Origin of the sequence: Ramlibacter ginsenosidimutans, from assembly GCF_016654015.1 — a bacterium.
Classification (GTDB): Bacteria; Pseudomonadota; Gammaproteobacteria; order Burkholderiales; family Burkholderiaceae_C; genus Ramlibacter; species Ramlibacter ginsenosidimutans.
This window is the reverse complement of sequence record NZ_JAEPWM010000011.1, coordinates 53,963-110,137: the sequence shown is the minus strand read 5'-3', so window position 1 is coordinate 110,137 and position 56,175 is coordinate 53,963. Positions and strand designations below refer to the sequence as shown.

The window sequence follows — 56,175 nt, the reverse complement described above, 5'->3', positions numbered from 1 at the left end:
ACGATCAATTCCGACCTGCAGGCGGTTGGCGATGAAATCGAGCGCCTCGCTCCGCAGGACAAGCCGGCAGGCGAGGCGAACAAGCCCAGGCGGCAGCCGCTTCCGGTGCAATTCCCCCGACGCGAGATCCACCACGAGCCAGAGAGCACGACCTGCCGCTGCGGTTGCGAGATGAAGCGCATCGGGGAAGACGTCTCCGAGAAGCTGCACTATGAGCCCGGCTTCTTTACCGTGGAGAGGCACGTGCGCGGCAAGTGGTCTTGCGCTAAGTGCGAGAAGCTCGTGCAGGCTCCCGTTGCGCCGCACGTGATCGACAAGGGGGTGCCCACCGCCGGCCTGCTCACGCACGTGCTGGTGGCCAAGTTCGCCGACCACCTGCCGCTGTATCGCCAGGAAGGCATTTTTGAGCGCGCCGGCTTCGCGATCCCGAGATCGACGCTGGCGCAGTGGGTTGGAAGCTGCGGCGTGCAGTTGCAGCCGCTGGTCGATGCCATGAGAGCCGAGTTGCTGCAGCAGCGAGTGCTGCACGCGGACGAAACGCCCGTGGCGATGCTCGACCCCGGTGCGGGCAAGACGCACCGAGCATATCTCTGGACCTACTGCAGCACGGCGCTGCAGCCAACGAAGCTGGTCGTGTTTGATTTCGCCGAAAGCCGCGCGAGCCGCCACCCGGCGGAATTCCTCGGCCACCCTGGCGAGCGTGGCTGGCGCGGCACGCTGGTCTGCGACGACTACTCGGGCTACAAGGCGCTGTTTGCCAGCGGCATCACCGAAGCCGGCTGCTTGGCGCACGCGCGGAGGAAATTCCACGAGCTCTGGGCCAATCACCAAAGCCCGGTCGGTGAGCAGGCGCTCGCGCGATTCGGACAGCTGTACGCGGTCGAACGCGAAGTCGCAGGCCTCGATCCGAACCGCGAAGTGTCCGTCAGGAGAAGGCAAAGGCGGTGGCCGACGCACTGCACGCATTGCTGACAGCACAGCGCCAGAAGGTGCCGCCGGGATCCGCGACGGCCAAGGCGATCGACTACTGCTTGGGGCGATGGCGCGCGCTCACGCGCTACATTGATGACGGCGACTTGCCAGCCGACAACAACTGGGTGGAGAACCAAATCCGCCCGATTGCCATCGGTCGCTCGAATTGGCTTTTCGCCGGCAGTCTGCGCGCTGGGAAGCGAGCAGCCGCGGTCATGAGCCTGATCCACTCAGCCCGGATGAACGGGCATGATCCCTACGCGTATCTGCGCAGCGTGCTGGAACGCCTGCCTACGCAGCGCGCCAGCCAGATCGGTGATCTGCTGCCGCATCGCTGGACGCCCAGCCCGACGACGCGAGACGACCGCCTGGAAGACCACACCTGACGACCAAGCGCTTGGCTCGGGTAGACTGAATCGAGAACGCAGGGATGCTGCGCACCGGCCCAAAGATATACCAATAACGCGGTACTGCGGGCCCATCGCGAACATCTCACGGCCGCGGAGTGCGGCCGCTTCGTTCAGGACTGGTCGAAATTCAGAGTGAGTGACACGGTGCTTTATGTTGCTCGGCATCACGCGCTTCGTGCAACTGATGCGGGTCAGTCCCACGCCTCGAGTCGGGCCCACCCGATCCCTATAGGCTGCGATACTCGCTCGTAAGCTCATCGGATGCCCATGCACGAACTCCGTCGCCACCGCAGGCTCGGCCGCTTCCTCGCGGCTTGGCTGTTGCTGTGGGTGGTGGCGATGGCTTGGTCTCCGAGCCCGCCGCCGGCGCAGGCGCACGCCCAAGCGCACGTTCATGTTCACGCGGCCGATGCTGGCGCGAGCGCGGCAGACGAGGATGCCCCGTGCCCGCACGAGCACGCCGCCGTCGACGTGCATGCCGGCCATGCATCCGGCTCGCCATCGCACTGCCCCTTGTGCACCTTCGGCGCCGCGCCGCCGCCGGTGCTTCTCGCAAACGCAACGGGCGGCCAAGCGCCTTCCGAGCCCCCGCGCGTGCGCGCGCGCCCGCTTTCTTTCGGCTGCATCGAGCTCGCGCCGCCCGCGCGGGGCCCGCCCGTCCTCTCCTGACCTGCGCCTTTGCCGCAACGCGGCAACCGATTCATTCGCACCAGGAGATTCACCGTGCATCCAATTCACGGGGTTCCGGTCTGCAAGGCCGTGCCCGCTTCTTTCCTTTCCCGCAAACTCGCGGGCCTCGCCACGATCGCGGGCCTGCTCGCTGCCAGCGCCCTTCCGGCGCACGCCCACGGCTTTGTCGGCCAGCGCTTCTTTCCGGCCACCCTCGCGACCGACGACCCGTTTGTTGCCGACGAGCTGTCGCTGCCTACCATCACCTCCACGCGCAGCAATGCAGATGGCGATACGCCGGCGACCCGCCAGACCTCGGCCTCGTTCGACTTCGCGCGGCGCATCACACCGAATTTCGGCCTCGCATTCGGGGCAAACCGGCTTCGAATCGCGCCGAACGGGCAACCTGCCGCGCATGGGTGGGACAACATCTCGATCGGCGCCAAGTACCAGCTGTACACGAACGAGGTGCACGAGACGATCCTCTCCGTCGGTGCGGACTGGGACGTTGGGGGGACGGGCAGCAGCTCCGTCGGCGCCGAGCGATTCAGCACCATCACGCCGACCGTGTACTTCGGCAAAGGCTTTGGCGATGCGGCAAAGGAAACGCTGAGGCCATTTGCGGTCACCGGCACCCTCGGCGTTGCGATTCCGTCGCGCGCGAGCACGACGACAGTTAGCGTCGATCCGGACACGGGACTCGCGACAACTGACGTCGAACGCCATCCGCACGTGCTGAACGTCGGCTTTGCGCTCCAATACAGCATTCCCTACCTCCAGTCCCACGTGAAGGACGTCGGGCTGGGGGCGCCGTTCAATCGCATGATCCCAGTGGTGGAGTTCTCGATGTCCAAGCCACTGGACCGTGTCGACGACCGCCCCTTCACCGGCACGATCAATCCAGGGGTGCTGTGGGCCGGCCAGAAGATCCAGCTTGGGCTTGAGGCGGTGATCCCGATGAACAGCCGCAGTGGACACGGGGTGGGCTTCATGGCGCAGCTGCATTTCTTCCTGGATGACCTCTTCCCGGGGACCTTCGGTCATCCGATGTTCGGGGCAACGAGATGAACCTGAGATCTCTCTTCGTGGCGGGCTACATTGCACTGGCCGCAGCCGGTGCACATGCGCACGCGCTCCTGGATCACGCGGAGCCGCGCGTCGGCTCCCAGGTTCCATCCGCGCCGGCGGAGGTGAGGCTCTGGTTCAGCGAACCACTGGAAGGAGCGTTCAGCACGCTCACGGTCACGGATGCAAGTGGTCGCCGTGTCGATCGCGGCGACGCACAGCTGGATCCTTCCAACAAGGCTCTGCTGCGCGTTTCGCTGCAAGCGGTCGCACCGGGCGCCTATTCAGTGCACTGGCGCGTCGTGTCGGTCGACACCCATGTCACGCAAGGTGACTTCGTTTTCCGCGTTGGGGGCTGAGCGCGTGCCAGGCGTGCCGCAGAGGAGAGCAGGATGCAGCTGATGCCCGCGATTCGCGCGCTGCACCTCCTGGCACTCGCCGTGCTGGCCGGCGGCTTCTTCTTCCCGCTGTTCGTGCTACCCGCATCGGCCGCCGCCGAACCGGAGCGATCCGTCCTCTGCACCTGGCTGGCGAGGCTTCGCCTCTGGGGTACGGCCGTCGCGCTGGTGACCTGGGTTGCGTGGCTGCTTGCGGTCGCGGCGAGCATGAGCGGAGAGCCGCTTGCGCAGGCATGGCGACCCACCGTCACCGGCGTTGTGCTGGAACAGACACGCTTCGGGCATGTCTGGCTGATTCGTTGCGTCCTTCTGGTTGCGATGCTGTTCTATCTCGGCCAGGTTCGGAAGCGCCGCGTGGCAGGAGCTGCAAGCCCGGGGCCGGCCGGAGCACTGATCGCCGCGGGGGCCCTCCTTTCGCAGGTATGGGCTGGACACGCAGCCGCTGCGCCCCTGTCGCATGCCGCCGCGGATGCGGTCCATCTCGTGGCGGCAGCGCTCTGGGTCGGCTGCTTGCTCCCACTGCTCGCCCTGCTCGTACGTGCTCGCGCAAACGCTACACCCTGGAGAGCTCTCGCGGCGCGAGCAGCGAACGGCTTTTCTGGAATGGGTACTGCTGCGGTCGCGGCGCTGGTCGTCACTGGCTTCCTGAACGGGCAAATGATGGTGGGGAGCATGCTAGCCCTCGCAACGTCGGCCTACGGCCGGCTCGTCCTTGTCAAGATCGTGCTGTTCGGGGCGATGCTCTCGCTGGCGGCCATGAACCGGTGGTGGCTTGGTCCGCGCCTTCATTCGGGTGGCGCGCAGGGGGATGCTGCTCGCAAGCTTCTGAGGAATGTGGGCATCGAGCTTGCGCTCGGGGCTGGCGTGTTTGCGGTTGTTGGCCTGTTGGGAGGAACCGAGCCGCCGGCACATGAACCCGGCGGCATGCTCCACATGGAGCACGCGATCGGCGGCACGCGCCGTTCGGCCGGCTAGGGCGACCGATCCAGCTACGAACCTTCGTGCCACGATGCAGCAACAGCTCGTCGACCAAAGAGGCCCGCTGCATGGGCAGTCGCTCGAGTCAGCGAGCTCCTGCCGCACTGCTGGACATCGCTCTTGTGACGCAGCCCGCCGCTCGCCTGCGCGCGGGAAAGCGCCGCCATTGCGGGGCGCTGCCGGAATCCAGTGTCAACACGGGATCGCCAGACGCTTACCGATCAGCGAGCGCCCTGCTTCAGTGGACGACCGTGCGGTGCCTGGCCACTGGGAAGGAAACATCTGCCATTCGGCGACCGCGCGTGGAGCCAGATCGCAACCCTGGTGGAACTGCAAACGCGCTACGTGATGCTCGTGAAGGTGGCAGCCACAGACACCGAGACGGTGGTCAATGCGCTGATCGAGACATCTGTGTACAGAGCAACAGTATCCGCATCTGCATCCGCGATTCTCCTCGCCGTACATCCCGCGGTTCGCTTGAGGGACTCCCATCCAGGTGCGTGGTACCCGAGGTGCCCCCCCGGACTTCCGAGAACTCAGAAATCGTTGCGCCCTGCCTTCGCTCTGCGCGCCGCGTATTCAGCACGGAGAGCTTGCACCCGCTCACCTTGCTTCTCTGCCAGCTTGTTCCACCGCACGCTGCCCAGACTCATACTCACCTGCGTTGTTCCGTCGATGAGCTGGCGTTCGAGGACTTCCACGACGGAATCCGTGTTCTCGTACTTATAGAGGGTCTCCGGGGTCTCCATTCTCTGAAACAGGCCGGTGGTTGGATTGGCGCACTCGCGACGAAGAGCCAGATCATCGGTTGTGAGATCGGCGACGCGCTTGGAGCTCACGGCAGCGCATGCCGCGCGGGACGGCGTCGCGCCGTTCTCGTTCTTTGAGGCTGCCACCTTTGGCGCCGCGTGGAAGACGCCACCGGCATATTCTTTCGCGCTTCTCGCGAGCTGCTTGCCATCTCCCAAAATCTGGATCATCGCAATCCGCGGGTGCATGTCTCGCTGCCACGCGTAATTCAGGGGCTGATAGTCGTACTCGGGTTTGGTCACGAACACCTCGACCATCTTCAAGTTCTCTCCGAAGGCAGTCGTGAGCTCCGGTGACTCTGTGAGCAAGCACTGGACTCCCATGCTCCAGCGCCGAGTCCAGCAGCGCCAAGTCTCTGTTGGGCCCCGCTTAAGTTCAGGCCTGCTGGTTCCTTCAGGGGCGGCGCCTTCTTCCCAACTCTCCACGCGTCTGCCCGCTGCGGCAGGCATCCCCTGGCCGTTGATGTTCAGCGGAAATTCCGCGCCTATGCGCAGGTTCTTGAACGCCAACTGGTTCGTGCCCGATGCTGCAGCCGCGTGCAGCTGCTTGGCGTAGCCCGCCAATTGCCCGTAGATCCAGGCATCCTCGTCGCTGCTGCCTTCAGATCTGGCCTTTTCGTAGATCGCAGCCGTCTCGTTTGCGGGCGGTGTGGCGCGTTGAACGGGGGACTTCCTGCCCGAAGCGGCCTGTTCGGCGTCAGCTGCTGGCGCCGCTGCCTGCATTCCCGAAGTTGCGGGATCCCCAGCGTCTGGGCCGGCCTGTGACGGCCCGGCCACCGCGGCGTCTGCCTCTTGTGCGGGTGCTGTGCCCGCACTCTGCCCGGTCGAATTCTGCTTCTGGATCTTGGAGTCGATCATGCGGCCCAACGCCCGCATCACACTGGCCGTAGGGTCCTGCGCTCGGGCAGTTGCTGCACTCAGGCCAATAAGAAGCAAGACTGCAGAACCTGCCAAAAACGGTTTGTTGAACATATTGTCTTCTCCGGCAGCGATGGCCGCCAACACTCTGATGCTACAACCTGTCAGTTGTTAGGTAAACCAGCAGGTTTACGAATAGACAGCCGCGTGTTTCAGACTGCTTGGCATGGCCACGCAGACCAAGGCGGAGAGAGAGGCGTTCTCGGAGAGGCTCAAGGCCGCTCTGGCGCGCGGGCGCAAGCGCATCTCCACGCCCACTGCGCTCGCAGAGGCATTCAATTTGCGTTGGCACGGCCGATCGGTGACGCCGCAGGCCGCGCAAAAGTGGCTTACGGGCACGGCGATGCCGGCGCCGGAGAAGATTGAGGTGCTGGCGCAGATGACGGGGGTGCCCGTGACTTGGCTGCGGTACGGACTGCCGGAGCGGCGGGACACTGGCGGGCCGCCGGCGAGCGAGGCGCGGGCGACGCGCTATGAGAAAGTGGACAACGGCACGGTTACAGCGGACGAACTCCGCCTGCTCTCCCACCTGCGCCTCATGCCCGCTGCGCGCCGCGAGCTCGTGCGACAGCTGGTGCAGGAGCTGGCGCTGGAATCCGAAATGTGGACCAAGTAGGCAGGGGCTCCGCGGCTCCCCGGCTCCGCAGAGAGACGCGTTCGCCCTCCCCTGCTCGGCGTCTCGCAGCGAGCATCTGCCTATTTTCTAAGCAGATCCTAGCCTACGTAAATTCCGGCTTATGCGAAGTCAAGGCGATCTGCGCGACGCGGAACGCGCGCGGCCGCCGAGTTGCGCTTTCTTTGACCCTCGCTGCGCGTCTCCTGGATGATTGCCTCTTCAGACTGCGCTGAGCTCTGGTCCCGCAATGCACGGTCATGCGCATATAGGCAGAGCCGCGGCCTGCGCAGGACTGAGTGAGCGGTTCGCGCTCAAGTAATCTAGTGCGCTGCGCGCAGCACTTCCAGCCGCTGCATCGCATCCCGCTTTCCTATGTGGCGAACCGATGCGATCGCTTCCAATTGCTTCGCCCGAGGCCGCGATTCACCAGCTTCCCATTTATAGATGCTTTGACCGCTGACGCCAATGAGGGTAGCGAAATCTGCTGCTGAAAGCCCGAGCTTCGCACGGGTCGCTGCCAGGCGCTTGGGACTAAAGCGGCGCTGCACGCCTTCGCCCTCCTCCTCGGTCCCCTGCGGGCGCGACGAGACCCTTGTCGATTTCGTCACGCGCCTCAGCTCTCGCTCGAGATCATCGATCCTGCGCCGTAGTGCGGCAATATGAGCGCGGTGCTGCGCAGACGCTCTCTTTATGTCCTGCGTTTCGCTTCGGATTTGCTTTTGCGCAACACGAGCGATTTCAGATTTGAGAATGGATGCAATGTTTGGCATGACTCATCATACCTACTAGCATTACTAATAGGATTGGCTCTCCGTTGCCAGACGTGGAGCGTGCAAGTGACTTCAATCTCACATCGCCTCGCATAATCTCCGGTCCGCGCACGGCCCCTAACGCAAGAGGCCGCCGCGCACGAAGCGGTATACCCGGTCGTACGACATTCGGCAACGTGCTGCCAAGAGCCCTCGGCCGCAGCATCTGCGGATGATGCGGCCTGGCGTCCTTTCGTCGCCGCCCGAGAGCTCGGGCAAGCACAATCTGGTAAGAGTGATCGCGACAGGGGATTCTTCGGTTCAGGTGAGTGACGGAGCGCCCTTCCGAGTCGTAAGGCGACTAAAGATCGGCGCAACCCGGAGTATCAACATGAAGCGACTGGCTGCCCTTGCACTTGTATGCTTAATCTCCACCGGGGTGTTCGCGCGAGCGCCAACGCATTACCTACGGCCACCAGCACCGCAGCCCGAAGAGAGCCAACTGATCGAGCACGGGCAGTACATAAATAGGTCAGGCCGAAGCGTCCACTCGCCCGCACATACCAAGGACGATAAGAAGCCCCAGGGTGCTACAGCCAAATGCAGAGATGGGACCTGGAGCTTCAGCCAGAGCCATCGGGGCACCTGCTCCCACCACGGTGGAGTCGCTAACTGGGAGCAGTAGCTTGCGCCGAAGGCCCTACTGGACTGCCACTGCTCTGACGCAACGTGGCCGCCCCTTCTTTCGGGCATCACTAGCCACACGGAGATCCGCATCACGCCCGCTGCGAGTTGCCGGTCCAGCGCCAGCCCGGCGTGCACCTGTCGTTCCATTCCCCCGAGTTGCCTCGCGTCCGTGCGCAGCCGGATTGATCGCTCCTGCTGCGGTGAACCCGGCTCCGAGCACCCGCTGAAGATCGTTGGTGAGAGACATCCGGTGCTCGAACAACTCCTCCCTTACTTACGGGGCCGCGAAACATTCCGCCGATTCGCGCAACGGACTCCCGAGCGCGACCACCCGCGGCTGCACGGCGCGGTCTTTTAACGCAGCGGGCCCGCCGTCTGCACTGCCATAACCGTTAGCCCTTATCGAATTCGATGTGCTGACACCGACTCGTTGTCGTCTGTGTTTATCAGCTTGTTGTCACAAGCGACGATCTCCGAAACGGGAAGCCAAAGCGCGGAGTCCACGCTGTCTGCTCCATCTACCTCCCACACCGAGCCGTCCTCCAGCTTTACGATACTGCCATCGCTCAACACTGACTCAATCCAGTGTCCATCTTCGCACCCGCCGTACCCGCTTCGGCCTGCGAGCCCGCTAGAAGACCGACGACTTTGCTGCGGCCTCGCCGCGGCGGCACTCCTTTCTGCCTCCTGTGCCTGCGCGAGCTGCTGGGGGGAAAGCAAAGCACGGTCGCACAGCGATGGATACCTTCCGCTTAGGCAGGTCTTCAGATTCTCTGCCGCCTCAGCCGCGAGCACCTGCGTCAGCTCCGCTTGCGTGAGAAGACTCTTCTTGCACAGAGACTTGAAGCGCCCGGACATGCAGGTCTTCAAGTTCTCGCGACGTTCGGCGAGAAGAACCTCCCTCGACTCGTTTGGTGAGAGCCATTCCCTCTTGCACAGCGACGCATATCTGCCGCTCATGCAGGTCTTTAGATTTTCGCGGCGCTCGGCCGCCTCCACCTTCGGCAGTTCCTGGGAGGTGAGCCAGCTCCGCTTGCACAACGAGGGATACCTCCCCTCCAAACACATTGCCAGGTTCTTGGCCCGGTCCAACTCCGATTGGGCAAAGCTAGACGCGGCCAGAGAACCCAGAACAGCCACAAGTGAAACCAAGAGTGCTCTCATGTGCCGCTCCTCGAGCAGAAAGCTAAGAAAGCGAGTAGCGGACGGACCGAAGGCAGGCGACCACCTATCGCCTGCGTACAGCCCCACCCACACCCAGAACAAGCGCGCATCCGCTGCCCCGGCGCAGCACGCCCGCCGCACCGCCGCACCGCCGCACCGGCGCACCGGCGCATCTGCCCCGTAGCATCGCACACTCTCCTCAATCTGAATGAGATCGGCTCGCGAGCCGCGGCTCCGGTGCAGACATAATGAGGCATGGGGCGAGAACAGCGTGCATGGTGTGCTCTACGCTTGTGTATATCGACTGCGCGAGCGACGGTTGCGCTGGCGGCGTCGACCCGCAGTGGTTGAGCGCGCCGGATGGCCATTGTCGCGATGGCTGAAGTCCAAGCGCTCAGTGCGTTGGGTGCTGATGCAAAAACAGCCACGCGGAGATCCGCATCACACCTGCACTAAGTTGCCGATCCAGCGTCACTCCCGCGTGCGCTTGTCGTTCCGCTCTGCGAGCCGCGTCGCGTCCGTGCGCGACTTCAGAGATCGCCACCAACGCTTCATCCACAGTGAAACCGCCTCCGAGCGTTCCTTGCAACTCCTTGTTCAAGGACATCCGCCGTTCGTACAGCTCCTCGCCCACGCAGAGCGCGGCGAAACACGCCACCGCCTCTGATATCGGGCACCCCAGCTCCAAAGCCCGTGGCTCGAGATGGCGCTTTATGAGGGCTGTGGCACCGTCGGCCGAGCCACTGGACACCGACAGGTACTGCAGCCTAAACGGCGCCTCCGGCACCGCAGCGGTGATGAGATCCCAGTTTGAGTTGAGGAACATCGTTCCGGGCGGCGCCGGTTCGAATATCACCCGCACCATATCGAGCCAGCATTGCAGAAACTCGGACGGCCGCTGCTGCTGCCCAACGACGCGGAAGCCGAACAAGTCGTCGTCTTCGAGCGGGGCAGAGCCGATCGGAGCAGCTGGCTCACATTGCGCAAAGAGCCGGGTCATGGCACACATGGAGAGCTCTAGCTGCTCACGGAAGCTGACCGAACGGCGGATGCGGGAAGACATGTAGTGACGATAGCGTCAGCCGAAGTCCGTTCCTAGAGCAAGTTGGCCTCCGTCTCTCGCTTTTCCGTCACCCCGCGCGCTAAGGCACTACGGACACTCAGGTAGGCTGAGGAGATTGTCCGGCTGCTCGCCGTCCGCCCCCGTCTTTAGGTACTTGTTTCCGAAGCGGCTCACGGCGAGTATGACCTTGACCTGCGATCCGTTCTTCGTGACGTAGAAGGACCACTGTCCAGATTCAATGCCTTGAATCGCACTCTCCTGCGGGATATTCCAGGGGCCGTCTCCATTCTCGGATCCACCGCGCCCACCCACGTGAGTGATGCGGTCATGTTGGTTCTGGCGATCGCTCTTCTTGATGCAAGTGATCTCGTGGGCCATTACCGTCTCCTTCTGTGGAAACCGCGGAGAGTGCACTTTGAGCAGATGATCCGCATCCCCCGGACGGGCGGAACAGAAAGTAGTACGGTCCAGCGAACGCGCCGTGGGGACAAACGACCGGACGTCGCGGAGCACCGCCAGGCTCTGAGTTGCGAGAAGTAGGCATTTACGCGAGTTAAGGTGCAGGTATCTCGCCCAATCAAGAACCATCGCCGAACGCGGGGCGGAGGCAAGTATGCAGTTGCGTGGTGCGCTACGATGAGTGTTTACAGCGCAGGGATGAAAGGGCGGAGCATGAGCGTCAGCAAACCCGGAGGGCCACCCCCGCCACCTCCCGTCCCCCCAAGGGGGCCCGCTAGCGTTGCTCCGCAGCGAGTTCCCCGCCAGAAACCCGAAAGAGGAGCCATCGGAGCAGGTGGCAGCGCGCCTGTTTCGCCCGAAGGTAAGCAACCACCTCCCTCACAGAGTCACCACGTGCGGGGCGACATCGGAGGCGGTGGCGCAACGTCGTCGACGGAGAAGATCGGGGAGCGTGCCGCGGACCAACAACAGCCTCCCTCGCAAAGCCGCCGAATCCGGGTCGACTTAGGAGGCGTTGGCCCTATGTCCACGGCGAAAAAGATTGGCAAGCATGCCGCGGACCAACCGACCGCTTTTGACGATGACTACGCGGAGCGCCTATATACCGACAGCATCGCCCGAACTGAAGCCGAGGAGCTCGGTCCCCCAGCACCACCATTGACAAGTCGCACCGAGGGGCCGCCTGGACTGGACCCTGCACAGGCGTATCCATTTCCGACGCAAGGAGACTCCGAAGAGGACTACGACCACGCTGCCGACGGACAGATCAATATTGCAGTTGCGCACAATGACGATCCGTGGACCTCTGACTTAGACGACAAGCTTGGCGTAACCCAAGAGGCGCACGCACTTGCACGCCTCGCGGTCTCTCGCTCGTTCAAGCCGCCCATCGCCGTCGGCGTGTTCGGAGACTGGGGCAGTGGAAAGTCGTACTTCATGCGACTCGTACACGAGCATGCCGATCAGCTCACATCTCCAGGGCGAGATCGACGTGACTCCGCGCAGTATCTCGAGCACATTGTGCAAGTTCGGTTCAACGCGTGGCACTACGCGGAGACGAATCTCTGGGCAAGCCTGATCGACCACCTGTTCTCGGAGCTCAACGCATGGCTGCAGAGGCGAAACAGTACGAGCGCAGCGGAAGGGGTCATGGACGCGCTTTCTACCGCGCGCACGCTTACCCTTCAATCGCTAAACGCCCTGGTACGACAAAGGCAGCAGCAGCAGTCCGCAGCCGAGCGGCTCGCAGCCGCTCAATCAGAGCTCGAAAGCGCTAAAGCTGCAGCCGCGGCTTCGTCTAAAACTCATTTGCAGGTTCTACGCGCGGTGCTTGCAGGAGAGCAGCGCGAAGACCTGAGCTGGCTGAACGACGCCGTGCCTTCGAGCGCGCCGCTAAGGAGGCCGGCGTCACGGACATCGCGGCGGACGCAGCCCATCTGGTCAATGTTTCACGCGCGCTTGGAACGACGGCAGGTCAGCTCCAATTGACCATCACCTCGCTCACCTCCCGTTTCAAGTCGAAGTCGAGCGCGGTGCTGTTTGTAGTTCTGGTGCTCGTCGCGCCCGCACTTGCAGTGGCCTCGCTGTCGGTCCTAACTGAGTGGGCTCCTCTGCTCTCGGTATTTAAGACCGGTGTCGGTCAACTGTTGGCCGTGATGACTGGCGTGATCGGCTGGATCGGTGCCGTTGGACACTTCGCCCGGCGTGCCCTGAAGCGCCTTCAAGTCGCGACATTTGAGCTCGATCGCGCCATTGAGCAGCACACCGCAGCGGCCTCTGCTGATGCGAAGAGGGAGGCTCAGAGACTCGCCGCGCTCAACGTGGCTGTGGAGACGGCACAGGCAGACCTTGCCGCTGCATCGGACCGACTGAGGACCGCGCACGCGGAATTCACGGCGTCCACGGGGGCCGATCGACTCATAAAGTTCATCCGCTCCCGTGCGAGCGATGGGCATTACGCCAAGCATCTTGGGCTTATCGCAAATATCCGGAAGGACATTGAGGAGCTTTCAGGAGCCGTCACGGGTCCAGACACGACTGGCGGGGAAGCACTGAGACTCGGTCGCGAACGGTTTCTCAAAGAGCTACGTGATTCTCTGGAGCAGCATCGGCGATTGCTATCCTCAGATGAGATTGCTCAGCTCGAGAAGCTGCAGCAATCAGTACAGGAGGCGGAGACAAGCAGCGTCGGTTTTGATCGCGTAATCCTCTACATCGATGACCTCGACCGCTGCCCTCCGGAGAAGGTCGTAGACGTGCTGCAAGCAGTGAATTTGCTTCTCACGTTCCCGATATTCGTTGTTCTCGTGGCTGTTGACGTCCGGTGGGTGCGACGATCACTCGCGCGCCACTACGATGCTTTGGTTAGTGAAGATGGCGCGCGCGACGGCATCACGCCTGATGATTACCTCGAGAAGATCTTCCAAATACCTTACTGGGTACGCCCCATGGACGCAGCATCCAGCTCGGAGTTCGTACGAGCCCGTCTGGGCGCCCTCTTGCGGCAGGAATTCGAGAGTCGAGATGATGAGGCGCCCACCGCGCCACCTGCCATCCCAGCTCGCGACAGTGAAGCGCCTGAGCCTGTCCTCCTCCGCCTGACGGTGCCCGAGGTCGACTTCATGGGAAGACTGGCGCCGCATGCGGCCACTTCGCCACGCCGCGCCCTTCGGTTCATGAACACGTATCGCCTCATTCGCGCCAGCCTCGACGACGTCGATCGGCAAGAACTGCTCGCCGGCGGCTACGTAGCCCTCTTGGTTCAACTTGCAGTTGCGACCGGCGCCCCCGACTTGATGTCTTCATGGGTCACCCATTTGGAAACAAGCGAATCGCAGTCGCCCTTCCCCGATCTCAGCTATAGGCATCGATCGCGCATGGCACTACGAGCCTGTCTTTCGATCTACGAGGACGAACGCACCGATCGTGCCTGGTCAGAGTCCGTCGCATCAGCATTGCTCGCACGATACGCCCGAACAGCAGCGCGGTACTCATTCGCAGGCGTGACGGCCTAGTACGCCTGCGCACGTCGATTTAGATCTGGCGAAAACGTGTCTGTAAGCATCAGAACACGCCACTTGCTTGGAGCGCGGCGGTTAGGGTGGCCAAAAGGCGATCGCACCTTCTCTCGCCATCCGTGTGGCGGTTCGAGGCATCGTTTCGCCCGTATGGAAGACGACACTGTCTACCCTTGCAGGTCCTCCCTTCCCTAGCCTACATGCCATCACCAGCCAGGTAAACGGTTCAAAGCGACGGACGATCGTTAGCGGGCGATCGCGGTGGCTGCCCTTTTTGTCCAAAAGGCCCAAACGTCGACGCGGCGATCGCGAGGGTAGCCGTTCGCAGACACCTCCGACGCGCTCAGCGCTGCTGTCTCCCTTGGGCCGGATACAAGAACTATGACCTGCTCTTCTGTAAGGTCACATCGCCGCTCGCGTGCCCGGCATCTCTGAAGGATTGCGCCCTTTACTACCTCCGCCCTCGCGCGAGCCAGCCCCACGTTCGCCTCGTATTGCTGTGTGAGCGCCTTGCCTAGTCGAACGCGGTCGGTCGCACCGATCACAAGCAGCATGCCATCGTGCCCCTCTGACCGGCGCTTCAGCCAACTTGACACTGCGTTGTCGACTTCCACGGACTGTGCGACATCAATGACTTCACTTGACGCGAGCTGCAAGCGACGCGACTCTCCCAAAAGAAATTGATCGAAAAACGCAATTCGCTCAGGGCCAGGTGACGAGACACTCTGCACTTGTTCATTCACGATCTTAAGCAGTGCGTCTGGCTTCAAGTTAAACGTCGCCTGAAGCTGCAGACGCTGCGTCACCCCTCCCCATACGAGCAATGAGCCACCGAGCATGGTCGCGAAGATGGCGGTGCGCCGCGGTTCAAACTTGTACAGTGCTACGAGGCCAATCGCCACGAACGCAGCACCAAGGCCCATGATGAAGAATGTTGGTTCTGCCCCAACCGCAGGATCGTGAGGGCCAAGTACAACAGGAGAGGACGGCGACGGCAGCACCGTCCCGAGGGAACCGGACGGCGATGCAGAACGCGCTGCTGGCACAAAAAGACTCAGTACAAATAGGGCTCCGGAAGCAAGTGGAAGATAGATCCCGAGCCTGCTGTACCAGCGACCCACCCTTTCGATCGCATCCGTGTACGGCCACGCCGTATCGTGCTCGCTCTCAAATTCACGCTTCCACCGCTCTTTATCCTCGTCCGCGTACTTATATCGGACCTCGTACTCGCGAATCAGGGCCCACGCGACCAGGAGCACAGATGCCAGGTATGCGACCGCTCCAATTACCGACAATGTAGCGGCCCAGTTCGCGATAATCCCGGCGTGGCCGTGAACGGCCCAATTCGCCGCTATGCAGCCGAATGCGGCCTGAACAGCGAGTTTCGAGACTCCGGCGGTCCACGCGTTGTACGCCTCGTGGAGCTCCTTTGTCGCCTCAGTCGCGCTCTTGAAGCGCCGCCCAGTTTCACCGGTCGCGCTGTCCGGCACCCTGGAGCGACGTGCCGACGACCTCCGAACAATCACCGCGAGTCCTCTACTTGGATCTACCTGGCGGGCGGCCGCCACCTAGTCCGTCTATGCGGCCCGCGCGGGACGCCTTCTTGGCGGCCCTTGCGCTCTTCGTGGCCGCCTTCTTCGCAGGCGGCCTTTTTGCGGAGGTCTTCTTTCCGTCTGTCTTCGTTTTCGTGGATCGCGGCTTTTCAGCGGCCAGGTCCACGCCAATGCCTAGCGCTCTCAGTGCCGCCAGAAGTTGCTGCGCATGGTAGGTAACCTTCGACTTCTCTGCCGCGTCTGCCGCCGCACTACGCTTGCTTCTCAGGGTTCCCGCGGGCTGAACTTTCGAAGCCCGTCTTGCGGCAGCCGTCTTTGCCGGCTTCGGCGCGAGAGCCTTCGCAGTGACTTGTTTTGAAGAACTTTGTCGCTTCCCGCCTGTGCCCTTTGGCACCGGTTTCGCTTTCGCCACTGAACTCCTCCACTTTTTTCGTTATACGAGTGTGAATCAGAAGTCGCTGACTGAGCAAGCCGACGGGGTCCGCCTGTCTCGGATGCACTACTGTCACCGCCGAGGCCACGTGTGTCGGCGGACAGGGGAGAGATCGACCTGTCGCGACTGCCAACGTCCACTACACAGGAACTGGAATTGCACTCTTGTACACGCAGAGCGCATTTTCCATCTCGTACGGCGCAAGGGCGTGATAGGGCTCCGGGAAAGCCGACAGCGGAACGGAGCGACCTCTGATCCCGGGCACTACGCGCCTCGCGCCGTCCCATGCGCCTGTCTGCAGGAACACTCGGTTTGGCAAGATCCCCAACCTAAGCGCCGTGTCATAAAAATACAGATCTCCCGCGCGCTCAACGTTTCCGAGTAGTTGCTCGATCAGCGCGATCAGGTCGTCAAACTCTGAGCATCGCTGCAGCGCAGGAGCATGCGCACTCCAGATTGCGTGGGACTCGGGAATCACGTGTTTGAGGAGTCGGCGCTGGTGACTCAATCGCTTCCCGTCCCTTCCCCGTGCATACGCCGCCTCTGAGAGCGCCGCTCTAAACGTCTGCTGCCCTGCAAACCATTCCAATTCCTCGAGTAGCTTTTTCTTCTTGTACCGCACGAAATGGCGGACGATGTCCGCATGCGTCGGCGCAGCGGGGAGCGGCGGCAGGATTCGCGAAGCCATTTTGTGTGTGTGTCCTCAGCATCCGCCCCCTCCTTCTGTCCTGGTGGGCCGGTTTGGCTTCGCATAATATGGCGTTTTCCTAAGCTAGCCCTCGCATGCGGAAAACACAAAAACAGGAAGCGGACCAGGAGTTGCCCCAAGCTCCGTCGCCGCAAGAGCCATCGCCCGAGATCCCGGCGCCGAACTGGACCCAATACCAACACCGGCCTGCAGCGCGCATCTCCGACTGCTGTCTGCTGCTCATGGGCCTTCAGCCGGGCGCCGCACGCAAAGCAGGGGCAACCAAGTGGCCGACCCGCTCACTCGTCGCCAAGCAGTACAACCGACTGCTCGCTGAGGCGTACCACGCGATGGCAGGCAAGAATCCGCTGCTGGAACCTCTTTTGGGCGAGCCGACCGTGGACCGCGTCGAGTTCCAGAAGGTGATGGTGCCCCTCGCTGCCTTCGTTGCGCTTGCCAACAGCGACATGTCGCCATTCGCCGCAGTACTTAAGCAAACGATCCCTGATGCGTTCAAAGCCTTGTCGCCGCCCATTCCCGCAGGGTCCAGACCCGTGAAGGATCTGCTCGCGGAGCTCCGGAGCACCTACTCCGACCGCGAGCCCCCTTCACCGGGTGCTGATTCTCCGGACGAGGCGTTCGATGCCGACAAAGAACTGGCCAAAATCAAGAGCCGCGGCGACCAACAAGTTCTCGTGTACGCAGGCGCGCTCCTGCACTGGGTGCACGAAGAGGCAATGAACGGCGAGTGGCACACATCATCGCGATTCAGCCTCAACGCGATCGAGTCGAAACTCAGGACGTGGCTTGCCGAGCGTGCCTACGACCCCACGGCTGTGCCACGCCCGGGGACCATACGAAAGCAGTTCGCCATTGCCCTCGAAGCCTTCCGCCAGCGGGCTGATCTGCAGCTGAAGCCGCTGTCCACTGCCACAAAGCAGGCGCCTTGACCGCATCTTGCCAACTGGGGTGAGTTGGCAAGATCGTCCGCAGCGTGAGCGCCCCGGGTGAAATCCGGCCATGTTCAATGACACACAACGTGGTCCAAACATGGCTAAACAAGCTCCCGATGCGCTGCTGAAGAAGGAGGAGGTGCTGCGTCGCACCGGCATCTCCAACTCTGGGCTCTACCTGATCATGGCCGAGGGGCGCTTCCCGCGTCCGGTTCGCGTCGGTCCGCGCACGGTGCGCTGGGTCGAGAGCGAGGTGCAAGGCTTCATTGACGCCTGCGTCGCTGACCGTAACAAGGTGGAGGGCGGCAATGAGTAAAGTGAGCCGCACCGCCCTCGCTCTGCGCCAAGTGCCGCTGAGGCCCGGCATGACGCTGGTGACGATGGACAGCGAGGAGCACGAGTTCCACGCCAGGTACCTCATTGAGCGGCACGCGGCAGAAGGAAGCGATAAGCTGGGCATCCCCTTTCCTGAGCCCCGTCGAGTGGTGTCCTTGCATGCCGGCACGCCGCGGTCCTTTGAGCAGATCCGGCTGTTGGCCGAGCTTTGCGCGGCAGGGCGAAAGGAGCCTCGAGGGCTTGAGCGCCGCCATATCGGACGACAAGGCTTTGATCCGTGCCGTGACGAGGGAATCGGCGCGGTGCTGGGAGAGTTGACGGGATCGACGAAGGCGTTGGTCTGCTTTGAGCAGCCCGTATCGGATCCGCTTCCGAACCACGTCATCGAAGGGCTCACCCGGTTCAAGCAACTCGCCGTCTCCGCGGCAAGTCACATCGTGGTGTTCACCAAGCGCGTTTCAGCGCCCTCGAGACTGCAGCTTGAACGACTCGCGGACGAGGTCATCGACGTCGAAGCGTGCGAGCCGGAGGCGGGCGCTCGTCACAGCTTCCATATTCGATGGCACGGAGCGCTGCACCTTGACGGACTGAACCACGGAACGGTGATGTGCTCGGTGCGGGTGGCGCAAGATCGCTATGTCTACAAGGCGGACCCTTTCGTGGCAAAAGACCTCTCGGGGCGCGTCATGTGGATGCTGCGTTGCGAAGGATGGCAGCTGGAGGCAATCGCCAAGTTGGTTGGCGTGAACCGCAGCACGGTCAAGCGACGGCTTGACCAGATGCCACCCACACGTGAGCTGGATCTCGCGGAGGGATGGTTGGAGCGGTACCGCGACGCCCTCGACCTACCTGGAGCGGAGGCGATCTAAGGCGCCGTAGGTCGCGTGGCAGCGATCGCGACGGCATCCGATGTGGATGCGCGCTCGCGTGGCGCGTGTTGCACGTGTTGCACGTGTTGCGCGTGTTGCGCGTGTTGCACGTGTTGCGTGGATCAGGCGGCCGACCCCGCGGCCCGCAACACCATGCGACGCAACGTGAGCTACAGGCAATTAGCCGGCAGGCGGGTCTCACGTGGCATCCCTGCAGGCGACTAATAAGCGCGTAACTGAAAACGTCCCCAAGGCTGAGCCATGCCAGCCCAGCTCACTTCGACCAACACAGAGATCAAGATCACATGTCCACAGCGCTATCAGCTTCACCGATCCAGCAATCAGCTGGATTCTTGGACAAGCTCGCGTACTCGCTGCCCACGGCGAAGGTGCTAGGCGCAGAGCTCGGCTGGCTCCCCGGCTTCCACGAGTACGTACGCAGTGCACTCGGAGGCGGCAGCTGCATGCCGTTCTTCGGCGCCCCGGGGAGATTCCGCTATGGGGTTCACCTTCTCATCCCAAGTGGGAGCAAGGTGCTCGTCACCTACGGCGTGCGAGACAGGAAGCGGCAACGCTACGGCGTGCGCGTCGAATGCAACCCGGCGCGAATGACGGCATCCGATATCGCCCTCATCCACAACTTCTTCCGCGATGCGTTCGGTGAGGCATACCCTGAACTATTGCGCGCATGCCGGATCCGTCGGCTAGATGTCGCTGTGGACCTTGTGGGGGCGCGGCTTGACGACCTGCACGTCATCTACTCCCATGCGCAGCAGCTCACCGTGTTCGGTAAGCGCATGTCACGAACTCGAGGGACGATCGAGACGCTTATGTTCGGAAGCGTCTCGAGCAGCAGCGCGGCGGCCGTGTATGCGAAGGACGTCGAGTCGCTCTATCGGCACGTCAGCAAGTTCAGTTCCTCGCGCGAACAAGACGACCGGCTGTCCGACAACCGCCTTCAGCAGCTAGCCAGTCGTAAGTCGCAGCCGGTTGTGCGTGTGGAAGTGCGGCTGCGGAAGCTTGATCTCCTTCCAAGCGAACTTTGTGCGCTCGAGAACCGGCTCCTCCGATTCGCCTTTCTGGAGCGTTCGAGCATGTCCTCCGTTCCCCCGCTCACCGCGCGAGCGTTCTGGAGCATGTGCAGAGACATTGGCCTGAAAGCCACGATGCGTTCGTTCGACGGCCACCCGTTCCAGGATAGATTGAAGGAGTCTCTATCAGTACGACCGAGTTGGTGGGCGCCGGAGACAGCGTGGGAAGAGGCCCTTCTCAGCTCGGTCCTTCGGGATCTATTGACCCTGTCGGGCGTCAGTGGGAAAGCGCTGGTCGACAGACGTACACGTGAACGACAGGCCTAGCGGCGTGGGGGTTACGGACGTTGGCGCGTGAAGCGGGGCAACCTAGGCGGACTTCACTGTCACACGGTGGCGTGGGTTCCGACGTCGGTCCTTGGGCGTGCTCTCTCAGGGCAGCGTCGTGCCCGCGATCACTGAGCTGCCAGCTGCATTCCCGCTACTTTCGTGCGCCGGCTGCAGGCGAAGGAGCACTTTCCGTCGTTAGTATCACTTCGGTCTTGCGCGGAATGGCGACCACCTGATCAACGCTGGGTAGGTACAGAACGATCTTTGTCCCGGTCGCGGCGACGAGTCTGCCGACGTACTTCTGCTTAGAGACCGGGTCAACGATCTCCACGCAGTTTGCACCGGGCGCGCCCATGCTGCGGGCACGCAGGCGCTTACCCGGGCTGCTCACGCATGCTTGCGGGGCCATGACCGTTGCGTTCGCGTATGCAGCGCCACCGACGTACCCGATGTAGGGCAGCAAGGAGATCATGACAAGTGCGAGGAACATCATGAAGGTGCCGACAATCGTGCTCACTGCGGTGACCGTGCCTCCAACCAAGGCGGCGACCAGCCCTCGCAGCAGATGCCCAGGCCAGCCGACCCTGCGTTGACCCAACCACTGCAGCGCCCGAAGCCACACCCCCGGGGCGCGCCTATCACTGAGATTGGGGTCCTTCTGTCTGCTCTCGATCGGCTTGAGGAGGGACCACCAGATGAACACTACCGCGGCACCTACAAGGCCATATAAAAGTGCGGCTCTTGGGACCGATCGCCATGTTCCACCGTCAGTGAACGCGGAAAGAAGGCCTAACAGTGCGTCTCCCGCCAGGCCAATTAGCTCAAAGCCGTTGTCGTACCAGACTCCTGGTGCCAGGCCGTACACCGAGGTGTACCCCCAAGTTACGCCAAAGCCCACTAGGGCGCAGGCTGTAGAGCCAAGCGCCACCAATACCGTGAGATTTCGGATCCAGTCGCCAGTCGCCCGTGTCGTCTCGGACCCGGCTGTTCGGCCAGCTGGTCGAACCTTCGCCCACGGCTGTCTTACTACCTTCAAGTGTCCCCCTCACACATTTCCGACTGTCACTCAGGACTCGACGCCGTTGTACTGTGGGCAGGGCTTGTGAGCGTGGAGCACTCGGTGGCAGTTGCGCACAGCCCGACTCTCAAAGCGCCTTATCCTCACTCGCACTCGGCGGCCGATCACGTGCCGGCGCGCCGGCGGTTCACAACGCCTTCGCGCGTACCGTGCATGGGCCAGCAGCTACTGCGGCCGAACCTTCAAAAACTTTTGAAACTGCTTGCGTACGCCGAAGTCGAGGGTCGCAAACTCATTCGAGCAGCGACCCGCCCTCTCTTGGGGAAGGCTCACATACTGTGCGCTCACGTATCCACGGCTTGAGTTCGCGCCGAGCGCCCAGCACGCCAGGTTGTAAATACGCTGCTGGTCGAGGCTGTGCTCATTCGACATCAGGCGCTTGATCGTGTCCTGATCCGCTGATGCGATGTCGACCCGCTTTGACATCTGCGTGAAAAGCCAAATCGTCGGCTGCACCACAGGCGTTCCTTGGGGCTCAACAAAGTGAGCGGCGAAGTAGATCGCGAACTGGTCAGCCACGTCCTCCTCGCGCCCGGTGATCGGGACCCCGTTCACCCCGATGATCGCGTGCCCGAGCTCATGAAAGAAGATGCCCCATACAGCGCCGTCGATGACCCGCGAAAACGACGTGCGGTCGGCCGTCGCCAGATCTGTGTCAGATCGTGCTAGGTTCACCATCAAATTCAGCATCTCGGTGCAGAAGACAACTGCGCCTCTCTGCCTGTCGTAGAAGGCGTTAGGCTGGCCGCACGAGGCGAATCCAACACCCAGATTTGTCTTCAGGTGGACCGCACTGTTCACCAGACGCGCCATGCGCTCAGCGAACTGGGTCTTCTTAGCGATGTCGAGGAGTTCCTGCTGCCGCTCGCTCCGCGCCGTCCCATAGAACGGAACCGCCTGCCCTTTGTAGAAAAGTTGCTCCAACGGTAGCGCGGCGCGTGCCCAGCTCACAGTGCCAAACGATAGCACCAAGGCACAAACAACCTTCAGCATCTCCATCCTCCGCCCGTCTTTAATAGGCGTTTAGTGTAGATTGGCTGTGATCGACCCAATAGCCTCCTGTTCGAGGTGTGGCGCCGCTGCCGCAAATCCGACTTAGGACATCGCGAAGCTCGCACTGGAATGAAGAACCGACGTGCTCCTCGGGGCGCTCGTTGCCTGCCTTCAGCCGGGCTTCTATCGCGGACCCCTACGCTGCGAAAACAGCTGGGAGCTACCGCCGTGCTGGACTTTGTCCTTCTCGCGGCGCGCCAGGCAGGGATTCGGAAGCAACTGGCGCCCCTAATCTTCACTTCTGTGGGTCTTTTCCATCGCCACCGAGCTTGCTCGGGTCGGGCAGGCGGCCGATGGCGCGAATAGCCTGCATGGCATCTGCTGTGGCATCGCTACTCTTTCGAACGAAATCCGCGAGGAGCCGCAACTGGTCCAGGCTGTAGGTGGACCAGAGCTTGGTCATGGCCTCCTGGATGGGCGCGTACAGCTGCGCGAGTTGCTCAACGCGGTCCATCCGCGGCACGAGCACCGTTTTGCGGCGATCTGACGCGTCGCTTTCCCGCCGCACGTAGCCGCCTGCTTCGAGCCGGTCGATGACCCCGGTGATCGCGCCCGAGGTCATGCCGGAGCCTCCCTGAAGGACCCCGCATCGCTTTTCAATTCCAGTTTGGACGGCAACGCGCGTCGCGCGATCGACTTCCACGAGTGTGACGCCATCAACGAGTCGGCCTTCAAGAAGCTCGTTCGAGACGCCGTGGCTGCCAATAAGCGCAAATGAAGGGTGGTGATTCGTGTGTCAGCTACGCCTGAATCCCTTCCGCCAGAGTTGGGGTGATCCGGGAGCGTGCGCCGCGGATCAGACTCAGGGAGTCCCGATAAGAAGCAATGCGAAGGAAACCATCGGAATGAGAGATTCACACGGATCGGCCGAAGTGAGCCAAGCCCAAAACGTGCATGGCATGCGAGGGCGGGCCTTGGTTATAGGCGGCGGGGGAGCGACGGGCAACGCCTGGGCGCTTGGTGTCGTTGCCGGATTGTTCGATGCGCACTTGGACGTGACAAAGGCGAATCTGATAATCGGCACTAGCGCTGGCGCGACAGCGGCGGTGCAGCTACGCAGCGAACTGAAGCCCATCGATCTGCTGGCTAACATCCTTGCGGAGTCGGCGCGGCCACGTCCTGACGCTGGTGCGCTTGGCGGTCTTTCTCGAGCCAGTGCGTCTGTGGATGCCATGGAACTATCAGGCCGCATCATCCGCGCTTCGGAGAGCCTGCAGGACATGCGCGTCCGCTTGGGCGCCGCTGCCTCTGAGATGCACGCCGAGTCCGGTGGGGCGGCGCAGGCGCAGTGGCGCGCCACCGTGTCGGCTCGGCTGCCGATTCACCATTGGCCAGACCGAGCGCTATCCATCGTGGCAGTCGACGCTGATACCGGCGAGCCGGTGGTGTTCGATCGTCACAGTGGCGTGGAGCTCGTGGACGCCGTCGCGGCCAGCTGTGCAAACGGGTTCGGGCTTCCTCCATATGAGCTTGCAGGCAAGCGCTACATCGACGGCGGTTATCGCGCCAACGAGAACGCGGACCTTGCGGCGGCATACTCGCGGGTCCTCGTCCTTTCGCCACTGGGCGGAAGGTCACGGCACGCGCTCGAATGGGGAACGCACCTGTCGTCACAGATGGAAATTCTGCGCGCGGGTGGGAGCAGAGTGGAAGCAATCTTTCCAGACAGCGGTGATAACGGCGCAGTCGGATTCGGCATGAACATGACAAACCTGAGCAAGCGGCCGGCCGCAGCACAAGAAGGTTACAACCAGGGGATAGCGCTCGCTGCGCAGCTCGCGGATTTCTGGCGCTGAGCTGCTCGCGTGGAACGCGTGCGCATGGGTGAGGCCGCATCCGTTCGGACTTGGAGCGTTGCGCGCGCGCAGCTTCCGCCGCGCCTCGTCTAACTCAGGTTCGTTGTCGACATTCTTCGACCGCGCTCTTTCAGGAGCGGGTAAGAGTCACCGTTCCAGATGCTCGCCTCGCGCGGTTATGTCGACCGCGCCCGGCGCGTCCTTGGCGTCGCTTATGCCTGAGGCAGCGGAGGCGTTCTTGCGCGATGTGAAGCCAAGTCCGCGGCGAACGAGCCGCGACCTTTTCATGCGCCTCGACTGAATTGCGGCCACGGCAGCGTCGGCGCGGACGGCCATCATGAGCTAAAAGCACGCCTGGGCACCGAGAACACTTATGGAGAACATCTGGAATGTGAGTGCGCTCGCATCCAGACGCTTCACTACATGATCTTCTCTGGCGCAGGCAAGCCCATTCAACAAGGATCTCCGGGCCGAGACTCTAAGCTAACGGAAGCATCACCGATCATTCTGTATCGCGCCTGTTCCTCAGCGAATGTCTGCTGCCCGCAACCGCAAGTTGATCTCCCGCGTTCCGATATTCACTTTGGGCCCAGAAATCAGCTCACCAGCGGTCGCCATTTCCGGCTCACCGAGTTCGATCTGCAGCAAAGCTGGCGTAGGTTCCATGGCGCCTAGACGCAGGAGCTGAGTGACGGCGAGTGCGCCCATTACCAGGCCGACAAATGGGACCGCGACGCTGGCCTGCGCGAGCTCGTATGCGCCGCATTGGTCCTTCGCCTTTTGGTCGGCATATGCTTTTGAATCTCTAAGCGCCTCAACGTTCTTCGGTTTGTCAGCTTCCGTCCAACTGCTAACAGCGCCAGCCGGGAGGACACGAAGTTGGCCAATCTCAAAGTCTACTGCTCCGTGCCCAACTCCGATATCCAGCATGTACTGATACCCGGCCTCACGGATCCACTGGCGTGGCAGAACGGAGTCGAGGCCAGACACGACGACAGACACCGTTTCCCGGAGGTGGTGCATGCCCTCGTCGAACGGCATATCTAACATGGCCACCTGCCATCCGAGCAGCTCAGGTAGCTGCAGTGCCACGCGCGTCTTCCGGCGGCCCAGATCCGAGCCGCGAGTCAGGACCCCTGTGCCCAAATTTTCCATGCCCGCGCGTTGGTAGTCCTGCAGGGCCAACGTATCGCCGGTGCCGGGCAGCTGCATAAGGTTCCAGAGAAAGCCCTGTCCCAAGTGGCCCAGGCCGACCAGAAGCAGGTTCTTCGGCAAATAGACAATCTCCGGCCCAGCGCCGCCGGCCTGACCCGAGTGGATGTTCCACATGTCAACGGAGAACGAGCGACCCGCTGTACGAAAACCGCCCAGCACATGCTCGAACGTCTGGCGAACCGCTAGAGCGCCGGCGAACGCACCCGCGAGCGGGTTCCACGATTCACCTGGGGGCTCGTGGTCCCACGGTGCACGCAGTCCAGCAGTCCACCGATTCCAATAGCAGCTGACCCAGAACTGTCCGTCGTCAGGCGGCGCAACACCTACGGAGATGCCATGGGTGCAATCGTGGTCGCCCTTCTTAGCGATGGTCGCTCCTGCGCTTCGGATTGCACCTGCGATGCTGCAGTCGCTGCCGGCCGGCCGCAGCAACAGGGCATCCTGCTCCAAGCTGACCGCCACACGCGTGTACGTTCGGACCGCGGCTGTTACGGCACCTAGAAGGCAAGCCTGACCTGCTGCCGTCCGCAGGGTATCTGGACCCACGAGAATGAGAAGGCGCACATTGCCCAGCCGATTCTGCGCGCCCTCGAATGTGTCTGCGCCCCGATCGGTGAAGGTTTTCAAGATCCGCGATTGCGGCAGTATGTCCATGGCTACTCCAATCGGAAGAAATGCACTCCGGCTCTAGTGCGGTCAGCCCAGCACCCGTTTCCGAGGTACTCGTATTGCCCGATGCCGCCAGGCGAGGTCTTCTTCCGGGCGAAGTCAGGCAGGATCAGCGCGATGTGACCGGCGCGCGGTATCGCAGGCTCGCTCTTGTCGGACGGGCTCTGGCCGTACGAGCGCGGGTGCACATGCACATCCGCCACGACGACGAGTCCCTTGCTCTTGCAGATCTCCCACAGCTTAGGGAAGTTGACTCCGTGGAAAGTCACAATCCCAGTAGCAAGTGCCAGAGGGTCCAGGTCGTCATAGAACACGAATTCCTCAATGGAGGCGCATTCACCCGCGCGCTGTCCGATGAGAAAGGCCCCTGATTCTCGACGAGCACCCAGCGTACGTCTCTCGAGTTCGGCTACACCTTTCCGCCAAACGCGTTCGCTGCAGGTCAGCTTAGGACTCGGTTTTTCGAGCCAGGTACGAAGCTTGTTCATCAACCACATCGAAGAGGTGCTCCATGATGAAAGTGATGTTCCGCTGGGCGTTCCATGCCCAGTCCGGCCGGACTTCTGTCCACGGCCTGCCACCATGGTCTGCCGCGACCCGCTGCCAGCCGCGATAGATTCCGCCGTGCTGCCCCGGGTACTGCTCCCAGTCTTTTAGAGCGTCGATGAACGCAGGCGAAAAGCAGTGGCCGGACGGGGCTGCAGGACGGCGGCCTTGGACGAAGTCCCACCGCTCAACGAAAGGGCCAGGCAGCGGGTACCCATCGCATAACAGGTGGAACTCGTGGCCGAACGAACTGCCACCTTGCACTGCGTGGATCCGTACGTATAGGTGGGGAAACTCAAACTTCTGCACGAACCAGCGCCCCTGCTCCACTCCTATCAGGAATGCGGGCGATTCAAGTTGCGCGCTGAGCGTTCGTTCGGCAGGGCTGCGGTCATCAGCCATTGCTGAAGTCCTTCAGCGACAGCTGGAACGCCGCGGAGCAAGTCTGAGCGTCCACATACTGGCCGATCAGCGCGCTCTTGGGCAACGGCTCGTCCGGCTTGCTCGCGAGGACTAAATTGGCTTTCGCTGCCTGGTTGTCATCGAGGTTGAAGCCTTTCTTTCCCACCGCCCAGTCCAGAACCTTCCGCACCGTCTGAGATACAGGGAACGTGTCGCTCTTCTCGGAGTCCGCGGCAACGGTGAGGACGGCTTTTCGGCAGGGGTGCGCCACAACCTGGATAGCTGTACGCCCATCCAGGCTTGTGAGCTCCTCCTCGGTGCCGACAAGCAGAAGGGTGAAATTAGACCCGCCCAGATCTTGAGCGGCGACAGCCGACAACTCATCCAGGTTGTGCACGCTGAGCATGCGGGGAGAACGGTGGGGGGTGGTCAATTCGACGTGGGTAGCCATAGAGTTTCCTTTCATGTGCGTCGAACCAAATCCAGCCCGACAGTCGAAACTCTAGCACAACAGATCCGTTTTAAAACACTGTCGTTGTGCTTTGTAGTTGTATCACAACAACACTGATACACTCCAGCTGCCAAAGGAACACTGATGCGCGACGTCTTAAGTCTTTCCGTCTACAACCCGACATCTCTGAGCGATGAAGATTTTCTTGGCGGGTTCGTCGCCAGACGGGAAATGGCCGGCCGGCTCATTGATGAATTGGCCTCAACCCCGCCACGCGGAACCGCCAAGAACCACCTCGTTCTTGGTCAGCGCGGAATGGGCAAGACAAGCATGCTGCGTCGTTTAGCCGTAGCGGCGACATCTGATCCACGGCTCTCCTCCGTTCTCATCCCGCTGAGCTTTCGTGAGGAGCAGTACAACGTGCATAGCCTGTACGTGTTCTGGGTGAACTGCCTTGACGCGCTGGGCGACTACTTCGAACGAACGGGGCAAGGACGAAAGGCCGAGCAACTCGATCGTGAAGTTGAAGCTCTCAACGGCGCGTCTGGCGCGAGCCTGGAGCTATTCAACAAGTGGATCGAACGAGAGAACCGACGGCCCCTATTGCTGCTGGACAACATTGACCTTCTCTTCGCCGGCCTGAAAAAGGACATCCACGCGCTAAGGGAGCACGTCACCAAGCCGGGAGGAATAGTGATCGTGGGTGGTGCTGCAGCCGCGGTCGAGGAAATCACTGATCCAGCAGGGTCCTTCTTCGGGCGTTTCGAGGTTTGGCAATTAGATCGCCTGAGTAAGGAGGAGTTGATAGCTTGCTTACGTCGACTCGCGCTCGCCCGCGGTCGCGAAGGCGAGAAGGTGCTCCAGCTACTGGACAAAGATCCGGCACGCATTCGCACCCTGCACGACCTCACCGGCGGAAATCCACGGACGCTGACTCTCATGTACATACTGCTGGAGCTTGACTCCGGCGGGGACGTATTCACTGACCTAGAACGACTCTTGGATCAAGTAACGGTGCTATACAAGGCACGAGTCGAGGATCTGCCTGGTCAGGCGAGAGTCGTCCTCGACGCCGTCGCACTCGCCTGGAATCCAGTGTTAGCGTCACAGGTTGCTGCGACCACAATGTTGGAAGTCACAGCGGTGTCTTCGCAACTTGATCGACTTCAAAAAGAAGGAGTGATCGAGAAGGTTTCAATATCGTCCACCACGAAGGCAGCGTACCAAATATCCGAGCGGTTCTTCAACATTTGGTACTTGATGCGTCACGGACCCCGCCGCCAGCGCAGCAAGCTGCGATGGCTGACGTTCTTTCTTCGGAGCTTCTACACAAACGAGCAACTTGTAGAACAAGCTAAGGAGGTTGTCAGTAGCGGCACGGAGCTCGGTGCCGACGGAGGCCAGTACTTGCTGGCGCTAAGCGACGCGATCGACGATGAGGGATGGCGATCCGTGCTAAAGAGCCACGCACGTGACGAGTTCGAGAAATACGCAGTTTCCTTGGGTCGAACGCTTGACGAAATTGTTGATCCTAGTGACGTGCCGCGACCGCAAACAGTTTTCGAGTGGATTCGGTATGGCAATCTGCTGCGCCAACACCTGAAGCGATCGAAAGAAGCTGAGGCCGCATTCGTGGCCGCGCTCTCGAAGGATCCAACGAACTACGCAGCTTTGTTCAACTTAGGGAACACAAGGCTTGTTGACCTTGGTGATCCGTTGGGCGCTGTCGATGCGCTTACAAGGGCTGTTGACTGCAAGCCGAGAGATCTTCCGTCTCACTATTTCCTCGCAGACGCGCTCGCAAAGATCGGACGCACCGACGAGGCCAAGAACGAATATGCGACCTGCCTGCAGCTGAACTCCAGGTTCCACTTGGCACATATGGCGCTTGGCGATCTCCTCACCGGTGAAGGGAAATTTGCGGAAGCTGAGGAGCAATATCGGCTGGCAGGTACGCTAGCGCCGAAGACTGATACTCAGAACCTGCACTCAAGCGCCTTCTTCCTCGGCTACATCGTCGAGCAGTTCGACCGAGCGGTGCGTCTATATAAGCGGTTGCTCGACATCGATCCAAATGACTTCGTGGCGCAAAGCAACATGTTAGTGCTTCCTTTCTTCTGCGCGCAATCAGCGCTTGAGTTTGGACCCGAAGAGGCAATCCTGAGTCAACACCCGCCGTACGGCCAGGCGCTGATTCGAGTACTGCAAGCAATGGGACGTGGGGAACGGGCGGCGGCCATGTCCCTCGTCGCATCCGTCTTTGACAGATCAGACGAACAGATATTCGAAACCTATCGCGGTTTCATGCTGCTGCTGTTGCGGGAAGCGGCAAGGCAAAACTGGGGAGATATTCTGCTCAGATTGATGGACGAAACCGGAGCAGCAGACCGTCAGTGGCCGCTTCGAGCTGCGTATCACGCGTACTTGGCCGGCGAGCAGATCCTACTGGACGTAAATCCCGAAGTCCGTTCCGCCGCGACGAAGATACTCAGTTGGCTTCACGGCCCGCTCAAGTATCACGAGTCTGTGATGAGCGTCCCCGCACCGCGCTGAAGCCGTAGTGCGCGACTCACTCACATCGCGTTACGCGCGTCGTCCGCGCCGAGAATGCGAGCTCCGAAGCTCCTGGGTAACGCGCGCTAACTAGGCATTTACGCGAGTGAAGATGCGCTTGTGCGAGCCCGGCCTGCGTCCGATGCTGCGGAATATTCAGCAGCGCCATCGCCCGCCCAACCCCTGGGCTAGCTTTTTACTGCAGCACGCGGACGGCGCCTCGTACCTGAGTCGTGCCCCGATAAGGCTGCTTCTGGGCGAGAGCTGACTTCCGTAGGGCCAACATGCGACAGCCCTTTGCCACCGCTTGAGGCGTCCGAACGAGCGACCGCTATGCAGCGTAAGGAGCCAGTCGCTGTCGGCCGGCGTGCTCACGGTAACCGGCATCAAGCTGACCTTCAACGAGACGGCCCACGATGGCCCGAGCGGCAGCTATGCGAGGTTCAGCCGACACCGATGTTCCGGCGTGGCGGGCGACGTGCCTGAACGACTGCACCCTTGCCGTCGAACTGGCAGTGCCGACCCAAAGCAGCCATCCCTTTTCGCTCTCTCGCCCTGCTCCGGTAGGACTCGGAACCAGGCTCGACGACGTACCGGATCAGGCGCCAGTCCCACAGGTTCAGTTACGCACCGGCACGATGCTGAAGCGGACGACCTCCTGCGAGCGTGCCAGGTCCAGCGCCAATAGGGCGGGCGAGGTGGAGCGGGAGCGATCGAGCGCCACCACGCTGAAGCGCCACAGCGGCTGCGAATCGGCGAAGGTGATGCTAAAGCTGTCGCGGGCCACGCGGTACCCATGTGCGAGCGCCACACCGACGAACTCCTCGAACTGCGGCGCGGCCTCCGGCCGGAACGCCAGCGAGACGTCGAATGCCGCACGCCCGGGCAACCAGCGTTCGATCTCGCGCACGAGCGTCATTGACAACATGCACAACAACGCAAGCAGCAGTGCCGCGCCGTACAGCTCCACACCGAGCAGCACGCCGATGGCCGCTGCCGCCCAGATCGACGCCGCCGTCGTGAGTCCGCTGATGCTCAGGCCGTCCTTGACGATCACGCCGGCGCACAGAAAGCCGATGCCGGTGACCACGCCCTGCACCACCTTCGTGGGATCGGCATCGATGTGGGCGAGCCGACCACCGAACCATGCCGCCGAATAGCCGACGAAGATCGTCAGCGCGGTGGCAGCCATGCACACGAGGCCGTACGTGCGCATCCCGGCTGCCCGCCCGTTGTACGAGCGCTCGTAGCCCACCACCATCCCGAGCAGGAGCGCCCCGAGCAGGTTAAGGCCGATCCATCCGTTGACGGCGAGGAAATCGCCGCGCCAATACAGCGAGAACGCAGTGGGTAGGATCATGGCTGCGGCTCGCGCGCGTCGTCGGCGTCGGCGGTGGTCATCCCGCCATCGAGCCCCAGGCTGCGGCGCAAGCGCTGGAACTCGGGGTTGGCGCGCAGCAGCGCCCGTCCCGCGGCCTGCAACTGCTTCGAATGCTCTGGCAGGATCTCGAAGGCTGTCGGCGCGTGCAGCAGCGTCTCGCGCAGCCGCGGATCCTGCAGGTCGCGCAGGCGGATGTTGATCACGAACACGTCGGCGTCAACAGCGAACGGGCTACCGTCGCGGCCTCGTGCGGCCCGCACTTCGTCGGCGGCGCGCCGTGCCGCGTCCTTCACGACCTCCGTCGTCTCGGTGGTCCAGCGCGAGCCCGCGCCGAAGACCATAGCATCGAGCACCTCGCGCGTGCCCGGCACGCGGTCGCTTTCGTCGATGCGGTCGGCGAAGGCGCGCTCCGAATCCACCACGACCAGCACGATTCTGTGCACCGAACCCGGCGGCAACTGCTGGAAGCTTTCCTGCAGCGAACCGCTGGCGATGGTGTGGTCCACCAGCGCGCGCACGCCGAGGTTGTCCGCAAGGCCACCATCCACCAGGTGGATGTACGGCCGCTGCTGCGAGGTGCGGTAGCTGTCGGCGATCATGCGCAGCAGGCGCGCCGAGAGATTGCGGTGCGGCATCGCGTGTTGCTGGCGCTGCGGCGGCTCGCAGGTGCCCGCGTAGTTGCGCAGCGTCATCGGACTGAGCAGCAGCGGCACCGACGATGACGCGGCCACCGCGAACGAGAGCGGGACCGAGTCGAGGTCGGAGCAGATCAGCGCGAACTGCTCCGGCGTGAACTCGAAGGGCACCCCCGTCGTGAGGTCGGTCGCGGTGACGAGCAGGTGCGGCCACGGCCGCCGGCGCCGCAGGCTGCCGAAGGTCTCGCCGCGGAACACCGGCTCGAGGTGCTGCTCCAGCACGTTGCTGCGGCCATACCAGGGCGAGCTCAGGCGATAGAGCGTGGCCGGCTCCGTCGCCTGGCGGATCAATCCCGTCTGGAAATTCACCAGCAGGAAGTCGCGCTCGAAGCGCTCGAAGGTCTCGTCGCCGAAGGCCGCGTAATAGCTCGCGAGCAAGCTGCCGCCGGAGACGCCGCTGATCAGGCCGACTTCATCCAGCAGCGTCGTCGGGCGGCCCTCGACCTCGAAGGCGGTGGCCTTGAGTTCCTCCAGCACGCCAAGGCCGAAGGCCGCTGCGCGCGCGCCGCCGCCGGAGAGCGTGACGGCGGCCACCATCGGTCGCGGGGCGGGCGCCAGCGTCGGCGCCTCGTGCGCTGCGGCGCCGCCGGCGATCGGCGCGTTCAACCACGGGTGGGTCGACGCGCAACCAGCCAGCAGCGACAGCGCGACGGCCGCAGCCAGGGTGCGAACGAATCGGCTAACCACGTCCCTGCCCTCTCAATGGGCCGCCGCAGGTTGCAGCGTGGCCGAGGGAAGCTCGTGCGGCGCGTCGCGCCGCACCTTGAACCACGCCGCATACAGCGCCGGCACGAAGAAGATCGTGAGCACCGTGGCGATGGTCAGGCCGCCCATGATCGCGATCGCCATTGGACCCCAGAACACGCTGCGCGTGAGCGGGATCATGGCCAGCACGGTCGCAGCGGCGGTGAGCACCACAGGGCGCGTGCGGTGCAGCGCCGCATCGACGATCGCGTTCCACGGATCGCGACCCTCTTCGCGTTCGGTGCGCACCTGGTCGATCAGGATGACCGAGTTGCGCATGATCATGCCGCCCAACGCGATGATGCCGAGGATCGCGACGAAGCCCAGCGGCGCATGGAACACCAGCAGCGCGCCGACCACGCCGATCAGGCCTAAGGGCGCGGTGAGGAACACCATGGCCATCGTCGAGAGGCTTTGCAGCTGCAGCATCAGGATCGTGAGGATGGTGAGCACCATGACCGGCGCCACCGCGGCCAGCGCGGCATTCGCCGTCTCGCTTTCCTCCACGGCGCCGCCGACGTCCACGCGATAGCCGGCGGGCAGCGATGCGCGGATCGCCTGGAGCTGCGGGTCGATCTCCTTGGTCACCGACACGGGCTGCTCGCCATCCACGACGTCACCGCGGACGGTGATCGCCATGTCGCGGTTGCGGCGCCACAGCACCGGCTCTTCCAGCTCGTAGCGGATCTTCGCCACCTGGCCGAGCGGCACGGGCGCGCCGCTGCGCGTGTAGACGTTGATGTCCTTGATGGTGTCGATGTCCAGGCGCTCCTTCGGCACGGCGCGCGCGACGATGTCAACGAGGTTCTCGTGCTCGCGCAGCTGCGACAGCGTGGCCCCGTTCATCACGGTCTGCGTCACGATGTTCACGTCGGCGGGCGTGAGGCCCAGGGCCCGCGCCTTGTCCTGGTCGAGGTCGATCTTGAGCGTCCGCACGGGATCGTTCCAGTCCAGCTGGACGTCGCGCAGCTTGGGGCTGGCGTCCATCACCTTCTCCACCTGCCGCGCGATGTCGCGCACCTTCTGCGTGTCGGGGCCGACGACGCGGAACTGCACGGGATAGCCGACGGCCGGGCCCATCTCCAGGCGCGTGACGCGCAGCCACGCTTGCGGGAACTGCTGCGGGGTCAGCGCCATGAACCGGGCACGCACGCGCTCGCGGGCCTCCATGTCCTTGGTCATCACGATGAACTGCGCGTAGCCGGGGTTGGGCAGTTCGGGCGACAGCGCCAGGTAGAAGCGCGGCGCACCGGCACCGGTGTAGGCCGTGAAGAAGCGCACGTCCTCGTCCTTCTTCAGGAGCGCTTCCACGCGCTTGACCTGTTCGCTGGTGGCCTGGAAGGACGAACCTTCCTTCATGCGCAGGTCGAGGATCAGCTCGGGGCGCTCGCTGTTCGGGAAGAACTGCTGCGGCACGAGCTTCAGCCCCGCCAGCGCGAGCACGAGGGCGCCGGCCGTTACGCCGATGATCGCCCAGCGCTTCTCCAGCGCGAAGTCGATCCAGCCGCGCAGCTTGCGGTAGAACGGCGTGCCGTACGGATCGCTGCCGTGGTGGTGCTGGCCGAAGTCCTTCGGTAGCATCTTCACCGCCAGGTAGGGCGTGATGATGCCCGAGCACACCCACGAGAACACGACGGCGATGCCGACGATCCAGAAGATGCCGCCCGCGTATTCGGCCGTGGTCGAATGCGCGAAGCCGATGGGCATGAAGCCGGCCACGGTGATCAGCGCGCCGGACAGGCGCGGCATCGCGGTCGCCGCATACGAGAACGCGGCGGCCTTCACGCGGTCCCAGCCGCCTTCCATCTTCACCACCATCATCTCGATGGCGATGATCGCGTCGTCCACCAGCAGGCCCAGCGCGATGATCAGCGAGCCGAGCGAGATCCGTTCGAGGTTCCAGCCCATGCCGAGCATCACCATCGCCACCACGCCCAGCACGAGTGGCACGGAGATCGCCACGATCAGGCCGGTGCGCAGGCCGAGGCTGACCAGGCTCACCGCCAGCACGATCGCCAGCGCCTCCATCAGCGAGCGCTCGAACTCCCACACCGAGTCCTTCACGGTGGTCGGCTGGTCCGCGACCCGCTCGAGCTCGACGCCGTAGGGCAGCTCCGACTGCACCTTCGCGATCGTCGCGTCGATCGCCTTGCCCAGTTCCACGACATTGCCGTCGTCGGTCATCACGATGCCCAGCATCAGCACGTCCTGGCCGTTGTGGCGGATCGTGTAGACCGGCGGGTCCTGGTAGCCGCGCTTGACGATGGCGATGTCGCCCAGCTTGATCGTGCGGCCGCCGGCGGCGATGGGCACGTTGCGGATGTCGTCCAGGCTGGCGAACTGGCCGCTCACGCGCACGAAGACGCGGTCGTCCTTGGTGTCGATGGAGCCGGCCGGCATCATCGCGTTCTGGCTCTTCAGGCTCTCCGCGATCGCGAGCGGGGTGATGCCCAGGGCCGCGAGCCGCTGGTGGGAGAACTCGACGTACACCTTCTCGTCCTGCTTGCCGAGGACGTCCACTTTCTTCACGTACGGCGCCTTGAGCAGGCGGCGCTTGATGTCCTCGGAGATGTCGCCGAGCTTCGCCTGGTCGAAGCCGTCGCCCTTGACCGCATAGAGCAGCGAATACACGTCGCCGTATTCGTCGTTGAAGATCGGGCCGATCACGCCATCGGGCAGTTCGAGCTTCAGGTCGGAGAACTTCTTGCGTGCCTGGTACCAGGCTTCCTGCTGGTCCTTGTGCGACGTGCCGCCCTTGACGGTGATGGTCATGCCGCCGTAGCCCTGGCGCGAGAAGCTCACCACCTTCTCGAAGTGATCGAGCTGCTCGAACTTCTTCTCCATGCGGTTGAGGACCTCGTCCTGGATCTGCTGCGCGCTCGCGCCCGGCCAGATCACGGTGGCCGTCATGGACGGCACGGAGAACTTCGGATCTTCCAGCTGCCCGAGCTTCGAGAAGCTGAAGACGCCGGCGATCGAGATGACGATGATGAGGAACAGCACCACCGCGCGGTGGTTCAGCGCCCATTCGGTGAGGTTGAAGTCCTTCATCGCGCGGCCACCTTCGGTTCCGTCGCAGCCGCAGCGGATTCGAGCGCCACGTGCAGGCCCGGCGCCATCTTCTGCACGCCGGCGGTCACCACCAGCGTGCCAGCCGGCAGGCCGGACACGAGCACCTGGTCGCTGCGGTACGACTGCACCGTCACGCTGGCCAGTTGCACGCTCGCGGAGGCGCCGCCTGTGCCGGGACGCGCCACCCACACGGCCGGCTTGCCGTGGTCCTGCGTGATGGCCGAGGCCGGGATCGCCGCGACGTCGCTGCGACCGGACTCCTGCTGCACGATCACCGACGCCGTCGCACCCAGCGGCAGGTTGCGCGGCGACACCGGCTTCAGCCGCGCCTGGAAGGTGCGCGTCTGCGCCGCGGCTTGCGGCGCCAGTTCGCGCAGCGTGACGGCGAACGCCTGGTCGGGCGCGCTCGCCAGCGTCGCCTGGTACTCCGCCTTGCGGAAGTCCGCGAGCTGGTCTTCCGGCACGTCAACCACGATCTCGGGCTCGCCTTCGGCCGCGATGGTCACCACCGGCTGGCCTTCGGCGACCACCTGGCCGGCTTCGAAGCGAACCGAGGTCACCACGCCCGTGCGCGACGCGCGCAGCACGGTGTAGCCCAGGCGGTTGCGGGCGAGCTCCAGCTGGCGCGCTTGCGCCTGCGCGTTGGCGGCCGAGGTCTGCGCCGCGGTGCGGGCGCGCTCGTCGTCGGAGTCGCTCACCGAGCCGTCCGCCTTCAGCGCATTGAGGCGATTGCGGTCCGCTTCGGCCTGGCGCGCCTGCGAGGCGGCGGCGATGGCCTGCTGCTGCGCGGCGTCGAGCGCGAGGCGGTAGTCGGCGTCTTCGATGACGCCGATCACGTCGCCCTGGTGCACGAGCTGGCCGACTTCGACGCGCCGCTGCGCCACCCGGCCGGCAACGCGGAAGGCCTCGTCGACTTCGTGGCGGGCGCGCACCGTGCCGACATAGCGGTGCGTTTCGCCGGCGGCGTCGTAATGCAGTTCAACGGTGCGGACGGGCCGCAGCGCTTCGGGCGTCGGCGTCTTCGGTGCGCAGGCGGCCAGCAGGACAGCCGCCGCCAGCAGCGACAGGGAATGGATGGTTTTCAAGGGAGCTCCTCGTGCTCTCGGGCAATCAGGATTGGGACGAAGGGGCGGAAGCAGCGGCGGCGGGCGGTGCAGGCTCGAAGGCCTCCCACCCACCGCCCAGCGCCTTGTACAGGCGCACGCTGTCCAGCAGCAGTTGCGTGTGGCTGTCGTTGGCCGCGAGCCGCACGTTCAGGCGCGTGCGCTGCGCATCGAGCAGCGGCAGCAGGTCGATCTGGCCGCGGTGGTACAGCGATTCGGCGCGCTGCAGCGCGGAATCCGCGGAGCTCGCGGCCTGGCGCATGGAGGCTTCGCGCTCGCGCTCGTCGTGCAGCACCACCAGCGCGTTCTCCACGTCCTCCAGCGCGCGCACGATGCCGTCCTCGTAGCGCAGCGCTGCTTCGTCCTGTGCGCTCTGGGCGGCGTCGTTGAGCGCGCGCGTGCGGCCCGCGTTGAAGATCGGCATCGCGAGCAGGCCCGTGACGTTGGTGAAGCGCGCGGCGCCGAGGTCCACGCCATTGAGCTCCAGGCCCTCGCGCCCGAACATCGCGCCCAGGAACAGGCGCGGGAACCATTCGGCCGCCGCCTGCTGCCGGCGTGCGTTGGCGGCATCCAGTTGCGCATTGAGCGCGAGCAGGTCGGGTCGGCGTTGCAGCAGCGTCGCGGGCTGTCCGGCGTGCGTGGGCGGCACCGCGGCTTCCCCGGTCCACGGCACGATGGCGCCGGCGCGGCTCGCCTGGTCGCCGATCAGCACGGCGATGCGGTGGCGCGCGATCGCGGCCGCCGATTCCAGCGGCGGGATCGCCGCGCGCGCCGTGCCCGCCTCGGTCTGGGCGCGTTCCACGTCGAAGGGGGTGGCGAGTCCGGCGCGCTGGCGTGCGCTCACGAGGCGCAGCGTCTCGTCCTGCGCCGCGGAGATGGCGCGCATGGTCTCGAGCTGGCGCTGCGCACCGACGAGGGTGAAGTAGTTCGTCGCCACGTCGCTCACCACCAGCAGCCGCACGCCTCGCACGCCGTCTTCGGCGGCCAGCGCATCTGCGCGTGCGGCTGAGGCGCCCGCACGCAGGCGGCCGGAGAGGTCCAGCTCCCACGAAACACCGAGACCCGCATTGCCCGTCTTCGCATCCGGCACGAGCTGCTTCACGGCATCGGGATGGCGGGTGTCGCGGTGCACGCCGGACGCGGAGAGATCGACGCTGGGGAACAGCGCGGAGCGGCTGATCGTCTCGCCGGCGCGCGCGGCACGCAGCCGCTGCGCCGCCATGCGGATGTCGCGGTTCTCGCGCGCGGCACGCCGCACGAGGTCGGACAGCGCGGGATCGTGGAAGCTGTCCCACCAGGCGACGGCGGCTTCTTCGGCCGCGGCAGGAGCGGAGGTGAACTGCGCAGGTACGTCCACCGAAGGGTGCGCGTTGGGTGTCGCGCAGCCGGCGAGCGCCAGGGCCGCGGCGATGGCGAGCGCCGCCGGGGCGCGTTGCGAAGGATTCAGGAGCGGCATGGGTGTGGTGAGCGGAGAGACAGGCAGTCAGCGTAGGGACGCGGCGCCTCGAAGTCGTCAGGGAAGCGTCGTCTTTGCGTCGCCATCGGGCGCGGACTCGAGGTCGCGGGCGATCGATGCGAGCAACTCGCCGCCGGACGCGAATTCGCGCTGCTGTCCGGTGACCAGGTTCTCGATCCGGCCCGCGAGCTCGCCCGGGGTCGCATCGCTGCGCATCTTCAGCACGTACGAGCGGCGGTTCGGATACTTCGATTCGGGTTTGAGGGTCATGGCAGGGTTCTCCGGGATCGTGGGGCGTGCACAGGCATGCAGCGATGGTGATCGCCGCCGGCGCGCCTGTCGTCAGCGCGGCGTCGCGTTTCGGTCGGGAAGGGGTCAGGCCGCGGCGAGCAGCGCGCGGGCCTTGCGGGCCTGAGGCGTGTCGGCGGCTTCGGGAAGCTGCGCGAGCAGCGTGGCGAGTTCCTGCCGCTCGCCGGCTGCGGCATGGTGTTCGCAAAGGGCCAGCAGCGCCAGCAGTTCGTGCCAGGGCGCCTGCTGCTCGCGCGCTTCGGCGAGCGCGCGGTACACGGCCTCTTCCGATGCGGCCGCATCGCCGCGCTGGCGCGCGATCGCGGCCTGCAGCAAGCACAGTTGCGGCAGGTACACGCGTTCGCCGCGCGCCTCGACGATGGCCAGCGCCTGCGCGAGCTGTTCGCCGGCGCCTGCGCAGTCGCCGGCGAGCAGCAGGGCCTCGGCCGCGTAGCCCAGGATCTCGCTGCCCCCGGACAGCATGCCGAGCGCGGTGTTGGCCTCGTAGGCCGCACGGATGCGCGCGAAGCCCTCGCGCGCCTGTCCCTGGCGCGCCTGCGCCCAGCCGCGATACCACTCGACGGGATTGCGTGCCTGCGTGAACGCGGCCTCCTCCGAGAGCTGCGCCATCTCCTGCGCGAGCGCCGCGACGCGTTCATGGCGGCCCAGGCGGATCTCCAGCATCGCTTCCATCCAGATCGCGAGCACCAGCGCCGCGGGCGACGACAGCTGCTGCGCGCGCGCGCGCGCATCCTGGATGTGCGCGTGGGCTTGCCGCGTGAGGCCGAGATGGAAGCACTGGAGCGCAAGCAGCCCCAGCAGCATCACCTGCGGCTGCGCGCCGAAGCCGGCGTCCGCCTTCGCGTCCGCGGCCGCCAGGGCCGGCAAGGCGCGCTCGATCCACTGGCGCGCGATGCGCGGCCGCCCCTTGAGCATGTGCACGTCGCCTTGCACGTAGCAGGCCGTCAGCAGCAGCACGGGATCCTCGGTGAGCGACCACAACGCGGCTGCGCGTTCGGCCAGGGCGAGCGCCTCGTCGTATTCGGCCCGCTGGCCGAGGACGAAGCCCAGGCCGTCCAGCAGCAGGCCGCGCAGGCGGTGATCCGGCGCCTCTCCGAGCAGCGCGTACGCGCGCTGGTAGGCCTTCTTGGCGTCGCTGCCGAAGCCGTGCACGTGCACCGACGCCAGCCCGCGCAGCGTCCACAGGGTGATCGCCAGGCCGTTGCGCTCGTCGCCCGCGCGCATGCTTTCGAGCAAGGGCAGCGCGCGATCGACCAGCGCGAGGCACTCCCCGGGACTCAGGAGCTGCAGCGATGCTTCGGCGGCTTGCGCGTAGTAGCGCAGCGCGGTGACCGGCTCGCGGCCGCGCTCGAAGTGCATCGCCAGTTCGGCCGCGGCGACTGCATGCCCCGCGGCGCGCTGCGTCTCGAGCACCGCACCCGCCCGGGCATGCAGCTGCACGCGCACGGCGGGTGCGGTGCGTTCGTAGAGGACCTGCCGGAAGAGCGCGTGGCGGAACGCGTAGGGACGCTCGGCCGAGACATCGGTCGTCGATCGCGTGAGCCAGAACTGCGCGCGCGCGAGCCGCTCGCAGCGCTCCGCGGCCGAGGCCAGCTCGCGGCCCGTCATCTCGGCGACCGCTTCGGCCTGGAACTCCATGCCGCAGACCGCCGCCGCGGCGAGCAGGTCGCGATCGTCCTTGTCCAGGCGCGCGAGGTACTGGTCGATGATGGCCGCGAGATTTTCCGGCACGCCGACCCCCTCGAGCTGCTCGTGCGGCGCCGCGGGTCCGACCTCCTCGCCCCGCGCGAGGACGTCGCCCAGGAGTGCCGCCACGAACAGCGGCACGCCGTCCGTGCGTTCGTGCAGACCATGCACGAACGCCTCGTCCCCCGCGAGGGCGCCGGACGCCTGCGCGACGTAGTCGGCGACCTCGCGCTCGGAAAAGGGGTCGAGCACGACCTCCTCGCACAGGCGATGCACGCGCAGTTCGTGGCGCAGTGCGTTGACGGGATGGTTGCTCGCCACCACTTCCGCCAGCCGGAAGGTGGCCACCCACAGCAGGCGGGCGCGGTTGCGCCGGCGCGCCAGGTAGTCGATCAGCTGCAGCGTGGAACGATCGCTCCAGTGCAGGTCCTCGGTCACCAAGAGCAGCGGCCGGTCCTGCGCATAGCGATCGAGCAGCTCGCCCATCTCGCGCAGCATGCGTTCCGGCCCGACGCCGGAGAGCTCCCGCCGCAGCGCATCGCGCTCCTCCGGCGGGCTCAGCCACGGCAGTTGCAGCAGCCACGTCGGCGCCACCATGCGCAGCAACGCGGGTAGCTGCGGATCGTTGCGGGACAGGTCGGCGAGCGCCTCCAGCACGGGGAGATAAGGCTCGCCGGTGCCGTAGTGCTCGACGCAATGCCCGCGCGCGCAGGCGGCGCCCGCGATGCCGCTCACGAAGCGGTCGACGAGCGTGGTCTTGCCGATGCCCGGCTCGCCGGCGACCCACACCAGCGAACGCTTGCCGGCGGCGGCGGCGGCCCATGCGCGATCCAGGCGGCCGAGCGCTTCGGCGCGGCCGACGAAGGAAGGAGCGGCAGGCCGCTGCGTCGGCGTGAAGGGTTCAGGAACGACGGCCGCTTGCAGCGCGGTTGCGGCCGTCGGTGCGATGAAGCGGTAGCCGCGCCTGGGCACGGTCTCGATTACGCGTGGCGCGCGCGGGTCGTCGCTCAGAACCGTGCGCAAGTCGCTGATCGCCGTCTTCAGGACGGATTCGCTGACGAACTGGTGGCCCCAGACCGCATCGAGCAACGCGTCCTTGGTGAGCAGGGAACCCGGGCGGCGCGCGAGGGCGCACAGGAGGTTGAACGGCGTCGGCGCGAGGGTCAGGGGCTTGCCGCCTTGCAGCAGCCGCGCGTTGGCTTCGTCGAGCTCGAAGTCGCCGAAGCGCACGCGCAGAGGGTCGGCGCCGGAAGCAGGAGAGCGTGCCATGTCCGGTCCTCCCGACATGCGTTGCCTTGCCGGCATGGTACTGCGTCAGGTGCGGGTGCGCACAGGCGACGGCCTGCCGCACCCGCGGAAGGGACGCGTCACCGCGCCGCCGTGGCGACGCCGTGGTCCACCGGCGTGCTGCGGTGCTGCGCCCGCCAGGTCGCGCCGCCGTCCTCGCCGCCGAGCGCGTGCACTGCCTCGCGCGCGCTCGTGTACTCCTGCTGCACGTCCGCGCGCGGGCGCGTGGACTGGAAGGTGCGCAGCGGGTTGTAGGCGATCGACCAGGGGTTCACGCCCGAGCGCTGGTACTCCGCCAGTTCCTTCTGCACGTCGGCCCTGCTGCGCGTGGAGACGATGGGATGCGGATCGATGCTGATGTCGCCGGCCAGCCCGGTGTCGGCGAACGCGGCATGGCCGAAGAGAGTGGTGGCCACGAGGGCACCGAAGACAAGAGAGCGGTTCATGGAATCTTCCTTTCAATGCGTCCAACTCGGACCCATGAAGGTTAGGGTTGGCAGCCTCGCGCGTCGTCAGCGATCCGTCGCCCTTCGGTCGGTGTTCCGTGAAGCCGCTTGCTGCCATCACGCGCTCGCCACCGCCTCGCTTTCGTCGCGCGCCGCGTGCACGGAATCGGCTGCAGCGAGCTGCAGCACGGCGCGTCCCGGCCGGCCGGCGCGCACGTGCTCGAAGCCGGTGGCGGCGGCGTCCAGGCCGCCCGTCCAGCCGATCGGCAGGCGCAGGCCCGCCGCATAAGCCGCACGCATCGCGTCGAGCGCCGACTCGTCCGGCCGGAACACCGCCAATGGGCGATGGAACGGCGCGTCTGCTCCGCCGACCACTTCGATTCGTACTTCCGCTTCGCGACCGGCGACGAGGTGCTCACCAGCACCGAACTGGACGCATTCCTGGCCCGCGCGGACGACATCGAACAGGTAAAGGCCACGCTACGCGGCGCCGTAGCCGTAACTCGCCGGTCAGGCGGCACGAAGGCTGCCGTGTGGCTCGACGAGTTAAACACGCATTCAGCGCGCGTGGAACGCGACAAGGCCGGAGAGCTAGTGAGTCTCTGATTCAAGTCCACCGCCGGTGCAGGTGCTGCGGTGCTGACTCAGCACAGGAGGCGTTGGGTGCAAGCAGATGACGCTGGCGCGCGGCGGTTTCGAGCAGTTCGGCAGGACCACCAAGAGGGCAGCGTTCCTGGCCGCGATGGACCAGGTCCTGCCCTGGGGCGAGTTGTGCGCCTGCTCGAGCCGTACTATCCGAAAGGCGGCGGCCGCGGCCGCCCGCCGGTGGGCCTGGAGCGCATCTGCGCATCCCCTTCCTGCAGCACTGGTTCAACTTGAGCGACCCGGCCCTCGAAGAAGCGTTGTACTAATCGCTGTCGATCCGGGAATTCGTCGGCATCGATCCGGGGCACGAGCCGGCGCCTGACGAGTCGACGATCTGAAAGTTCCGCCACTTGCTGGAGCCCCATGAACTGGGCCGCAAGATCTTCGAGCAAGTCGGCGTGCACCTGCAGGTCAAGGGCTTCCGGCTGAGCACCGGGACAATCGTAGATGCCACGTTGATCGCTGCGCCGAGTTCGACCAAGAACTCCAAGGGCGAGCGTGATCCGGAGATGAAGCAAGCCAGGAAGGGCAATCAGTGGTACTTCCGGATGAAGGCCCACGTCGCGGTGGATGCGAAGACCAAGCTGATTCACCATGTCGTGGCCAGCTCGGGCGCAGTGCACGACGGCAAGGTTGCAAGAAGCAACAAGGTTGGACAACGCGGGCGCCGGCTCCTAGGCTGAGTGCCCCTTGCACGCGGGAGATCTTCCATGGCGGATGCGGATGCGGCTGCGGACGCCGGGGGCGGCGCGAGCGATCGCGACCGGCGTCCGGCCCTGATCACGTCGATCAGCGCCGTGACGCTGGCGACCCACCACATGGCCCGCTCGGTGCGGTTCTACGCCGCGCTGGGCTTTCCCCTGCGCTATGGCGGCGAGGCCGCGTCCTTCAGCAGCTTCAGTGCCGGCAGCGGTTGCCTGAACGTCACCACCGAAGGCGAGGAGCGCGACTGGTCCTGGTGGGGCCGCATCGTCTTCCATGTCCGGGATGTCGACATGCTCTACGACCAAGCCCTGGCCGCCGGCCTGGGGCCGGAAGCACCGCCGCTCGACGCCACCTGGGGCGAGCGCTACTTCCACATCGCCGACCCCGACGGGCACGAACTGAGTTTCGCGACGCCGCTGCGCTCGCGTCCGGCGGCAAGGCGCCCGCGCCGCGCGGCGGCGGCGGGCTGATACACGCGCGATACGCGCGCATCCCCCCCTGACACAGGGTGATTACATGGCTTCGGCAGATTCACTTTCCGGCCAGGCTCGCCGACGCCAGGCGCCAGCGCGCCACGCGGCTTGCGCCTGACGCGTCGCGGCGCGCCCACCGGTTCGTCTTGCGGCTCCATCGATGAAGGAGAACACCATGTCAGACCAGATCGTCTCCACCTTGCGGCAGGCCCTGCGCGGAAGCGTCCTCGGGCCCGACGACGCCGACTACGACGCCGTGCGCGCCCTCTACAACGGCATGATCGACAAGAAGCCGCGCGTGATCGCCCGCTGCGTGGATGCGGCGGACGTCATCACCGCGGTCAACCACGGCCGCGACCAGGGCCTGCTGATCGCGATCCGCGGCGGCGGCCACAACGGCCCCGGCCTTTCAAGCTGCGACGACGGGCTCATGATCGATCTGTCGCTGATGAAGAGCGTGCGGGTCGATCCCGCGGCCGCGACGGTGCGGGTGGAGCCGGGTTGCACGGGAGGCGACGTGGACCACGCCACCCATCCGTTTGGACTCGCCGTGCCGTTGGGCATCGTCTCCAGCACGGGCGTCGCAGGCCTGACGCTGGGCGGCGGCACCGGCTACCTCACGCGCAAGAACGGTCTGACGATCGACAACCTGCTCGAGGTGGACATGGTGCTGGCCGACGGCAGCTTCGTGACGGCCAGCGAGCGCGAGCATCCCGACCTGTTCTGGGCAGTGCGCGGCGGCGGCGGCAACTTCGGCGTCGTCACCAGCTTCCTGTTCAAGGCGCACCCCGTGCGCATGGTCTACGCGGGGCCGATCTTCTGGGAGGCCACGCATGCGAAGGAAGTGATGAGCGCTTACCGCGAGTTCCTGCCCACCGCGCCGGAAGACCTGGGCATCTTCGTCGGGCTGAAGACGGTGCCGCCGATGGACCCGTTCCCGAAGGACTACTGGGGACGCCGCGCCTGCGCCATCATCGGCGCCTACAACGGCAGCGCAGCCGACGGCGAGGGCGCCATGGCCCGGCTGCTGCAAATCCTGCCGCCGCCCATCTTCAACTGGATGAGCGAGGTGCCGTTCCCGGCGATCAATGCGATGTTCGACCCGTTCTTCCCCAAGGGCCTGCAGTGGTACTGGAAGGGCGACTTCGTGAGCACCCTGTCGGACGCCGCCATCGAGACGCACATCGCGCAGGCCGCCAAGGCGCCGAGCGACCTGTGCCTGATGCACCTGTACCCGATCGACGGTGCCGTGCGGCGCGTCGCGAAGGACGCGACGGCGTGGAGCACGCGCGACGCGACCTGGTCCATGGTGATTGCCGGCATCGATCCTGACCCGGGCAAGGCCGAGGCGCTCAAGGCCTGGGGACGCGCGTACTGGAAGGCGGTGCACCCCTTCAACCAGGAAGGCGCCTACGTCAACTTCATGATGGACGACGAAGCCGACGGCCGCGTGCAGGCCACCTACGGCGACAACTACCCGCGCCTAACGACCGTCAAGAGGCGGTACGACCCGCAGAACCTCTTCCGTGTGAACCAGAACATCCGGCCTGGGGTCTGACGGCCGGCCTGCGGCCGGGCAGGGGAACCCGCCTTTGCGGGCGGGCGCAAGAGGAGTAATTCGAACGCGCCGGCTCCGCATGGTGCGCGGCCGACGCGCAAGATGAGGAGTCCCCATGGCCGATACCTCCGTCCTGGTACACGGCGCCTGGCACGGCGGCCTTCGTCGAGACCAGCAGGCCGACGTCGTCGCCACCAGTTCTTCCGGCGCCGGATAGGGGCCGTTGAGAGCGGCCGACCCGGTACGCTGGTGCGGCCCCATTCAACTACTTAGATTTCCGTTTGCTCGGAGATCTCCAGAGCGTCATCTACTTCGACGCCGAGGCACCTAACGTCGTTGCACGCGGGTCGTGCCGCCGGCGTATGGCTGGTCCCGGGGTACAGCGGTCGTCCGGCCGAGCGGAACGCGAACGGCAGGTTTCAGTTGCCACAGCCGTTCAACGCGCCAAGCCTATGCGGCAGCACCCAGTCTGAAGCGGTCATTTCATTCGGCGCACACATCTTGGTGCGGCGGCGCGCCCGAGGGTTAACGCATGCTAATGAGGCATTTACGCGCGTGAAGAATCCGTCATGTGCAACTAGCTTGGACGCGAGTTGCGCAGAACGTTGACAGCGCGGCACCGAAAGACGCGCCTACGGGCGTCAGGCCTCGCGCCGCGCTTGCCTTGGTTGCCCCAGCCGCTCCGATGCTGTCTTGGCTTCGTGCAAAGGTGCCCGACGTGCGCAATTCGCTGTCTCGATCGAGGAGGCCGAATGGCGGCACTTCACTGCACCCCCACACAGTAGTACTCAATTGGAGGACGCTATTGCGGTGACTTGCTGGCGGTCATTTGCACAGAATCAGTACACGACGCCTTGTATCAAGCATTCCTCAATGGACCCGGCAACTTGGAGCATTCACGGACCTAGCAGTTGCACTCCTTGAGAGCTGTTCCGATGGAAAAGGTGACTGCCCGATGGAAGGTCAAGTCTCGCACGCAAAGATCATGCGAGTTATTTGCTCTTTACTTCCGTGTGACCTGTGCCGAAGTCACGGGCGCATCAGAACGACGCCTGAGCGCGTTTCGGCTTGTCGTCAGGTAGATGCAACTAGGGGTACCCTTTGCTGTCAGGCGTCGACGATGCTGCGACCTATAGTTAGTGCCACCCGTGGATGGTGACTTCCGCACTAACCGTTTCGGGACTAAATGCGAATCCGCACCGCATAAAGTGCAGCAGCGGCGGTGAAGAACGAGCTGATCTGGCAGCTTGCGCGGCTCACCGGCCGTGCGCCTCACGGGACTTAACAGCTTGCCGCAACGACATGCCAACGTGAAGCTAGCCGCGCAGCGACCCTGACCCACAGCAGTTCGGCGTCCGTGACTAGCTCCAGTTGATGGTGGGAGAAGGTACCTCGGCGAGCACGGCCGCCTGGATCGGTCCAGACGCACAGGAGCAACACCCCGATCGCGAACTTTACGGACATCAAAGGTCCACCATCCTTTAAGCGGACCAAATTTCCCTCTGAAAAGCCGTGCTGCGGATTGACCACGCCGGATTCTAATCAAATGTGCGTCGGTCTAGAGCTCAGGAGTGTCGAAAACTACCGCTTACGGCTGTCGTGCGAACGTCTGGAGCAAATCCAATAGTCCTTTTGGGCTCATTTTGTCGAAAACGGAATCTGCGCCAAACTGCAAGCAACGTTGCTTCACTCCGTCGGTGGCGAAGCCGCTGAACACCACCACCGTGCGTTCGGCCGCAGTTGCTTGGCGTGCTGGATCACGCCATACCCACTGCCGTTAGACAAGATCAAGTCGACGATGAGCAGGTCCCATCCCCCACGTAATCCGCCATCCAGAGCTTGGCCTCAGCTTCTCCTTTGGTGGTGCCGCCCGCGCCAACCCGACATTGGCAACTCGGTCCTCCAGAACAGTGGGCATTCCTCAACGAAGGGCGCCGGGCGTCCGCTCAGTGCACTTTTGACTTACTTAATTCCCGGCGCCGACTCACATTCATGTTAATTGATCACGAACTTGTCGAAGCTGATCACGCGCTGACGTGGCGTGTGGAGTGTGGTGCTTCGAGCGGCCCCTAGACTCTACAGATGGAGAACCGGACAACAGTTGCGATCGCTGACGACGACGCATTCATTCGGACGACGGTGGGATATGTACTGCGTCGCGCACAAGACTTACATGTTGTCGCTACCGTGAACGATGGCTCCGAGGCTGTTGCGCTTGCCGTGACGGGAGAGATCCAAGTCTTGGTATTGGATCTCGACATGCCGAACATGGACGGGCGGGAAGCGCTACGAAGGATCCGAAAACTTGCGCCCGAGGTGCGCGTCATCATCCATTCCGGTCGCCCCGCCGAAAAAACTGCTCGCGCGATGCTTAACGCCGGCGCTTGCGCGTATTTGGAGAAGCCGTGCGCCTTTGAACTCCTCGTTGAAACGGTCCGTAGGGTCGCAGGGAGCAGCCTAGCAACGTAGAAGCGGTCAGAGCGCTGCTTCCGCCATCAGGCGCATCGCTTCGTTGAGCAGTGAGTTCGCTAACGACCTGGCGTTGCTAACCTCGTCCATCAGCTCCTTTGAGGGTGGAGGTCTACGGTTGGCAGCGAAGGCCGCCCAGGCATCTTTCAGCCTTCTCTCAGCACTGCTGGCGATTTCATCAGCAGCCTGCCAGTCTCTGATCGTTTGCTGTGCAAGATGCAGCATCGACCAATGCTATTCAAACCCGCCGACATCATGTGATCTGAAGGTGTAATACGTATCCATCTTTAGGCGAACTTCGGCAAGTCAGACGCGATTGCAGTGGGTCTCTAAACGTCTTTCCTTTGTTGCACGAATTCCTTTGGAGCTGTGTGGCGCGGCCTATCGCAAGGCACTCCCGTCCATGCCCGACAAAGAGCTGATCGTCCGCTAGTGCCCCTAGCCGACGGTGAGTTCAGCCGTGCCCGATTCTCTGCCCGCCAATTGTCCCAACCTCTGTGGGCCACATTCGGGCTACCCTTTCACCTCGGCGCGAAGTGCCCTTCTTTCTCAAGCAGCAGCTCGTGGAGTTTCATTTGCAGAGTGCGGAGCACTGAACGGGCAGCGACGTAGAAGGTGTCGGCGTCCTTGCGGTCTGGTTCTTCTTCACTTGCGACCGCCTTGTCCCTCAGGTCTCGCAGCTTGTCGATCAACATTCGAGTGGGGTTGTCAATAACGCCTGCCATGCGAAGCGTGTATGCGTAAAATCCCGGCCCCTCTGGACCCTTGTGCTTTGGAAGTTTCCCAATGTGGATGATCTTCTGCATCGCGTCTTCCACAGAGCGGTATGCATCCATGATGCGCCAGCGCGGAGAGTCATAGTGAGTCTCAATGGGCGGGTCCACTTGAGCGGGCTCGGAAAGAGCCGGAGTACCAAACTTGGCTACGTTGCCCATGCCCTCAACTCGAACGGCTACGAGCTTTGCCTCCTTTGCGGCCTCAATGACTTCCTCGGAGAAGTCGGCCTTTATTCCGGCCGGCCCTTCCAGCTTGCGCAGCTTGCCAAGAAGGGCAGCGATCTTGCTCCGAAAGAGCAATGCGATAGCAACGGCCGCGACCGGCCAAGCTAGCGAACCCGCCAAGCTGCTCCAAAACTGCAACCAGTCCATTTTGCTTCCGCTGAGTTGCAGCATCGTACCTAAGAATCAGCCATACTTCGCGGCACCGTGCCCCAAGGGGAGGCCGTGCATGCGGTGGGAAAACGAGTACAACGCGTAGCGGGGCGCGAGCAGCTTTACCCTGGCGCGAATGAAGCCGGCGAAGGGGGTTGGGAAGCCTTTCACATCCCAGAGCGACGGGGAATACCTGATCGCAATTCTCAAGCGGCCCAAGCCGCAACTGCGGAATTCCACCACCGGCCAGCCGTAGGGTCGATGTGCCCGCTGCTAAGCAGCTTGGCCCAGCTGGCGGTCAGATCAGTCCGCTCTCCGCCATTGAGCAAGCAGTCCCTGGTGCCACAATCACATGATCGAGGACGCGTACCTCGATGACCGACAGTGCTTGCTTAAGCGTTGCGGTGAGCGCCTCGTCCGCTCTCGACGGTTGCACGGTTCCGCTCGGATGATTGTGCGCGAGGACTACGGCTGCTGACTCATGATGCAACGCTCGCTTCACAATCTCCCTCGGATACACGGATGTTTGCGTCAGCGTGCCGCGGAACATCACCTCCAATTCGATCAGCCGGTTCTGTGCATCTAAGAACATCACCGCGAACACCTCGTGCGGTACTCGCGCCAAGTGCAGTTGCAGAAACTGCTTCACAGCGTCTGGCGAACTGAAAACCTCCCTTGCGGATAACTGTTCGCCGACGGCGCGTCGAGCGAGTTCCAGTACTGCCAGCAGCTCCGTCCTCCGCGTTTCGCCCCCGAGAGCTCTTACATCAGCGACTTCGTCCACTGAGGCATACAGCAAGCCGGCAATCCCGCCGAACGAGTCCAGTAGATCTCTGGCCAGCGAGAGCACGGACCTTCCTGGCAAGCCCGTCCGGAGCAGCACTGCCACGAGTTCTGCATCTGTCAACGCCTTCGGGCCGGCGGAGAGAAGCCTGTAACGTGGTCGGACCTCGGATGCGAGCAGAGTCATTTGCAATTCGCCATCAGGGTTGAGGGACGCGCATACCCTCTGAAGACCCGCATACCGCAGCGAGTCGCACCATGAGAGCAGTCGTTGCTCCGAGTTCGGCGAGCAGCCATCCGAGCGCCTCCACCGCATCTGAGCTGATCGCCCTGTCTTCGCACTGCGGCGCCGCGTACGCCATCAGCGAGCCGACAGCCGACATTCCCAAATTGATTGCGGCTGCCGAAGCTTGTGCGTGCTCCGCGATTCTGCCCAGTACGGCCTGATCGGTGGCACGCACGTCGGGGGCTCCGCTGGCATCCACTTTCAGTTGCGGGAGCAGCTCAAACAGCTCCTGCATGTGACGCAGTGACTCGGGGAGGAGGTGCCGGGTGCCGCGACCAACGGGCACCATGCCTTGCTGTCGTTGCCTTCGAACCTTGCGCTCGCGTCGCGTTTTCTCAGGCTGCGGGGGCTGTGTTTCGGTGGTGTTTTCTTGGGGCATCCCCAGACATTAAAGCCAGCCCCTCACAATTCCTACCGCGCCGTATCCCGCTCCGAACTCTAACTTTCGTTTTACCGCCCGATCCAAAGCCGTCCACCACAGTCCAAATCAAAAAGGGGGTAGGAAAGGGAGTAAAAAAGCGCCATAGGGCTGAAACCCGCATGGCGCTTAGTATTTGTGGCGGAGCAGGAGGGATTCGAACCCTCGATACGGTGAAACCGTATACCGGATTTCGAGTCCGGCGCATTCGACCACTCTGCCACCGCTCCTGATTCGGTTCGCGTGGTGCGAAGCCCGGTAGTTTAACCCAAGCTCAGGGCGCGAGCTTCTCGGCACCGCCGAGATAAGGCCGCAGGGCCTGGGGCACCGTCACGCTGCCGTCCGCGTTCTGGTAGTTCTCGAGCACCGCCACCAGCGTGCGGCCCACGGCCAGGCCCGAGCCGTTGAGCGTGTGGACGAACTCGTTCTTGCCTTGCGCGTTCTTGAAGCGCGCCTGCAGCCGCCGCGCCTGGTAGGCCTCGCAGTTGGAGACCGAGCTGATCTCGCGGTACGTGTCCTGCGCCGGCAGCCACACCTCCAGGTCGTAGGTCTTGGCCGCACCCGCGCCCATGTCGCCCGTGCACAGCAGCATCACGCGGTACGGCAGCCCCAGCTTCTGCAGGATGGCCTCGGCATGGCCCGTCATCTGCTCCAGCGCCTCGTAGCTCTTCTCCGGATGCACGATCTGCACCATCTCGACCTTGTCGAACTGGTGCTGGCGGATCATGCCTCGCGTGTCGCGCCCGGCGCTGCCCGCCTCGCTGCGGAAACACGGCGTGTGCGCAGTGAGCTTCAGGGGCAGCTGCGCCTCGGGCACGATCTCGCCGCGCACGAAGTTGGTCAGCGTCACTTCGCTGGTCGGGATGAGATACAGGGCCTGCTGATCCTCCGATGCCAGGCCTTCCTGCCCGCCCTTGCGCACGGCGAACAGGTCCCCCTCGAACTTCGGCAGCTGGCCCGTGCCGCGCAGAGTCGCCTCGTTGACGATGTAGGGCGTGTAGCACTCGGTGTAGCCATGCTCCTGCGTCTGCACGTCCACCATGAACTGCGCGAGCGCGCGGTGCAGTCGTGCGACCTGGCCCTTCATCACGGTGAAGCGCGCGCCGCTGAGCTTCACGCCGGTCCCGAAGTCCAGACCGAGCGGCGTGCCGACATCCACGTGGTCCTTGACGGGGAAGTCGAACGCGCGCGGCGTTCCCCACTTCCGCACCTGCTGGTTGCCGTGTTCGTCCGCGCCCACCGGCACGCTCTCGTGCGGCAGGTTGGGGATGCCCAGCAGCAGCGCTTCCAGCTCCGGCTGGATCTGCTCCAGCCGCGCGGCGGATTCATCGAGCTGCGTCTTGCACTGCGCGACTTCCGCCATCACTGCATCGGCCGACTCGCCCTTGGACTTGAGCTGGCCGATCTGCTTGGAGAGCTGGTTGCGCCGGGCCTGCAGCTCCTCGGTACGGGTCTGGATGGTCTTGCGTTCCGCCTCCAGGCGCTGGAATGCCGCGACGTCCAGGTAGGGCTGCGGCGACTTGCGGGCCTCCAGGCGCGCGATCACCGAGTTCAGGTCTTTGCGAAGCAGGTTGACGTCGAGCATGTGGAAGATTTTATGCGGGGCGACACGATGCTCGCTCCAGTCCTGGAGAGCGCAGTGCTGGGGTTCGCCTGCGGCTCACCACCAGCCTACGGGTTTCGATTCAGCCGCCAGCGGATGATGGATTGCAAGTGATCAGGCCAGCGTGGCCGGATCGAGGTTCGCGCCGCACAGCACGAGCGCGACGATCTCGTCGCTCTGCGGCACGTACGCGCCCGTGCGCAGTGCCGCCAGGCCCAGCGCCGCGGCGGGTTCCACGGCCAGCTTGAAGTCCTTCCACAACGCGAGCTGCGCGTCGCGGATGGCCGCGTCGGACAACAGCAGCGCCTGCGGCACATGCCGCTGCGTGATCTCCCAAGGGATCGCGCCGATGCGCTTGGCGCCGAGCGAGTCGGCCGCGATGCCGCTCACCGCGACATCGACCGGTGCGCCCGCCTCGCGCGCGCGGAACAGCGTGGGCGCCAGTTCCGGCTCGAGCGCGACCACGCGGCTGCGGTCCTCGCACCACGCGGCCACGCCGGCGATGAGACCACCGCCGCCCACGCTCACGAGCACGCTGTCCGGCGGCTCGCCACCCTGCGCCTCGATCTCCATCGCCAGCGTCCCGGCGCCGGCGACCACCTCGGGCTGGTCGTACGCATGCGTGAGCAGCGCGCCGGTCGTGCGCTGCCTCTGCAGGCACGCTTCCAGCGCCTCGGCGTACACGGCGCCGGTCACGACGACCTCCGCACCCAGTTCGCGCAGCCTGGCCTGCTTCGCCGCGCTGCTCACGGTGGGCACGAACACCTCGCATTTCACGCCCAGTGCGCGCGCAGCCGCCGCCGTCGCGATGCCGGCGTTGCCGCCGGAGGCGACGATCACGCCGCTGGCAGGAATCCGGTTGGCGAGCAGGCGGTTGTACATGCCGCGCGCCTTGAAGCTGCCGCCCACCTGCAGCTGCTCCAGCTTGAGCCAGACTTCGGCGCACGCCACGCCCAGCGTGCTGCCCGCCACCTTCCACAGCGGCGTGCGCCGCACGAAGCCGCGGCCGTCGGTGGCGAAGCGTTCCGCGGCCGCCTCGATGTCGCTGCGCATCAAAGCTTCAGCCCCTTCGGCAGCGGGAACTTCACGGTCTCCACGATACCGTCCATTTTGCGCACGGACACCGCACCGAGCGCTTTCACGCGCGCGATGACCTCCTGCACCAGCAGCTCGGGCGCCGATGCGCCCGCCGTGAGGCCGACGCGCGCCTTGCCTTCCAGCCATTCGGCGCGCAGCTCCTGCGCGGTGTCGACCATGTAGCTTTCGACGCCCAGCTTGCGCGCGAGCTCGGCGAGCCGGTTGCTGTTGGAGCTGGTGGGGCTGCCCACCACGATCACCACGTCCACTTCGCGCGCCAGCATCTTCACCGCGTCCTGCCGGTTCTGCGTCGCATAGCAGATGTCCTGCTGCTTGGGCTGGCGGATGCTCGGGAAGCGCGCGCGCACGGCCGCCATGATCTCGGCGGCGTCGTCCACCGAAAGCGTGGTCTGCGTGACGACCGCCAGGCGCTCGCTCTGCGCCGGCTGCACGGTCGCGACATCGGCGACATCCTCGACGAGGTGGATCCCGTGGTCCACCTGGCCCATCGTGCCTTCCACTTCGGGATGGCCCTTGTGGCCGATCATGATGAACTCGTAGCCTTCGCGCGCGAGCTTGGCCACTTCGATGTGCACCTTGCTCACCAGCGGGCAGGTGGCGTCGAACACGTGGAAGCCGCGCTGCGCCGCCTCCTCCTGCACCGCCTTGCTCACGCCGTGCGCGGAGAACACCAGCGTCGAGCCGGGCGGCACTTCCGCGAGGTCTTCGATGAAGATCGCGCCCTTGGACTTGAGGTCGTTCACCACGAAGGTGTTGTGCACGATCTCGTGGCGCACGTAGATGGGCGCGCCGAATTTTTCCAGTGCGCGCTCGACGATGTCGATGGCGCGGTCGACGCCGGCGCAGAAGCCGCGCGGCTCGGCGAGCAGGATGCTGTCGGGGCCGCCCGGGCGCGAAGGTTCCTGCATCACAGCACCCCGATCAACTGGACCTCGAAGGTCACCGGCTGGCCCGCGAGCGGGTGGTTGAAGTCGAACAGCACGGCGTCCGGCTGCCCGTCGCCGTCCTTGTCCTCCCCCAGCTGCTGCACGGCGCCCGCGTACTGGCCCTGGCCGTCGGGCGTGGGGAACTGCACGACGTCGCCCACGTGGTAGCGCTCCAGCGGATCGCCCATCTGCGCGAGCAGCTTGCGCCCGACCCACTGCACCAGCTCCGGGTTGCGGTCCCCGAAGGCCTCACCCCGCGCGATCTCGAAGACGGCGCGCGTGCCCTCTTCCAGCCCCAGCAGGCGCTGCTCCACGGCGGGCGAGAGTTCACCCGTGCCCAGCGTCAGCGTCGCGGGCTTGTCGTCGAAGGTATTGATGATGTCCCCCGCCGGACCGGCCAGCCGGTAGTGCAGGGTCAGGAAGGAGCCCGGCTGGACGCGGGCGGGCGAGGTGCTCATGGAGGGGGCGTTCAATAGACCTCCATTGTAGGAAGCCGGGGCGGACGGCCGCCGGCAGGCGGGCGATGACCCCAGGGACCTGCCGCTCGCCGCGACGCCAGGGCCTGGCTCAGGGCCTGCAGGAGCGCTGAGGCCTCAGATGAGGCGGTTGCCGTACAGCAGCGTGATGTTGATGCGCCGGTTGAGGTAACCCTCGCGGAAGCGGGGACGGTCCGTCGCATGGAACAGGTCCGAGTCGAAGATGAGGGCGCGGTTGGCCCGGTAGGGATAGCGGGTGGGCGCGCTGCCGACGGAGGCCAGGTACTGCTGGATCACCGCCGGGTCGTGGTTGAAGCGCCGGAAGTCCCAGTCGCGCGGCGCCACGTGCTCGTACACCTGCAGTCCGCCGCCTTCGGGCTCGAGGTTGGCTTCGTCCTCGGTGATCCAGAAGTTCACGTTCACCGCCGCCTCATCGGCGTGCACGGCCAGCCCCGGCAGGCTGGCGTCGCATTTGAAGCCCCACATCATCTTCAGCGGATGGTCGCGGATCACACGCGGCAGGTGCGCACGCAGGTCCCAGGCCAGGCGCAGCAGCAGTTCGGAGCAGAAGCCGTCGTAGGCATAGGCGCCGAGGTAGCCGGGCTTGATGTTATTCCAGATGGTGCTCTCGCGGCAGAAGCGGCGCATCGCGGCGAGCGCATCGGCCGTGAGCAGGTTGTCCAGCGCCAGCACGTTCGGCTGCGCGGCGAGGTAGCGGTCCTGGATCGCCTCGAAATCGAGCTCAAGATTGATGATCCCCGCCGGCGGCACCCCGGCGGCCGAGATGTAGACGGGCCGCTTGTAGGTGCGCGCAACGAGCGGGTGCCGCTGCGCGTCGAAGCCCGCGAGCGAGTTCTCGTCCACCTGGCCGCGCAGTTCGGCCAGCAGCGCGCGGTAGTCCTGCAGCACGCGCTCGTACGCGGGAGGCAGCAGCCGGTTTTGCAGCAGGTACTCGAACTGCTCGCAGTCGTGCCGCAGCTTCACTTCGTTCACGCCCATGTCCATGGGCTCCAGCACGGGCTGCGGGTCCTTCTGCAGCGGCAGCGCGAGGTCACCCGTCCACGGCGCGCCGCGGCGCAGTTCCACGCAGCGCAGGAAGCTGCGGCTCGCCTCGGCGAGCTGCCCCAGTTCGAACTGCGTGAGCCCCAGGTTGAAGAAGGCTTCGGCGAAGGCGGGCTGCAGTTGCAGCGCCTTGTCGAAATGCGCCATGGCTTCGGCGTAGCGGCCCTGGTCCTTGCCGACCACGCCCAGCATGCACCACGCGTCCGCGTTGGCGGGCTCCAGCGCCACCAGCCGCGAGAAGGCCTGCTGCGCGGCGGGGAAGTCTTCCAGTTCATGGCGGATGGCGCCGAGCTGCAGCAGCACGGGCCCGGGCGGGGCCCCGCAGTCCAGCGCCTGCTCGTACGCGCTCGCCGCGGGCGCCAGCTGCCCGTCGCGGCGCAGGCGTTCGGCCAGTGCGACCCAGGTGGCCGCGT

The 56,175-nt window shown here is 64.5% G+C and carries 51 protein-coding genes, 1 tRNA gene and 4 pseudogenes (2 of these 56 only partly in view); 22 read left to right on the top strand and 34 right to left on the bottom strand.

Features of this window, described 5'->3' with window-relative positions; genetic code table 11:
* The 6 genes and pseudogenes from tnpC to JJB11_RS21530 form a co-directional block, all read left to right on the top strand.
* A pseudogene (gene tnpC / locus JJB11_RS21550) lies at positions 1-1,112 on the top strand (IS66 family transposase) (its annotated part extends 213 nt beyond the left edge of the window); the annotation flags it as partial.
* Positions 1,113-1,187: 75 nt separating this feature from the next.
* A complete protein-coding gene (locus JJB11_RS26685) occupies positions 1,188-1,358 on the top strand; it encodes a transposase domain-containing protein (protein WP_377371746.1) in 171 nt (56 codons plus the stop codon).
* Between the two features lie 747 nt (positions 1,359-2,105).
* Complete coding sequence (locus tag JJB11_RS21545) at positions 2,106-3,119, top strand: hypothetical protein (protein WP_201176439.1); 1,014 nt, start codon at positions 2,106-2,108, stop codon at positions 3,117-3,119.
* Positions 3,116-3,475, top strand: coding sequence for a copper resistance CopC family protein (locus tag JJB11_RS21540; RefSeq protein ID WP_201176436.1), 360 nt, complete (start codon positions 3,116-3,118; stop codon positions 3,473-3,475). Before JJB11_RS21545 ends, JJB11_RS21540 begins: the two co-directional genes overlap by 4 nt.
* Positions 3,476-3,508: 33 nt before the next feature.
* The gene (copD, locus tag JJB11_RS21535) at positions 3,509-4,489 is read left to right on the top strand and encodes a copper homeostasis membrane protein CopD (protein ID WP_201176434.1); all 981 of its coding nucleotides are present in this window, start codon (positions 3,509-3,511) and stop codon (positions 4,487-4,489) included.
* 199 nt (positions 4,490-4,688) lie between these two features.
* Positions 4,689-4,897 (top strand): annotated as a pseudogene (locus JJB11_RS21530) (IS30 family transposase); the annotation flags it as partial.
* 131 nt (positions 4,898-5,028) lie between these two features.
* On the opposite strand, the gene JJB11_RS21525 reads toward JJB11_RS21530, so the two are convergent.
* The gene (locus JJB11_RS21525) at positions 5,029-6,303 is read right to left on the bottom strand and encodes a hypothetical protein (protein WP_201176431.1); all 1,275 of its coding nucleotides are present in this window, start codon (positions 6,301-6,303) and stop codon (positions 5,029-5,031) included.
* Between the two features lie 82 nt (positions 6,304-6,385).
* Between JJB11_RS21525 and JJB11_RS21520 the strand changes: the two genes are divergently transcribed.
* Complete coding sequence (locus JJB11_RS21520; protein ID WP_201176428.1) at positions 6,386-6,835, top strand: transcriptional regulator; 450 nt, start codon at positions 6,386-6,388, stop codon at positions 6,833-6,835.
* 320 nt (positions 6,836-7,155) lie between these two features.
* On the opposite strand, the gene JJB11_RS21515 is transcribed toward JJB11_RS21520, so the two are convergent.
* A complete protein-coding gene (locus tag JJB11_RS21515) occupies positions 7,156-7,605 on the bottom strand; it encodes a helix-turn-helix domain-containing protein (RefSeq protein WP_201176425.1) in 450 nt (149 codons plus the stop codon).
* 211 nt (positions 7,606-7,816) lie between these two features.
* On the opposite strand from JJB11_RS21515, the gene JJB11_RS26615 reads away from it, so the two are divergent.
* Complete coding sequence (locus tag JJB11_RS26615) at positions 7,817-8,269, top strand: DUF3761 domain-containing protein (protein ID WP_340643172.1); 453 nt, start codon at positions 7,817-7,819, stop codon at positions 8,267-8,269.
* Between the two features lie 401 nt (positions 8,270-8,670).
* Here the strand turns inward: JJB11_RS26615 and JJB11_RS21505 are convergent, their stop codons facing one another.
* From JJB11_RS21505 to JJB11_RS21495, 3 genes are all read right to left on the bottom strand, one after another.
* Entirely contained in the window at positions 8,671-9,435 is a 765-nt protein-coding gene (locus JJB11_RS21505) for a hypothetical protein (protein ID WP_201176421.1), read from the bottom strand.
* 394 nt (positions 9,436-9,829) lie between these two features.
* Positions 9,830-10,498 (bottom strand): hypothetical protein, encoded by a 669-nt coding sequence (locus JJB11_RS21500; RefSeq protein ID WP_201176419.1) that lies wholly within the window; start codon positions 10,496-10,498, stop codon positions 9,830-9,832.
* Positions 10,499-10,585: 87 nt separating this feature from the next.
* Complete coding sequence (locus JJB11_RS21495; RefSeq protein ID WP_201176417.1) at positions 10,586-10,876, bottom strand: DUF3892 domain-containing protein; 291 nt, start codon at positions 10,874-10,876, stop codon at positions 10,586-10,588.
* Between the two features lie 603 nt (positions 10,877-11,479).
* Between JJB11_RS21495 and JJB11_RS21490 the strand changes: the two genes are divergently transcribed.
* Together JJB11_RS21490 and JJB11_RS21485 are read left to right on the top strand one after the other, a co-directional pair.
* A complete protein-coding gene (locus tag JJB11_RS21490; RefSeq protein ID WP_201176415.1) occupies positions 11,480-12,445 on the top strand; it encodes a P-loop NTPase fold protein in 966 nt (321 codons plus the stop codon).
* Positions 12,442-13,971 carry a P-loop NTPase fold protein gene (locus JJB11_RS21485; RefSeq protein WP_201176413.1) on the top strand — a complete coding sequence of 510 codons (1,530 nt, stop codon included), beginning with the start codon at positions 12,442-12,444 and terminating at the stop codon, positions 13,969-13,971. Before JJB11_RS21490 ends, JJB11_RS21485 begins: the two co-directional genes overlap by 4 nt.
* 248 nt (positions 13,972-14,219) lie before the next feature.
* Here JJB11_RS21485 and JJB11_RS21480 read toward each other — a convergent pair whose 3' ends face one another.
* Positions 14,220-15,542 (bottom strand): hypothetical protein, encoded by a 1,323-nt coding sequence (locus JJB11_RS21480; protein WP_201176411.1) that lies wholly within the window; start codon positions 15,540-15,542, stop codon positions 14,220-14,222.
* 557 nt (positions 15,543-16,099) lie between these two features.
* On the bottom strand, positions 16,100-16,648 hold the full coding sequence (locus tag JJB11_RS21475) for a hypothetical protein (protein WP_201176409.1): 549 nt from the start codon (positions 16,646-16,648) through the stop codon (positions 16,100-16,102).
* A 95-nt stretch (positions 16,649-16,743) separates the two neighbouring features.
* Between JJB11_RS21475 and JJB11_RS21470 the strand changes: the two genes are divergently transcribed.
* The 4 genes from JJB11_RS21470 (at position 16,744) to JJB11_RS21455 (ending at position 20,164) form a co-directional block, all read left to right on the top strand.
* On the top strand, positions 16,744-17,598 hold the full coding sequence (locus tag JJB11_RS21470; protein WP_201176407.1) for a hypothetical protein: 855 nt from the start codon (positions 16,744-16,746) through the stop codon (positions 17,596-17,598).
* 70 nt (positions 17,599-17,668) lie between these two features.
* Positions 17,669-17,917, top strand: coding sequence for a helix-turn-helix transcriptional regulator (locus tag JJB11_RS21465; protein ID WP_201176405.1), 249 nt, complete (start codon positions 17,669-17,671; stop codon positions 17,915-17,917).
* A complete protein-coding gene (locus JJB11_RS21460; protein ID WP_201176401.1) occupies positions 17,910-18,806 on the top strand; it encodes a hypothetical protein in 897 nt (298 codons plus the stop codon). The genes JJB11_RS21465 and JJB11_RS21460 overlap by 8 nt, the downstream gene beginning before the upstream one ends.
* A gap of 353 nt (positions 18,807-19,159) precedes the next feature.
* Positions 19,160-20,164, top strand: a complete 1,005-nt coding sequence (locus JJB11_RS21455) for a phage/plasmid replication protein (protein ID WP_201176400.1) — start codon at positions 19,160-19,162, stop codon at positions 20,162-20,164.
* 154 nt (positions 20,165-20,318) lie between these two features.
* Here the strand turns inward: JJB11_RS21455 and JJB11_RS21450 are convergent, their stop codons facing one another.
* The 3 genes from JJB11_RS21450 to JJB11_RS21440 form a co-directional block, all read right to left on the bottom strand.
* Positions 20,319-20,870, bottom strand: coding sequence for an LSm family protein (locus tag JJB11_RS21450; protein ID WP_201176399.1), 552 nt, complete (start codon positions 20,868-20,870; stop codon positions 20,319-20,321).
* A gap of 540 nt (positions 20,871-21,410) precedes the next feature.
* Positions 21,411-22,244: a DUF4344 domain-containing metallopeptidase gene (locus JJB11_RS21445; RefSeq protein ID WP_201176398.1), complete on the bottom strand. Its 834-nt coding sequence runs from the start codon at positions 22,242-22,244 to the stop codon at positions 21,411-21,413.
* Between the two features lie 289 nt (positions 22,245-22,533).
* Positions 22,534-22,860, bottom strand: coding sequence for a MarR family winged helix-turn-helix transcriptional regulator (locus tag JJB11_RS21440; protein ID WP_201176396.1), 327 nt, complete (start codon positions 22,858-22,860; stop codon positions 22,534-22,536).
* Positions 22,861-22,863: 3 nt separating this feature from the next.
* On the opposite strand from JJB11_RS21440, the pseudogene JJB11_RS26190 reads away from it, so the two are divergent.
* Positions 22,864-23,016: pseudogene (locus JJB11_RS26190) on the top strand (DUF1801 domain-containing protein); the annotation flags it as partial.
* A 154-nt stretch (positions 23,017-23,170) separates the two neighbouring features.
* Entirely contained in the window at positions 23,171-24,094 is a 924-nt protein-coding gene (locus JJB11_RS21435) for a patatin-like phospholipase family protein (RefSeq protein ID WP_201176388.1), read from the top strand.
* A gap of 525 nt (positions 24,095-24,619) precedes the next feature.
* Here the strand turns inward: JJB11_RS21435 and JJB11_RS21430 are convergent.
* The 4 genes from JJB11_RS21430 to JJB11_RS21415 are packed head-to-tail and all read right to left on the bottom strand — an operon-like array spanning position 24,620 to position 27,377.
* Complete coding sequence (locus tag JJB11_RS21430) at positions 24,620-25,963, bottom strand: ThiF family adenylyltransferase (protein ID WP_201176380.1); 1,344 nt, start codon at positions 25,961-25,963, stop codon at positions 24,620-24,622.
* A 2-nt stretch (positions 25,964-25,965) separates the two neighbouring features.
* On the bottom strand, positions 25,966-26,466 hold the full coding sequence (locus tag JJB11_RS21425; RefSeq protein WP_201176371.1) for a hypothetical protein: 501 nt from the start codon (positions 26,464-26,466) through the stop codon (positions 25,966-25,968).
* Positions 26,426-26,926, bottom strand: a complete 501-nt coding sequence (locus tag JJB11_RS21420) for a DUF7665 family protein (RefSeq protein ID WP_201176369.1) — start codon at positions 26,924-26,926, stop codon at positions 26,426-26,428. Before JJB11_RS21420 ends, JJB11_RS21425 begins: the two co-directional genes overlap by 41 nt.
* Positions 26,919-27,377, bottom strand: a complete 459-nt coding sequence (locus JJB11_RS21415; protein WP_201176368.1) for a hypothetical protein — start codon at positions 27,375-27,377, stop codon at positions 26,919-26,921. Before JJB11_RS21415 ends, JJB11_RS21420 begins: the two co-directional genes overlap by 8 nt.
* A gap of 144 nt (positions 27,378-27,521) precedes the next feature.
* Here JJB11_RS21415 and JJB11_RS21410 point away from each other — a divergent pair, with 144 nt between their 5' ends.
* Positions 27,522-29,930, top strand: coding sequence for a tetratricopeptide repeat protein (locus JJB11_RS21410; RefSeq protein ID WP_201176367.1), 2,409 nt, complete (start codon positions 27,522-27,524; stop codon positions 29,928-29,930).
* A gap of 619 nt (positions 29,931-30,549) precedes the next feature.
* On the opposite strand, the gene JJB11_RS21405 is transcribed toward JJB11_RS21410, so the two are convergent.
* From JJB11_RS21405 to JJB11_RS21365, 9 genes are all read right to left on the bottom strand, one after another.
* Entirely contained in the window at positions 30,550-31,290 is a 741-nt protein-coding gene (locus JJB11_RS21405) for an MgtC/SapB family protein (RefSeq protein WP_201176366.1), read from the bottom strand.
* Positions 31,287-32,693, bottom strand: coding sequence for a patatin-like phospholipase family protein (locus tag JJB11_RS21400; protein ID WP_201965013.1), 1,407 nt, complete (start codon positions 32,691-32,693; stop codon positions 31,287-31,289). Before JJB11_RS21400 ends, JJB11_RS21405 begins: the two co-directional genes overlap by 4 nt.
* A gap of 12 nt (positions 32,694-32,705) precedes the next feature.
* A complete protein-coding gene (locus tag JJB11_RS21395) occupies positions 32,706-35,801 on the bottom strand; it encodes an efflux RND transporter permease subunit (protein WP_201176365.1) in 3,096 nt (1,031 codons plus the stop codon).
* Positions 35,798-36,907, bottom strand: coding sequence for an efflux RND transporter periplasmic adaptor subunit (locus tag JJB11_RS21390; RefSeq protein ID WP_201176364.1), 1,110 nt, complete (start codon positions 36,905-36,907; stop codon positions 35,798-35,800). Before JJB11_RS21390 ends, JJB11_RS21395 begins: the two co-directional genes overlap by 4 nt.
* Positions 36,908-36,932: 25 nt before the next feature.
* Positions 36,933-38,381 carry an efflux transporter outer membrane subunit gene (locus JJB11_RS21385; protein ID WP_201176363.1) on the bottom strand — a complete coding sequence of 483 codons (1,449 nt, stop codon included), beginning with the start codon at positions 38,379-38,381 and terminating at the stop codon, positions 36,933-36,935.
* A gap of 57 nt (positions 38,382-38,438) precedes the next feature.
* Positions 38,439-38,651, bottom strand: coding sequence for a hypothetical protein (locus JJB11_RS21380; RefSeq protein ID WP_201176362.1), 213 nt, complete (start codon positions 38,649-38,651; stop codon positions 38,439-38,441).
* Positions 38,652-38,756: 105 nt separating this feature from the next.
* Positions 38,757-41,645 (bottom strand): ATP-binding protein, encoded by a 2,889-nt coding sequence (locus JJB11_RS21375; protein ID WP_201176361.1) that lies wholly within the window; start codon positions 41,643-41,645, stop codon positions 38,757-38,759.
* Positions 41,646-41,743: 98 nt separating this feature from the next.
* Positions 41,744-42,109 carry a DUF4148 domain-containing protein gene (locus JJB11_RS21370; RefSeq protein WP_201176360.1) on the bottom strand — a complete coding sequence of 122 codons (366 nt, stop codon included), beginning with the start codon at positions 42,107-42,109 and terminating at the stop codon, positions 41,744-41,746.
* A 117-nt stretch (positions 42,110-42,226) separates the two neighbouring features.
* Positions 42,227-42,448, bottom strand: coding sequence for a hypothetical protein (locus tag JJB11_RS21365; protein WP_201176631.1), 222 nt, complete (start codon positions 42,446-42,448; stop codon positions 42,227-42,229).
* Positions 42,449-42,454: 6 nt separating this feature from the next.
* Between JJB11_RS21365 and JJB11_RS21360 the strand changes: the two genes are divergently transcribed.
* The 4 genes and pseudogenes from JJB11_RS21360 (at position 42,455) to JJB11_RS21345 (ending at position 45,490) form a co-directional block, all read left to right on the top strand.
* Positions 42,455-42,715 (top strand): hypothetical protein, encoded by a 261-nt coding sequence (locus JJB11_RS21360; RefSeq protein WP_201965012.1) that lies wholly within the window; start codon positions 42,455-42,457, stop codon positions 42,713-42,715.
* Positions 42,716-42,782: 67 nt separating this feature from the next.
* Positions 42,783-43,380, top strand: a pseudogene (locus JJB11_RS26185) (IS5 family transposase); the annotation flags it as partial.
* A gap of 84 nt (positions 43,381-43,464) precedes the next feature.
* Positions 43,465-43,929, top strand: coding sequence for a VOC family protein (locus JJB11_RS21350; RefSeq protein WP_201176357.1), 465 nt, complete (start codon positions 43,465-43,467; stop codon positions 43,927-43,929).
* A gap of 178 nt (positions 43,930-44,107) precedes the next feature.
* Positions 44,108-45,490, top strand: coding sequence for an FAD-binding oxidoreductase (locus JJB11_RS21345; RefSeq protein ID WP_201176355.1), 1,383 nt, complete (start codon positions 44,108-44,110; stop codon positions 45,488-45,490).
* Between the two features lie 1,281 nt (positions 45,491-46,771).
* Here JJB11_RS21345 and JJB11_RS26680 read toward each other — a convergent pair.
* A complete protein-coding gene (locus tag JJB11_RS26680; RefSeq protein ID WP_201176354.1) occupies positions 46,772-47,020 on the bottom strand; it encodes a DUF2158 domain-containing protein in 249 nt (82 codons plus the stop codon).
* A gap of 552 nt (positions 47,021-47,572) precedes the next feature.
* On the opposite strand from JJB11_RS26680, the gene JJB11_RS21335 reads away from it, so the two are divergent.
* Positions 47,573-47,959 (top strand): response regulator, encoded by a 387-nt coding sequence (locus tag JJB11_RS21335; RefSeq protein WP_201176352.1) that lies wholly within the window; start codon positions 47,573-47,575, stop codon positions 47,957-47,959.
* Positions 47,960-47,965: 6 nt separating this feature from the next.
* On the opposite strand, the gene JJB11_RS21330 is transcribed toward JJB11_RS21335, so the two are convergent.
* From JJB11_RS21330 to JJB11_RS21285, 10 genes are all read right to left on the bottom strand, one after another.
* The gene (locus JJB11_RS21330) at positions 47,966-48,184 is read right to left on the bottom strand and encodes a hypothetical protein (RefSeq protein WP_201176348.1); all 219 of its coding nucleotides are present in this window, start codon (positions 48,182-48,184) and stop codon (positions 47,966-47,968) included.
* 296 nt (positions 48,185-48,480) lie between these two features.
* Positions 48,481-49,131 carry a hypothetical protein gene (locus tag JJB11_RS21325; protein WP_201176346.1) on the bottom strand — a complete coding sequence of 217 codons (651 nt, stop codon included), beginning with the start codon at positions 49,129-49,131 and terminating at the stop codon, positions 48,481-48,483.
* A 277-nt stretch (positions 49,132-49,408) separates the two neighbouring features.
* Positions 49,409-50,086 carry a RadC family protein gene (gene radC, locus JJB11_RS21320; RefSeq protein WP_201965010.1) on the bottom strand — a complete coding sequence of 226 codons (678 nt, stop codon included), beginning with the start codon at positions 50,084-50,086 and terminating at the stop codon, positions 49,409-49,411.
* 7 nt (positions 50,087-50,093) lie between these two features.
* Positions 50,094-50,558, bottom strand: coding sequence for a hypothetical protein (locus JJB11_RS21315; protein WP_201176344.1), 465 nt, complete (start codon positions 50,556-50,558; stop codon positions 50,094-50,096).
* 178 nt (positions 50,559-50,736) lie between these two features.
* Positions 50,737-50,827, bottom strand: a tRNA-Ser gene (locus tag JJB11_RS21310).
* 44 nt (positions 50,828-50,871) lie between these two features.
* Positions 50,872-52,182 carry a serine--tRNA ligase gene (gene serS / locus JJB11_RS21305; protein ID WP_201176342.1) on the bottom strand — a complete coding sequence of 437 codons (1,311 nt, stop codon included), beginning with the start codon at positions 52,180-52,182 and terminating at the stop codon, positions 50,872-50,874.
* Between the two features lie 132 nt (positions 52,183-52,314).
* A complete protein-coding gene (locus JJB11_RS21300; protein ID WP_201176340.1) occupies positions 52,315-53,253 on the bottom strand; it encodes a threonine/serine dehydratase in 939 nt (312 codons plus the stop codon).
* Positions 53,253-54,206: a 4-hydroxy-3-methylbut-2-enyl diphosphate reductase gene (gene ispH, locus JJB11_RS21295; protein WP_201176338.1), complete on the bottom strand. Its 954-nt coding sequence runs from the start codon at positions 54,204-54,206 to the stop codon at positions 53,253-53,255. The genes JJB11_RS21300 and ispH overlap by 1 nt, the downstream gene beginning before the upstream one ends.
* Complete coding sequence (locus JJB11_RS21290; protein ID WP_201176615.1) at positions 54,206-54,682, bottom strand: FKBP-type peptidyl-prolyl cis-trans isomerase; 477 nt, start codon at positions 54,680-54,682, stop codon at positions 54,206-54,208. Before JJB11_RS21290 ends, ispH begins: the two co-directional genes overlap by 1 nt.
* 135 nt (positions 54,683-54,817) lie before the next feature.
* Positions 54,818-56,175: the 3' portion of a tetratricopeptide repeat protein gene (locus JJB11_RS21285; RefSeq protein ID WP_201176336.1), read on the bottom strand. The gene runs 139 nt beyond the window's last position; the window shows 1,358 of its 1,497 coding nt (coding positions 140-1,497); its start codon lies off the right edge, out of view — the gene reads right to left on this strand; it ends in the stop codon at positions 54,818-54,820.

What these genes read in the sequence shown, in the direction of transcription:
- JJB11_RS21415 (WP_201176368.1), bottom strand. Translation starts at nt 27,377, where the DNA reads ATGGCTACCCACGTCGAATTGACCACCCCCCACCGTTCTCCCCGCATG.
- JJB11_RS21360 (WP_201965012.1), top strand. Translation starts at nt 42,455, where the DNA reads ATGGAACGGCGCGTCTGCTCCGCCGACCACTTCGATTCGTACTTCCGC.
- JJB11_RS21470 (WP_201176407.1), top strand. Translation starts at nt 16,744, where the DNA reads ATGCGGAAAACACAAAAACAGGAAGCGGACCAGGAGTTGCCCCAAGCT.
- JJB11_RS21375 (WP_201176361.1), bottom strand. Translation starts at nt 41,645, where the DNA reads ATGGCACGCTCTCCTGCTTCCGGCGCCGACCCTCTGCGCGTGCGCTTC.
- JJB11_RS21500 (WP_201176419.1), bottom strand. Translation starts at nt 10,498, where the DNA reads ATGTCTTCCCGCATCCGCCGTTCGGTCAGCTTCCGTGAGCAGCTAGAG.
- copD (WP_201176434.1), top strand. Translation starts at nt 3,509, where the DNA reads ATGCAGCTGATGCCCGCGATTCGCGCGCTGCACCTCCTGGCACTCGCC.
- JJB11_RS21330 (WP_201176348.1), bottom strand. Translation starts at nt 48,184, where the DNA reads ATGCTGCATCTTGCACAGCAAACGATCAGAGACTGGCAGGCTGCTGAT.
- JJB11_RS21460 (WP_201176401.1), top strand. Translation starts at nt 17,910, where the DNA reads ATGAGTAAAGTGAGCCGCACCGCCCTCGCTCTGCGCCAAGTGCCGCTG.
- ispH (WP_201176338.1), bottom strand. Translation starts at nt 54,206, where the DNA reads ATGCAGGAACCTTCGCGCCCGGGCGGCCCCGACAGCATCCTGCTCGCC.
- JJB11_RS21440 (WP_201176396.1), bottom strand. Translation starts at nt 22,860, where the DNA reads ATGACCTCGGGCGCGATCACCGGGGTCATCGACCGGCTCGAAGCAGGC.
- JJB11_RS21370 (WP_201176360.1), bottom strand. Translation starts at nt 42,109, where the DNA reads ATGAACCGCTCTCTTGTCTTCGGTGCCCTCGTGGCCACCACTCTCTTC.
- JJB11_RS21290 (WP_201176615.1), bottom strand. Translation starts at nt 54,682, where the DNA reads ATGAGCACCTCGCCCGCCCGCGTCCAGCCGGGCTCCTTCCTGACCCTG.
- JJB11_RS21325 (WP_201176346.1), bottom strand. Translation starts at nt 49,131, where the DNA reads ATGCTGCAACTCAGCGGAAGCAAAATGGACTGGTTGCAGTTTTGGAGC.
- JJB11_RS21345 (WP_201176355.1), top strand. Translation starts at nt 44,108, where the DNA reads ATGTCAGACCAGATCGTCTCCACCTTGCGGCAGGCCCTGCGCGGAAGC.
- JJB11_RS26685 (WP_377371746.1), top strand. Translation starts at nt 1,188, where the DNA reads ATGAGCCTGATCCACTCAGCCCGGATGAACGGGCATGATCCCTACGCG.
- JJB11_RS21395 (WP_201176365.1), bottom strand. Translation starts at nt 35,801, where the DNA reads ATGAAGGACTTCAACCTCACCGAATGGGCGCTGAACCACCGCGCGGTG.
- JJB11_RS21445 (WP_201176398.1), bottom strand. Translation starts at nt 22,244, where the DNA reads ATGGAGATGCTGAAGGTTGTTTGTGCCTTGGTGCTATCGTTTGGCACT.
- serS (WP_201176342.1), bottom strand. Translation starts at nt 52,182, where the DNA reads ATGCTCGACGTCAACCTGCTTCGCAAAGACCTGAACTCGGTGATCGCG.
- JJB11_RS21430 (WP_201176380.1), bottom strand. Translation starts at nt 25,963, where the DNA reads ATGGACATACTGCCGCAATCGCGGATCTTGAAAACCTTCACCGATCGG.
- JJB11_RS21420 (WP_201176369.1), bottom strand. Translation starts at nt 26,926, where the DNA reads ATGGCTGATGACCGCAGCCCTGCCGAACGAACGCTCAGCGCGCAACTT.
- JJB11_RS21495 (WP_201176417.1), bottom strand. Translation starts at nt 10,876, where the DNA reads ATGGCCCACGAGATCACTTGCATCAAGAAGAGCGATCGCCAGAACCAA.
- JJB11_RS21505 (WP_201176421.1), bottom strand. Translation starts at nt 9,435, where the DNA reads ATGAGAGCACTCTTGGTTTCACTTGTGGCTGTTCTGGGTTCTCTGGCC.
- JJB11_RS21515 (WP_201176425.1), bottom strand. Translation starts at nt 7,605, where the DNA reads ATGCCAAACATTGCATCCATTCTCAAATCTGAAATCGCTCGTGTTGCG.
- JJB11_RS21520 (WP_201176428.1), top strand. Translation starts at nt 6,386, where the DNA reads ATGGCCACGCAGACCAAGGCGGAGAGAGAGGCGTTCTCGGAGAGGCTC.
- JJB11_RS21385 (WP_201176363.1), bottom strand. Translation starts at nt 38,381, where the DNA reads ATGCCGCTCCTGAATCCTTCGCAACGCGCCCCGGCGGCGCTCGCCATC.
- JJB11_RS21300 (WP_201176340.1), bottom strand. Translation starts at nt 53,253, where the DNA reads ATGCGCAGCGACATCGAGGCGGCCGCGGAACGCTTCGCCACCGACGGC.
- JJB11_RS21350 (WP_201176357.1), top strand. Translation starts at nt 43,465, where the DNA reads ATGGCGGATGCGGATGCGGCTGCGGACGCCGGGGGCGGCGCGAGCGAT.
- JJB11_RS21465 (WP_201176405.1), top strand. Translation starts at nt 17,669, where the DNA reads ATGTTCAATGACACACAACGTGGTCCAAACATGGCTAAACAAGCTCCC.
- JJB11_RS21335 (WP_201176352.1), top strand. Translation starts at nt 47,573, where the DNA reads ATGGAGAACCGGACAACAGTTGCGATCGCTGACGACGACGCATTCATT.
- JJB11_RS21405 (WP_201176366.1), bottom strand. Translation starts at nt 31,290, where the DNA reads ATGATCCTACCCACTGCGTTCTCGCTGTATTGGCGCGGCGATTTCCTC.
- JJB11_RS21425 (WP_201176371.1), bottom strand. Translation starts at nt 26,466, where the DNA reads ATGAACAAGCTTCGTACCTGGCTCGAAAAACCGAGTCCTAAGCTGACC.
- JJB11_RS21490 (WP_201176415.1), top strand. Translation starts at nt 11,480, where the DNA reads ATGTCCACGGCGAAAAAGATTGGCAAGCATGCCGCGGACCAACCGACC.
- JJB11_RS26615 (WP_340643172.1), top strand. Translation starts at nt 7,817, where the DNA reads ATGATGCGGCCTGGCGTCCTTTCGTCGCCGCCCGAGAGCTCGGGCAAG.
- JJB11_RS21315 (WP_201176344.1), bottom strand. Translation starts at nt 50,558, where the DNA reads ATGCCCCAAGAAAACACCACCGAAACACAGCCCCCGCAGCCTGAGAAA.
- JJB11_RS21380 (WP_201176362.1), bottom strand. Translation starts at nt 38,651, where the DNA reads ATGACCCTCAAACCCGAATCGAAGTATCCGAACCGCCGCTCGTACGTG.
- JJB11_RS21475 (WP_201176409.1), bottom strand. Translation starts at nt 16,648, where the DNA reads ATGGCTTCGCGAATCCTGCCGCCGCTCCCCGCTGCGCCGACGCATGCG.
- JJB11_RS21540 (WP_201176436.1), top strand. Translation starts at nt 3,116, where the DNA reads ATGAACCTGAGATCTCTCTTCGTGGCGGGCTACATTGCACTGGCCGCA.
- JJB11_RS21410 (WP_201176367.1), top strand. Translation starts at nt 27,522, where the DNA reads ATGCGCGACGTCTTAAGTCTTTCCGTCTACAACCCGACATCTCTGAGC.